Annotated in this window: 61 protein-coding genes; 20 read left to right on the plus strand and 41 right to left on the minus strand. The window is 37.4% G+C overall.

Annotation, left to right across the window (positions count from 1 at the left end):
• Positions 1-1,035 precede the first annotated feature (1,035 nt).
• From secF to LDX58_RS15990, 4 genes are all read right to left on the minus strand, one after another.
• Positions 1,036-1,980, minus strand: a complete 945-nt coding sequence (secF, locus tag LDX58_RS15975; RefSeq protein ID WP_227937820.1) for a protein translocase subunit SecF — start codon at positions 1,978-1,980, stop codon at positions 1,036-1,038.
• Positions 1,970-3,271: a protein translocase subunit SecD gene (gene secD / locus LDX58_RS15980; RefSeq protein ID WP_227937821.1), complete on the minus strand. Its 1,302-nt coding sequence runs from the start codon at positions 3,269-3,271 to the stop codon at positions 1,970-1,972. The genes secF and secD overlap by 11 nt, the downstream gene beginning before the upstream one ends.
• Before the next feature lie 332 nt (positions 3,272-3,603).
• Positions 3,604-3,870 carry a post-transcriptional regulator gene (locus LDX58_RS15985; protein WP_227937822.1) on the minus strand — a complete coding sequence of 89 codons (267 nt, stop codon included), beginning with the start codon at positions 3,868-3,870 and terminating at the stop codon, positions 3,604-3,606.
• A 170-nt stretch (positions 3,871-4,040) separates the two neighbouring features.
• Entirely contained in the window at positions 4,041-4,526 is a 486-nt protein-coding gene (locus tag LDX58_RS15990) for a COG2426 family protein (RefSeq protein WP_227937823.1), read from the minus strand.
• A 219-nt stretch (positions 4,527-4,745) separates the two neighbouring features.
• Between LDX58_RS15990 and spoVB the strand changes: the two genes are divergently transcribed.
• Positions 4,746-6,317, plus strand: a complete 1,572-nt coding sequence (gene spoVB, locus LDX58_RS15995; RefSeq protein WP_227937824.1) for a stage V sporulation protein B — start codon at positions 4,746-4,748, stop codon at positions 6,315-6,317.
• A 151-nt stretch (positions 6,318-6,468) separates the two neighbouring features.
• Here spoVB and LDX58_RS16000 read toward each other — a convergent pair whose 3' ends face one another.
• Both LDX58_RS16000 and LDX58_RS16005 read right to left on the minus strand, forming a co-directional pair.
• A complete protein-coding gene (locus LDX58_RS16000) occupies positions 6,469-7,122 on the minus strand; it encodes a DUF421 domain-containing protein (RefSeq protein ID WP_227937825.1) in 654 nt (217 codons plus the stop codon).
• 81 nt (positions 7,123-7,203) lie between these two features.
• Complete coding sequence (locus LDX58_RS16005) at positions 7,204-8,493, minus strand: ArsB/NhaD family transporter (protein WP_227937826.1); 1,290 nt, start codon at positions 8,491-8,493, stop codon at positions 7,204-7,206.
• Between the two features lie 157 nt (positions 8,494-8,650).
• On the opposite strand from LDX58_RS16005, the gene LDX58_RS16010 reads away from it, so the two are divergent.
• A complete protein-coding gene (locus tag LDX58_RS16010) occupies positions 8,651-9,028 on the plus strand; it encodes a TIGR04086 family membrane protein (RefSeq protein ID WP_227937827.1) in 378 nt (125 codons plus the stop codon).
• Between the two features lie 53 nt (positions 9,029-9,081).
• Here the strand turns inward: LDX58_RS16010 and yajC are convergent, their stop codons facing one another.
• From yajC to nadB, 12 genes are all read right to left on the minus strand, one after another.
• The gene (gene yajC, locus LDX58_RS16015) at positions 9,082-9,345 is read right to left on the minus strand and encodes a preprotein translocase subunit YajC (protein ID WP_227937828.1); all 264 of its coding nucleotides are present in this window, start codon (positions 9,343-9,345) and stop codon (positions 9,082-9,084) included.
• A 101-nt stretch (positions 9,346-9,446) separates the two neighbouring features.
• Positions 9,447-10,586, minus strand: coding sequence for a tRNA guanosine(34) transglycosylase Tgt (gene tgt / locus LDX58_RS16020; RefSeq protein ID WP_227937829.1), 1,140 nt, complete (start codon positions 10,584-10,586; stop codon positions 9,447-9,449).
• A gap of 13 nt (positions 10,587-10,599) precedes the next feature.
• Positions 10,600-11,625: a tRNA preQ1(34) S-adenosylmethionine ribosyltransferase-isomerase QueA gene (gene queA, locus LDX58_RS16025; protein WP_227937830.1), complete on the minus strand. Its 1,026-nt coding sequence runs from the start codon at positions 11,623-11,625 to the stop codon at positions 10,600-10,602.
• 92 nt (positions 11,626-11,717) lie between these two features.
• Complete coding sequence (locus LDX58_RS16030; RefSeq protein ID WP_227937831.1) at positions 11,718-11,936, minus strand: DUF2905 domain-containing protein; 219 nt, start codon at positions 11,934-11,936, stop codon at positions 11,718-11,720.
• The gene (gene ruvB / locus LDX58_RS16035) at positions 11,933-12,934 is read right to left on the minus strand and encodes a Holliday junction branch migration DNA helicase RuvB (protein WP_227937832.1); all 1,002 of its coding nucleotides are present in this window, start codon (positions 12,932-12,934) and stop codon (positions 11,933-11,935) included. Before ruvB ends, LDX58_RS16030 begins: the two co-directional genes overlap by 4 nt.
• 18 nt (positions 12,935-12,952) lie before the next feature.
• The gene (gene ruvA / locus LDX58_RS16040) at positions 12,953-13,552 is read right to left on the minus strand and encodes a Holliday junction branch migration protein RuvA (RefSeq protein WP_227937833.1); all 600 of its coding nucleotides are present in this window, start codon (positions 13,550-13,552) and stop codon (positions 12,953-12,955) included.
• 148 nt (positions 13,553-13,700) lie between these two features.
• The gene (locus LDX58_RS16045) at positions 13,701-14,264 is read right to left on the minus strand and encodes an intercompartmental signaling factor BofC (protein ID WP_227937834.1); all 564 of its coding nucleotides are present in this window, start codon (positions 14,262-14,264) and stop codon (positions 13,701-13,703) included.
• Between the two features lie 188 nt (positions 14,265-14,452).
• The gene (locus LDX58_RS16050) at positions 14,453-15,544 is read right to left on the minus strand and encodes a YhcN/YlaJ family sporulation lipoprotein (RefSeq protein ID WP_227937835.1); all 1,092 of its coding nucleotides are present in this window, start codon (positions 15,542-15,544) and stop codon (positions 14,453-14,455) included.
• Between the two features lie 132 nt (positions 15,545-15,676).
• A complete protein-coding gene (gene safA, locus LDX58_RS26775) occupies positions 15,677-16,717 on the minus strand; it encodes a SafA/ExsA family spore coat assembly protein (RefSeq protein ID WP_372459217.1) in 1,041 nt (346 codons plus the stop codon).
• A 249-nt stretch (positions 16,718-16,966) separates the two neighbouring features.
• The gene (gene nadA / locus LDX58_RS16060) at positions 16,967-18,073 is read right to left on the minus strand and encodes a quinolinate synthase NadA (RefSeq protein ID WP_227937836.1); all 1,107 of its coding nucleotides are present in this window, start codon (positions 18,071-18,073) and stop codon (positions 16,967-16,969) included.
• Positions 18,074-18,916, minus strand: coding sequence for a carboxylating nicotinate-nucleotide diphosphorylase (nadC, locus tag LDX58_RS16065; RefSeq protein WP_227937837.1), 843 nt, complete (start codon positions 18,914-18,916; stop codon positions 18,074-18,076). It abuts the gene before it with no gap.
• 12 nt (positions 18,917-18,928) lie between these two features.
• Positions 18,929-20,506, minus strand: a complete 1,578-nt coding sequence (gene nadB / locus LDX58_RS16070) for an L-aspartate oxidase (protein WP_227937838.1) — start codon at positions 20,504-20,506, stop codon at positions 18,929-18,931.
• 125 nt (positions 20,507-20,631) lie between these two features.
• On the opposite strand from nadB, the gene LDX58_RS16075 reads away from it, so the two are divergent.
• Both LDX58_RS16075 and LDX58_RS16080 read left to right on the plus strand, forming a co-directional pair.
• Complete coding sequence (locus LDX58_RS16075) at positions 20,632-21,759, plus strand: IscS subfamily cysteine desulfurase (RefSeq protein ID WP_227937839.1); 1,128 nt, start codon at positions 20,632-20,634, stop codon at positions 21,757-21,759.
• A gap of 5 nt (positions 21,760-21,764) precedes the next feature.
• Positions 21,765-22,301 (plus strand): transcription repressor NadR, encoded by a 537-nt coding sequence (locus tag LDX58_RS16080; protein ID WP_227937840.1) that lies wholly within the window; start codon positions 21,765-21,767, stop codon positions 22,299-22,301.
• A 184-nt stretch (positions 22,302-22,485) separates the two neighbouring features.
• Here the strand turns inward: LDX58_RS16080 and pheA are convergent, their stop codons facing one another.
• The 4 genes from pheA to LDX58_RS16100 all read right to left on the minus strand — a co-directional run bounded on the left by pheA (position 22,486) and on the right by LDX58_RS16100 (position 25,989).
• Positions 22,486-23,355 carry a prephenate dehydratase gene (pheA, locus tag LDX58_RS16085; RefSeq protein ID WP_227937841.1) on the minus strand — a complete coding sequence of 290 codons (870 nt, stop codon included), beginning with the start codon at positions 23,353-23,355 and terminating at the stop codon, positions 22,486-22,488.
• Between the two features lie 21 nt (positions 23,356-23,376).
• Positions 23,377-23,823: a transcriptional regulator ThrR gene (thrR, locus tag LDX58_RS16090; protein ID WP_227937842.1), complete on the minus strand. Its 447-nt coding sequence runs from the start codon at positions 23,821-23,823 to the stop codon at positions 23,377-23,379.
• A 340-nt stretch (positions 23,824-24,163) separates the two neighbouring features.
• The gene (gene obgE / locus LDX58_RS16095) at positions 24,164-25,447 is read right to left on the minus strand and encodes a GTPase ObgE (protein ID WP_227937843.1); all 1,284 of its coding nucleotides are present in this window, start codon (positions 25,445-25,447) and stop codon (positions 24,164-24,166) included.
• An 11-nt stretch (positions 25,448-25,458) separates the two neighbouring features.
• Positions 25,459-25,989, minus strand: a complete 531-nt coding sequence (locus LDX58_RS16100; RefSeq protein ID WP_265416719.1) for a Spo0B C-terminal domain-containing protein — start codon at positions 25,987-25,989, stop codon at positions 25,459-25,461.
• A gap of 263 nt (positions 25,990-26,252) precedes the next feature.
• Between LDX58_RS16100 and LDX58_RS16105 the strand changes: the two genes are divergently transcribed.
• From LDX58_RS16105 to LDX58_RS16115, 3 genes are all read left to right on the plus strand, one after another.
• A complete protein-coding gene (locus LDX58_RS16105) occupies positions 26,253-27,098 on the plus strand; it encodes an ABC transporter ATP-binding protein (RefSeq protein ID WP_227937845.1) in 846 nt (281 codons plus the stop codon).
• On the plus strand, positions 27,031-27,786 hold the full coding sequence (locus LDX58_RS16110; protein WP_227937846.1) for an ABC transporter permease: 756 nt from the start codon (positions 27,031-27,033) through the stop codon (positions 27,784-27,786). Before LDX58_RS16105 ends, LDX58_RS16110 begins: the two co-directional genes overlap by 68 nt.
• 74 nt (positions 27,787-27,860) lie before the next feature.
• The gene (locus LDX58_RS16115; RefSeq protein WP_227937847.1) at positions 27,861-28,871 is read left to right on the plus strand and encodes an aliphatic sulfonate ABC transporter substrate-binding protein; all 1,011 of its coding nucleotides are present in this window, start codon (positions 27,861-27,863) and stop codon (positions 28,869-28,871) included.
• 336 nt (positions 28,872-29,207) lie between these two features.
• On the opposite strand, the gene hemY is transcribed toward LDX58_RS16115, so the two are convergent.
• Genes hemY through hemE form a run of 3 tightly spaced genes read right to left on the minus strand, consistent with a single transcriptional unit; the run spans position 29,208 to position 32,610 of the window.
• Positions 29,208-30,617, minus strand: coding sequence for a protoporphyrinogen oxidase (gene hemY / locus LDX58_RS16120; protein ID WP_227937848.1), 1,410 nt, complete (start codon positions 30,615-30,617; stop codon positions 29,208-29,210).
• Positions 30,614-31,555 carry a ferrochelatase gene (gene hemH, locus LDX58_RS16125; protein ID WP_227937849.1) on the minus strand — a complete coding sequence of 314 codons (942 nt, stop codon included), beginning with the start codon at positions 31,553-31,555 and terminating at the stop codon, positions 30,614-30,616. The genes hemY and hemH overlap by 4 nt, the downstream gene beginning before the upstream one ends.
• 17 nt (positions 31,556-31,572) lie before the next feature.
• Positions 31,573-32,610, minus strand: a complete 1,038-nt coding sequence (gene hemE, locus LDX58_RS16130) for a uroporphyrinogen decarboxylase (RefSeq protein WP_227937850.1) — start codon at positions 32,608-32,610, stop codon at positions 31,573-31,575.
• A 344-nt stretch (positions 32,611-32,954) separates the two neighbouring features.
• On the opposite strand from hemE, the gene LDX58_RS16135 reads away from it, so the two are divergent.
• Complete coding sequence (locus tag LDX58_RS16135) at positions 32,955-34,154, plus strand: EAL domain-containing protein (RefSeq protein WP_227937851.1); 1,200 nt, start codon at positions 32,955-32,957, stop codon at positions 34,152-34,154.
• Between the two features lie 92 nt (positions 34,155-34,246).
• On the opposite strand, the gene LDX58_RS16140 is transcribed toward LDX58_RS16135, so the two are convergent.
• Complete coding sequence (locus LDX58_RS16140) at positions 34,247-36,388, minus strand: transglycosylase domain-containing protein (protein ID WP_227937852.1); 2,142 nt, start codon at positions 36,386-36,388, stop codon at positions 34,247-34,249.
• A gap of 126 nt (positions 36,389-36,514) precedes the next feature.
• On the opposite strand from LDX58_RS16140, the gene LDX58_RS16145 reads away from it, so the two are divergent.
• Together LDX58_RS16145 and LDX58_RS26055 are read left to right on the plus strand one after the other, a co-directional pair.
• Positions 36,515-36,997, plus strand: coding sequence for an antibiotic biosynthesis monooxygenase family protein (locus LDX58_RS16145; RefSeq protein WP_372459218.1), 483 nt, complete (start codon positions 36,515-36,517; stop codon positions 36,995-36,997).
• Between the two features lie 322 nt (positions 36,998-37,319).
• Positions 37,320-37,454, plus strand: a complete 135-nt coding sequence (locus LDX58_RS26055; RefSeq protein ID WP_265416720.1) for a hypothetical protein — start codon at positions 37,320-37,322, stop codon at positions 37,452-37,454.
• A gap of 188 nt (positions 37,455-37,642) precedes the next feature.
• Here LDX58_RS26055 and LDX58_RS16150 read toward each other — a convergent pair whose 3' ends face one another.
• The gene (locus LDX58_RS16150; protein ID WP_227937853.1) at positions 37,643-37,813 is read right to left on the minus strand and encodes a hypothetical protein; all 171 of its coding nucleotides are present in this window, start codon (positions 37,811-37,813) and stop codon (positions 37,643-37,645) included.
• Positions 37,814-38,251: 438 nt separating this feature from the next.
• Between LDX58_RS16150 and LDX58_RS16155 the strand changes: the two genes are divergently transcribed.
• Positions 38,252-38,968, plus strand: coding sequence for a cytochrome c biogenesis CcdA family protein (locus tag LDX58_RS16155; RefSeq protein WP_227937854.1), 717 nt, complete (start codon positions 38,252-38,254; stop codon positions 38,966-38,968).
• 59 nt (positions 38,969-39,027) lie between these two features.
• Here the strand turns inward: LDX58_RS16155 and LDX58_RS16160 are convergent, their stop codons facing one another.
• From LDX58_RS16160 to LDX58_RS16170, 3 genes are all read right to left on the minus strand, one after another.
• Positions 39,028-39,753 carry an EcsC family protein gene (locus LDX58_RS16160; RefSeq protein ID WP_227937855.1) on the minus strand — a complete coding sequence of 242 codons (726 nt, stop codon included), beginning with the start codon at positions 39,751-39,753 and terminating at the stop codon, positions 39,028-39,030.
• Between the two features lie 110 nt (positions 39,754-39,863).
• Complete coding sequence (locus LDX58_RS16165; RefSeq protein WP_227937856.1) at positions 39,864-41,075, minus strand: ABC transporter permease; 1,212 nt, start codon at positions 41,073-41,075, stop codon at positions 39,864-39,866.
• Positions 41,072-41,815, minus strand: a complete 744-nt coding sequence (locus LDX58_RS16170) for an ABC transporter ATP-binding protein (RefSeq protein ID WP_227937857.1) — start codon at positions 41,813-41,815, stop codon at positions 41,072-41,074. Before LDX58_RS16170 ends, LDX58_RS16165 begins: the two co-directional genes overlap by 4 nt.
• A 380-nt stretch (positions 41,816-42,195) precedes the next feature.
• Here LDX58_RS16170 and LDX58_RS16175 point away from each other — a divergent pair, with 380 nt between their 5' ends.
• Positions 42,196-42,633, plus strand: coding sequence for an HIT family protein (locus LDX58_RS16175; RefSeq protein WP_227937858.1), 438 nt, complete (start codon positions 42,196-42,198; stop codon positions 42,631-42,633).
• Between the two features lie 225 nt (positions 42,634-42,858).
• Positions 42,859-43,941, plus strand: a complete 1,083-nt coding sequence (serC, locus tag LDX58_RS16180; protein WP_227937859.1) for a 3-phosphoserine/phosphohydroxythreonine transaminase — start codon at positions 42,859-42,861, stop codon at positions 43,939-43,941.
• Positions 43,942-43,974: 33 nt separating this feature from the next.
• On the opposite strand, the gene LDX58_RS16185 is transcribed toward serC, so the two are convergent.
• Complete coding sequence (locus LDX58_RS16185; protein ID WP_227937860.1) at positions 43,975-44,169, minus strand: hypothetical protein; 195 nt, start codon at positions 44,167-44,169, stop codon at positions 43,975-43,977.
• Positions 44,170-44,210: 41 nt separating this feature from the next.
• On the opposite strand from LDX58_RS16185, the gene LDX58_RS16190 reads away from it, so the two are divergent.
• From LDX58_RS16190 to LDX58_RS16200, 3 genes are all read left to right on the plus strand, one after another.
• The gene (locus tag LDX58_RS16190) at positions 44,211-44,594 is read left to right on the plus strand and encodes a YtxH domain-containing protein (RefSeq protein ID WP_227937861.1); all 384 of its coding nucleotides are present in this window, start codon (positions 44,211-44,213) and stop codon (positions 44,592-44,594) included.
• Between the two features lie 189 nt (positions 44,595-44,783).
• Positions 44,784-45,377 carry an HTH-type transcriptional regulator Hpr gene (locus LDX58_RS16195; RefSeq protein WP_227937862.1) on the plus strand — a complete coding sequence of 198 codons (594 nt, stop codon included), beginning with the start codon at positions 44,784-44,786 and terminating at the stop codon, positions 45,375-45,377.
• Between the two features lie 352 nt (positions 45,378-45,729).
• Positions 45,730-46,272: a DUF3267 domain-containing protein gene (locus LDX58_RS16200; RefSeq protein ID WP_227937863.1), complete on the plus strand. Its 543-nt coding sequence runs from the start codon at positions 45,730-45,732 to the stop codon at positions 46,270-46,272.
• A 239-nt stretch (positions 46,273-46,511) separates the two neighbouring features.
• Here the strand turns inward: LDX58_RS16200 and LDX58_RS16205 are convergent, their stop codons facing one another.
• Positions 46,512-47,102 carry a YpmS family protein gene (locus LDX58_RS16205; RefSeq protein WP_227937864.1) on the minus strand — a complete coding sequence of 197 codons (591 nt, stop codon included), beginning with the start codon at positions 47,100-47,102 and terminating at the stop codon, positions 46,512-46,514.
• A gap of 311 nt (positions 47,103-47,413) precedes the next feature.
• On the opposite strand from LDX58_RS16205, the gene LDX58_RS16210 reads away from it, so the two are divergent.
• Positions 47,414-47,593 (plus strand): hypothetical protein, encoded by a 180-nt coding sequence (locus tag LDX58_RS16210; RefSeq protein ID WP_227937865.1) that lies wholly within the window; start codon positions 47,414-47,416, stop codon positions 47,591-47,593.
• 42 nt (positions 47,594-47,635) lie between these two features.
• Here LDX58_RS16210 and LDX58_RS16215 read toward each other — a convergent pair whose 3' ends face one another.
• Together LDX58_RS16215 and LDX58_RS16220 are read right to left on the minus strand one after the other, a co-directional pair.
• Complete coding sequence (locus LDX58_RS16215; RefSeq protein WP_227937931.1) at positions 47,636-47,722, minus strand: YjcZ family sporulation protein; 87 nt, start codon at positions 47,720-47,722, stop codon at positions 47,636-47,638.
• A gap of 50 nt (positions 47,723-47,772) precedes the next feature.
• On the minus strand, positions 47,773-47,856 hold the full coding sequence (locus LDX58_RS16220; protein WP_227937932.1) for a YjcZ family sporulation protein: 84 nt from the start codon (positions 47,854-47,856) through the stop codon (positions 47,773-47,775).
• A gap of 195 nt (positions 47,857-48,051) precedes the next feature.
• On the opposite strand from LDX58_RS16220, the gene LDX58_RS16225 reads away from it, so the two are divergent.
• Together LDX58_RS16225 and LDX58_RS16230 are read left to right on the plus strand one after the other, a co-directional pair.
• Complete coding sequence (locus LDX58_RS16225) at positions 48,052-48,951, plus strand: foldase protein PrsA (RefSeq protein ID WP_227937866.1); 900 nt, start codon at positions 48,052-48,054, stop codon at positions 48,949-48,951.
• A gap of 127 nt (positions 48,952-49,078) precedes the next feature.
• Positions 49,079-49,177 carry a YjcZ family sporulation protein gene (locus tag LDX58_RS16230; RefSeq protein WP_227937867.1) on the plus strand — a complete coding sequence of 33 codons (99 nt, stop codon included), beginning with the start codon at positions 49,079-49,081 and terminating at the stop codon, positions 49,175-49,177.
• Between the two features lie 325 nt (positions 49,178-49,502).
• On the opposite strand, the gene LDX58_RS26295 is transcribed toward LDX58_RS16230, so the two are convergent.
• From LDX58_RS26295 to LDX58_RS16260, 6 genes are all read right to left on the minus strand, one after another.
• Complete coding sequence (locus LDX58_RS26295) at positions 49,503-49,775, minus strand: sporulation YhaL family protein (RefSeq protein WP_289623511.1); 273 nt, start codon at positions 49,773-49,775, stop codon at positions 49,503-49,505.
• A gap of 60 nt (positions 49,776-49,835) precedes the next feature.
• Positions 49,836-50,795 (minus strand): 3'-5' exoribonuclease YhaM, encoded by a 960-nt coding sequence (gene yhaM, locus LDX58_RS16240; RefSeq protein WP_227937868.1) that lies wholly within the window; start codon positions 50,793-50,795, stop codon positions 49,836-49,838.
• Between the two features lie 122 nt (positions 50,796-50,917).
• Positions 50,918-52,288 (minus strand): sensor histidine kinase, encoded by a 1,371-nt coding sequence (locus tag LDX58_RS16245; protein ID WP_227937869.1) that lies wholly within the window; start codon positions 52,286-52,288, stop codon positions 50,918-50,920.
• Positions 52,285-52,971, minus strand: a complete 687-nt coding sequence (locus LDX58_RS16250; protein WP_227937870.1) for a response regulator transcription factor — start codon at positions 52,969-52,971, stop codon at positions 52,285-52,287. The genes LDX58_RS16245 and LDX58_RS16250 overlap by 4 nt, the downstream gene beginning before the upstream one ends.
• An 847-nt stretch (positions 52,972-53,818) precedes the next feature.
• On the minus strand, positions 53,819-54,586 hold the full coding sequence (gene yidC / locus LDX58_RS16255) for a membrane protein insertase YidC (protein WP_227937871.1): 768 nt from the start codon (positions 54,584-54,586) through the stop codon (positions 53,819-53,821).
• Between the two features lie 28 nt (positions 54,587-54,614).
• Positions 54,615-54,890 (minus strand): hypothetical protein, encoded by a 276-nt coding sequence (locus LDX58_RS16260; protein WP_227937872.1) that lies wholly within the window; start codon positions 54,888-54,890, stop codon positions 54,615-54,617.
• A gap of 211 nt (positions 54,891-55,101) precedes the next feature.
• Here LDX58_RS16260 and LDX58_RS16265 point away from each other — a divergent pair, with 211 nt between their 5' ends.
• Positions 55,102-55,284 (plus strand): YhzD family protein, encoded by a 183-nt coding sequence (locus tag LDX58_RS16265; RefSeq protein WP_227937873.1) that lies wholly within the window; start codon positions 55,102-55,104, stop codon positions 55,282-55,284.
• A gap of 220 nt (positions 55,285-55,504) precedes the next feature.
• On the opposite strand, the gene LDX58_RS16270 is transcribed toward LDX58_RS16265, so the two are convergent.
• The gene (locus LDX58_RS16270; protein ID WP_227937874.1) at positions 55,505-57,352 is read right to left on the minus strand and encodes an LTA synthase family protein; all 1,848 of its coding nucleotides are present in this window, start codon (positions 57,350-57,352) and stop codon (positions 55,505-55,507) included.
• Positions 57,353-57,671: the final 319 nt, after the last annotated feature.

Genomic DNA, 57,671 nt, shown 5'->3' on the forward strand with positions numbered 1-57,671 from the left:
TCAAGGTACAGAACTCCGGGGGAGGCCTTAGTTTTTCTTAACCACCTAAACTCCCTACTCTTTCACCCTGCATAACGAATGGTGAAACCTTTTTCCTTTCTCCATTTGTTATGCAGGGAATCGAGGGGCCAATCAAATAACTACCTCCCCAGACATAATTGAGGCTCACACCAATTTTCATCCCCTACTCAAACCACTAATCAAGGTACAGAACTCCGAGGGAGGCCTTAGTTTTTCTTAACCACCTAAACTCCCTACTCTTTCACCCTGCATAACGAATGGAGAAATCTTTTTCCTTTCTCCATTTGTTATGCAGGGAATCGAGGGGCCAATCAAATAACTACCTCCCCCCAGACATAATTGAGGCTCACACCAATTTTCATCCCCTACTCAAACCACTATTCAAGGTACAGAACTCCGGGGGAGGCCTTAGTTTTTCTTAACCACCTAAACTCCCTACTCTTTCACCCTGCATAACGAATGGTGAAACCTTTTTCCTTTCTCCATTTGTTATGCAGGGAATCGAGGGGCCAATCAAATAACTACCTCCCCAGACATAATTGAGGCTCACACCAATTTTCATCCCCTACTCAAACCACTAATCAAGGTACAGAACTCCGAGGGAGGCCTTAGTTTTTCTTAACCACCTAAACTCCCTACTCTTTCACCCTGCATAACGAATGGAGAAATCTTTTTCCTTTCTCCATTTGTTATGCAGGGAATCGAGGGGCAAATCTGGTTACTAGAAAAACTTGATCCTTCATAGCGTTATGCACAAGAATAAATGATATATGCACGAGTTTTTAATTTTTTGCACAAAAACCAACTATAATTGCACAAGTTTTTAATTTTTTGTACAAAAACAGTTATATTTGCACAACCTGTATCAACTCCCTATCGGCTTATCCATCAGTATTGAATGTACTAAATATAAGTTAAAAAAAGAGATGAAAATCAATAAGATTTCCACCCCCAAAAACAAGCTATTTATCTCTAATTGGTACCCTTTCCATTTCCAAAGGGTTGCAAATGCTTCTAAGTAGTTGGTTCACCTTCAGGTTGCTGTTTTGCATTTAACTTGTTTTTCTTAAACTGCTTCGCTTTCCAAATTAACCATAATTGAGATGCAAGAAACATCGAAGAATAAGTTCCAGCTACAAGCCCTACGAGTAAGGCAAAAGCAAAGGAGCGAATTGCCTCTCCTCCAAAAATAAAGATTGCAGCAGCTGCAAATACAACAGTTAAAACGGTATTGATTGAGCGTCCTAACGTTTGAACTAGACTTTTATTTACAATGCTAGCTAGGTCACTAAAGTCTTTGACTCGTTTTGCAAGTTTCATGTTTTCTCTAATCCGATCAAATGTAACAATCGTATCGTTAATTGAATAACCCACTATTGTTAACACAGCAGCAATAAAAGGAACATTGACTTCAATTTGTAACAAACTAAACACAACTATTATGAAAAAAGCATCATGTAATAAAGCGACAATTGCAGCGAGTCCATATAAAAATTCAAACCGAATCGTTACATAAATGATGATACCAATTGATGCAATCAACACAGCAAATAACGCATTTCGAGCTAATTCTTGCCCAATGATCGGCTCAACCGTACTAATACTCGGTTCCGCTCCATATTTTTCTCCATAGTACGATTGAATCTCAACAATCTCAGCTGCCGTTAATACTCCGATAAAACCGACACTAGCCAATTCATTGTTATCACCAGCAAGCTGGATATCATCTGGAGTGTAACCTTCGCCAATCTGAGCAAAATCCTCATACACTTCATCTGCCGTTAACGTATCTTGAGCTAATAAATCAACTCTTGACCCACTCTCAAAGTCAATCCCAAGATTTAATCCTAGTGTAAGAAGCAAGATAACTCCTAGCAATGTAAAGGCACCCGAAAAAACGAAAAACTTTTTTCGATGCTTGACGAAATCGATTTGTTTATTTTGAAAATTAAAGCTCATTGATTTCACCTTCCTTTACACCGAACAAACGATATTTCTTATTCAGAGCTCGGCTATTTACCCATAAGCCAAGAAGGAGCCTTGAACCATATACAGCCGTAATAAAACTCATTAAAATACTAACAATTAGCATAACAGCAAACCCTTGAACAGAGCTTGTCCCATAGGCAAAAAGGACAGAAGCTGCTAGAATCGTAGTAATATTCGCATCAAGAATCGTCGAAAGCGATCTACGGCTTCCTGCCTTGAATGCAGACATAATTGATTTTCCTGAGCGTATCTCTTCTTTAACTCGTTCATACGTAATAATATTGGCATCCACCGCCATCCCGACACCTAATATTAAAGCGGCAATACCCGGTAACGTGAGGACTGCATTCATCCAATTAAATACAAGTAAGACTAAATAAATATAGGTTGTTAACGTAATAACAGCAATAATCCCCATAAAACGGTAATAGAAAAGCATGTAAAGAAAAATTAATGCTATACCAATAAATCCAGCGTAAACCGTTTTTTGCATTGCTTGTTCCCCTAAAGAGGCACCTACTGAGTTCGAAAACAATTCCTCAAGTTGGACTGGAAGCGCCCCTGCGTTTAATACCTCAGCTAGGAATTGTGTTTCTTCAACAGTGAAATTCCCTGTAATAGTCGCTGTGTTTCCAGGTATAACATCAATGACAGTAGCAGCTGATAAATATTTAGGATCTTCTTTCATCGCCTCATTCGCATAAGAGTCCACACCCTCTTCAAAATCAAGCCACATCACTAATAAATTTTCAGCTGGATTTCTTGAAATCATATCTCTTGAGATTTGCTCCATTTGGCGAGCGTCCTTTAGTGTTAAAGTAACCATCGGATCATTCGTATCAGGATGGAATGTTGCGCTAGCTCCATTTTGACTCAAATCTGAACCATCTACCAACACTTCATCGTACACATCTCGAATCGTTAGGCTTGCTTCTGTCGAAAGGAGCTCACGTGCGGTTTGTTGATCTTCAACCCCGGCCAATTGAACTCGAATTCGATCATCCCCTTCGATACGAATGTTCGGTTCTGAAACCCCTAACACGTTAACCCTTTGATTAAGTGCACTTACCGTTGCTCTTAAAACATCATTATTAATTAAATCGCCCTCATTAGCTGGTTCGACTTTATACAGAATTTCAAACCCACCTTGAAGATCTAGACCTAGCTTTATTTCCTTCGCAATCCCCATAACAGTGGTACTAATTAAGCCTGCAAGAATAGCAACTATCAGGAAAAAAGCGAAAATCCGCCCTTTTTTCATATTCCTCTTCTTCCTCCTTAGAAAAACTCACCAATTCGCTTAGAATTCTTAAGAAACATTCGTTGTAACATTTATCCAACGAATAAATTCCAGCCTCGAATTTTTAGGCAGTGACCTTTGCTTTTTCTTAACTTCCTAATCACCTAGCGCTATTAACCCGAATGAATGCTCGAGAAACACTGCCTCTATTTTTCTACATAAGCTACGCTAGAGCAAAAAGACTTTTGCCATTATGTAAAGATGATAATCTTTGAATCCGTACTCATGCTAAACACAATAGTTCTATTATAACTTTACCAGAAATTCACTGTCAATTTCCTCTAATAACACACCTATTTAGCAAAAAAATCGGTTGGGTCTGAATATGCATCGATCGTAAGCCATGTCATGAACGTTTGAGGCTTGAGTGTTAAGATCTCGCTCACAAATTGATTTAAATGCATAAACTCCTTTTTCTTTCTTAACTGATGTAATACACAATTCCAGACTTCACCAACTGTAGCACGATTATAACCAAGGAAGTGAAGCTCATCTACTTTACTTATTAGAGCAGGCTCAACATTACCACGCCAAACTTCAAATTGCTGTTTTTCTGTCATTGTTAATCCTCCCTAGAAAAAACTTTGGTCGGCCCCGCTTACCCCTAACAATAATTAAGGTGTCAAGTTGCCGACTGATATCTTAGCGTTTAGTGACCTCTCATCAAGACAGATTAGCTTTAAGAGACACTTATTTGGTTGAATCCGCTATGCAAGACACTCTTCCTTCTTTAAAAAACTGAATACATCAGACTTGCAATTCCAAATCCCGCAATAATTACTCCTGTCGCAATTGCTGTAAGTGCATATCGAAATGGGATAAAAAAAAGAATAGCAGCTAGACAAGCAGAGTACGCACCGGTAGTAGGCAGAGGAATCGCTGTAAATAAAATTAATCCAATCGCTCCGAACTTTTCTACATTATCACTTTTTCTCATCGTCCGATTGTAAAGCCAGTCATAAAAACGTTTATATCCTTTAAATCTTAACATCCATTTGCTAATAGGTTGAAATAGCAACAAGATCGGAATAATCGGTAGCAAATTTCCACCAATTCCATAAAGCAAAGCTTCCGAAAAAGTAAAACCTAGTTGATGAGCAACTGGTATGCCTCCGCGTAGTTCAAGGATAGGCAGTGCTGATATGAATACAACAAGTAGTTCAGGTGGTAAAAAACTAAAATGATCAAATATAAACTGTTTAATTGCCTCTTTCACTTTAAATCTTCCTCTCTAAAGTTGAGATCTCCTAGTGGCTGAAAATCGATGTAAAGCCATGTAAAGCCATGTCTACACTTACTTCCTTTAAAATATTACAGAAAAAAAACGACGTTTATTTATAAACGATATAACTACTTGTCATGCTTGACCCACTATTAAGCATATAAATAATAGCGCAAAATATCCATCATTTTTTTATGAAGGTAGGGGCTATACATGACGAAGCAAACATTTCTTAAAGGAGCGTTCATTTTAATTATCGCCGGTCTTATCACAAGATTTCTAGGCTTTGTGAATAGAATCGTTGTTGCTAGAATAATGGGATCAGAGGGGGTAGGCCTTTATATGATGGCTGTGCCAACTTTGCTCCTAGTCATTACCTTAACACAACTTGGCTTACCGGTTGCTATTTCAAAGCTAGTTGCAGAAGCAGAAGCGAATAATGATCGACAAAGGATTAAACGTATCCTTGTTGTATCACTTACTATTACCACTATTTTAAGCATCGTTTTCACCGTAGCCATGATTGCCTTTGCACCATTTGTTTCTAATTATCTCTTAACGGATGCAAGAGCATATTATCCATTAATCGCCATTGCCCCAATTGTTCCCATTGTTGCTTTATCATCTGTGATGCGTGGATATTTTCAAGGTCGCCAAAATATGAAACCTACAGCTTACTCTCAAGTAATAGAGCAAGTTGTTCGAATTACACTTGTAGCACTACTAACAACCGCTTTTTTACCAATGGGTATTGAATACGCCGCAGCAGGTGCAATGATTTCGGTAGTCATTGGTGAACTGGCCTCTCTTATTTACATGATTTTTATGTTTAAACAAAAAAAACGTTTTAGACTTCGTCGTAACTTTTTTTCTTATGCAAAAGAAGGGAAACAAACCTTCCATGATCTAATGGCCATATCTCTTCCTGCGACAGGAAGTCGTCTTATTGGATCTATTTCTTTATTTTTTGAGCCCATCGTTGTTGCTCAAAGCTTAGCGCTTGCTGGAGTTGCCACAGTCATTGCAACAAGACAGTACGGGGAATTAGCAGGATTTGTTATACCTGTGCTTTTATTGCCAACGTTTATAACATATTCGTTATCTGTATCTCTTGTCCCAGCTATTAGTGAAGCGATTGCAAAAGAACATTATAAAACCATTCACCATCGTTTAAACCAAGCACTCCGACTAGCTCTTTTATCAGGTGGGATATCGGCTGTCATCCTATATGTGTACGCTGAGGCTATTATGGATTTGATGTACGATGCACCAACCGTTGCAACTTACTTGAAATTGATGTCGCCATTTAGCATATTTTTATATTTTCAAGGTCCTTTGCAAGCTACCTTACAGGCACTAGATCTTGCAAAAGCAGCCATGATGAACAGTTTATTTGGAGCCGTGATTAAGATCGCCGCTATCTTTGTACTTGCTTCAAGACCTGAACTAGGGATTATGGGAGCAGCGCTTGCAGTTGTCATAGGTTTTGTTCTAGTCACTTTACTTCATTTTGCTTCTGTTGCTAAAACGATTAGCTTCACAATTGACACAAGGATGGTTGGAAAAGCTATCATACTCATTGCTGCTTCGACCTGGATTGGTTACCTCCTTGCCCAATTTGCCTTTCCCTCTTTCACTCATCTTTGGAAGACTTTGTTAGCAATCGGCGTTACCACTATTTTCTATAGTGTACTAATGCTTGTATTAGGTTTAATAAAACATGAAGAAGCCATGCGTATTCCTGTTCTCGGAAAGTGGATTGCCTCTCTTATTCCACATTCTTAAAATGAATTCGCCTCCTGAGTCACAAGCTCAGGAAGCGAATTCATTTAGTAAGATAAACAGAATTATCTATTCAATCAGTTATTATCATTTTGGTTAATTCTAATATAAAAAGCTCCACCTCTTTAACCATATATCAAGAGGTAGAGCTTTTTTACCTTTCATCCTTTAAATCAACGAAAAAGGTATCTCGGTCTTTTAATGCACAGTAGGAGATCTTTTTAATGTCACGATAACCAAGCTTACGCATTTGCTGACGTAACCATAATGGTGTTTGGTTGATTTGACTTAAATGTTCATCTTGGACTTTTCCATCTAATATTAATGGCAGAGGCATCATAGGCTGTTGGTACTCACCCTCTTGTTTTTCAATAACGGATAATTTACCAGAAGGCTCCAAAATCGCAAACTCTACATCCGATATTTTACTTATCTTATTCTGCCTTAATTGAACAAGAAGATCGTCAAAATTATATCTCTGTCTTCTCATTTCTTTCTCATCTATCTTCCCCTCATTTATTAATACAGACGGCTTGCCATCAATTAATTTTCTTAGATGATTATTTTTTAAAGAAATAAGAGCTAACGCTATTTGAATTGTAGATAAAATAACAATTGGGATAATCGAATACATCATTGGAACATCAATATTTTCAATAGATACAACTGCAAGTTCGGCAATCATGATTGAAACAACAAAATCTAGTACAGATAATTGTCCAATTTCTCTTTTCCCCATAAATCGCAGAACAAAGAGAATAATGAAGTAGATGAATATGGTTCTAAGCATGATCGTCATATAATCCATTAATTTCTCCTCCTTGCGATATATCTAATAATAGTATGACCGAAGGAGAAGAACACATGATTTGAAGCTTTTGGAAAAAGCCTACATAAATTGGCTAAGATAACGAGTATATAAGTAAACAGTAGAGATAATAAACGAAACAATAGCAACTGGTAAACCTACTTTTAAGAATTCCCAGTAGCTAAATGGATGTTTTGCTTTTATTGCCATCCCCGCAACAATTACATTCGACGTTGCCCCAATAATCGTGGCATTGCCTCCTAAGCAAGCACCAAGAGCTAGTGCCCACCATAGCGGTTCAAGATTATTCATTCCAAATTCTTGAAACTCCAATATCACAGGAATCATCGCAGCAACAAACGGAATATTATCGACAAATCCGGATAAAATGCCTGAACCCCAAAGAATGATTAAAGCCGTTTTAGGCAGATCTCCTTCGGTAAAATAGATAATTGATTTGGCAATCTCATCGATGATACCTACTTCCTTCAATCCACCAACAAGCATAAACAAACCGATAAAGAAAAAAAGTGTAACCCATTCAATTGAACGGAAAACCTCTTCCATTTCTTGTTCTTCATGTGTAATTAACATTAACAACAGAGCGCCAACCATCGCAATACTCGTTAATTCAACATGAATAAATGGCTGAATAACAAAACCTAAAGTAGTCAGCGTTAGTACCGAAACCGACTTAACAAGCAGTTTTTTATCTTTAATGTATGTAGTTGGATCAATGGCTAGTATCTTCGCTTGATCTTCTTTCGAAACAACCAGTTGCTTTTTGTAAAGAACAACTAATCCTAATATGACCACTGCAAAAATTAAAATAACAACAGGACTCAGATGAAAAAGAAAATCATTGAATGTTAAATGACTCACAGCTTGACCAATCATTAAATTGGGAGGATCACCAATAAGAGTTGCCGTCCCCCCTATATTTGAGGCCATTACAATGGTAATTAAAAAAGGAACAGCTGGAAGCTTTAATAATGTCGTTAAGGTAAAAATGATCGGAACAATTAACAAAACCATTGTCACATTATTCAAAAACGCTGATCCAAAAGCGGTTAAACTTGAAATCATTACAAGCAACGGAATCGGGCGGCCACGTACCCCCTTTGCTAACGAAACTGCTACATACTCAAAAAAACCACTTTGACTTGTAATAGAAACTAAAATCATCATTGCTAGTAAAAGCGTAATCGTATGCCAATCTATATGGTGCAAAAAGGCATCATTTATCTCATACACACCAAATACAAGCATGAGTACCCCACCAAAGCAGGCGATGACAGCTCGATTTAATTTCTCAGTAATAATAAAAAAGTAACTGCAAAGAAAAATGATTAAAGCTAAGGTTACCCCCATGTTTGTACTCCTCTCCTCACATTTCTACCATCTTATGACAAGCTTGTTTGAAACATGTCCAAATTTCATTAGACAACAAATAATGCGTCTATTATGAACAAGCCTGAATAAGCTGTAATAAGAGTTATTATTTTTCTTTTGAAAGGAGAGAAGTTTTTTGACTTATCGTGGATTTTTTCCTGCCGTTTTATTTGGTTTAACAACGATTCTCGTAATCGCTCTTTCTTTTAGTCTTGTTGTATCACTCGTCTTAACGTTTACTTCACTCACCGAACACTCAGTACAATGGCTTATTACCATCGTTGCTTTTGTGACCATGTTTTTAGGTGGTACTATAGCTGGGGCTAGAGCAAAAGAGAGAGGTTGGATCGCTGGGGCAATTACTGCATTGCTGTTTTCTTTATTAACATTCATTATTCAATATCTTGGTTACGATAATAGCTTTACAAATGAACAGTATATGTATCATGGGGGATATATTTTGGCGGCTGCTTTTGGGGGAATCATTGGCGTGAATCTCTCAAGTAATAAGTAAACATTGTAAAAAAGCGTAGCGAAAATCGCTACGCTTTCTTATGTACTAACTAATCAATCAGGATTAACAATTTCACGTACAGCTGCACGATCAAAAGTAAGCTTACGATTATCATTAACAAGAATAACCATTACATCTTCGTCAACAGAATCAATTGTACCATGAATTCCTCCGATGGTAATAATCTTGTCTCCACGTTGTATTGAGCTATGCATCTCACGAATTTGCTTTTGCTTCTTTTGTTGTGGACGAATTAGTAAGAAGTAAAAAATCGCAAACATCAAAATTAGCGGAAGTATTGTTCCAAACATTTCCATTTCTTTCCCCCCTTTCGTTAATTAAACATGAATGATACTCATGACAAGCGCAATCATCCTATGAGAAAACTAAACCAGGTCTAGGCACGAATATTATCTGTTTAGAAGTTTTTTGCGTTTGGCTTATTAAAGCCATATAACTCAAAAAACTCTTCTCTAAAATCAAGTAATCGATCCTCTCGTATCGCTTGTCTAACCTGCTCCATTAAGTTTAACAGGAAATATAGATTATGATAAGAGGTTAGTCTAAATCCGAATGTTTCTTCACATTTTACTAAGTGACGAATATAAGCTCGCGAATAATTTTGACAAACATGGCAATCACAATTCTCATCGAGAGGTCTGAAGTCTCGAGCGTACTTAGCATTTCGGACAACAAGTCTTCCCTCACTCGTCATGAGCGTCCCGTTTCTTGCAATCCTAGTTGGCAACACACAATCAAACATGTCGATCCCGCGTATCGCTCCATCAATTAGAGCATCCGGAGAACCAACACCCATTAAATAACGAGGTTTATTAGTCGGTAAATGAGGAGTGGTAAATTCAAGGACACGATTCATTACATGCTTAGGCTCCCCTACAGAAAGACCACCTATTGCATAACCAGGGAAATCAAGAGACACTAAATCTTCCGCACTTTGCTTTCGTAAATCCTCGTATTCTCCACCTTGAACAATGCCAAATAAACCTTGGTCTTCTGTTCTTGAATGGGCCTCTACACAACGCTCTGCCCAACGACTTGTCCGCTCTACAGACTTCTTCATATACTCATGTTCAGCAGGATACGGTGGACACTCATCAAATGCCATCATAATATCGGAGCCTAATGCATTTTGGATTTCCATAGCTCCTTCTGGACTTAAAAATAACTTATCGCCATTTAAATGATTTCGGAAGTGGACACCCTCTTCCTCAATCTTACGCAAGTCACTCAAACTAAAGACCTGAAATCCTCCAGAATCCGTTAAAATTGGCCGTTTCCAATTCATGAATTTATGTAAACCACCAGCTTCTTTGATAATATCATGACCAGGTCTTAACCAAAGGTGATACGTATTACTCAAAATGATTTGCGCATTCATATCATAAAGATCTTCTGGACTCATCGTTTTTACAGTTGCTAATGTTCCTACAGGCATAAAGATGGGTGTCTCAAAACTGCCGTGTGGTGTATGAACTCGTCCAAGTCTGGCCCCTGATTGCTTACATGTCTTTATATGTTCATACGTAATAGCTGCCATGTTAATTCCCCCTTTAGCGGATAAACATCGCATCTCCAAAACTAAAGAAGCGATATTTCTGTTCTACTGCATGTTTATAAGCATCCATCACTGACTTTTTACTAGCAACGGCACTAACAAGCATAACTAGTGTGGATTTAGGTAAATGAAAATTAGTTAGTAAGCCATCAAAACCTTGTACTTCATATCCAGGGTAAATAAAAATAGATGTCCAACCTGAAGCCTCTTCATAGTCGCCGTACTCCTTTACAATTGTTTCAAGTGTACGAGCTGAAGTCGTTCCGACAGCTAAAACCCTTCCTCCATTTTCCTTAACAGATCGTAAAAGTCGCGCAGTTCCCGCGCTCATCTGGTAAAACTCAGCGTGCATTTCATGTTCTTCCACATTTTCAACACTTACCGGTCTAAAAGTTCCTAACCCAACATGCAAAGTGATAAAAGCTAGATGAATTCCTTTTTGCTGAATTTGTTCAAGAAGCTCTGTAGTAAAATGCAATCCAGCTGTTGGCGCAGCAGCTGATCCTCGATGTTTAGCAAAAACGGTTTGATATCGCTCTTGATCGGGAAGAGTTTCCTTGATGTAAGGTGGAAGAGGCATCTCACCTAATTCATCTAGAATCTCATGGAATATTCCTTCGTATTTCATTTTAAGAAGACGTCCTCCATGTCCTGCCTCCCCCGTACACTCTGCGGTTAAGCGACCATCTCCGAAATAAATGATCGTTCCTTTCTTCACCCGTTTTGCAGGTTTTACAAGCGTCTCCCACTCATCACCCTGAATTTGTTTTAAAAGCAGCACCTCTATACTGGCTCCCGTGTCTTTCTTAGTGCCATATAATCTTGCTGGTAATACACGTGTATCGTTGAGAACTAAGCAATCTCCGTCGTTAAGCTCATCGATAATTGAAACAAAGTCTCGATCTTTTGTTTCTCCTGTTTTTCGGTCGAGGACAAGCAAACGAGACGCCGTCCTATCCGGAAGCGGCGCCTGGGCAATTAACTCATCTGGTAAATAAAAATCAAACTCTTCTACATTCATGTTATGATTCACCTTTTAGACCTTTTTTTAATATTCCGTTCCATATAGATATCTTTGTTATCATACCGAAACTCTAACTACGTTGCAACATATTAACGAAATCGTCCAATAATAAAAAACAGTAATGATAAGATAATACTTATAACGACACTTGTCATTAGTGGAAAATAAAATGTTGAGTTTTCTCTCTTCACCAAGATATCGCCTGGGAGTTTCCCTAGTGGAATAAATCGTCCAATAACGAGCCAGATCACACCAATAAAAATTAAAAAAACACCGATTGCTATTAATATTTTGGGAAATGAATTCATTGGCTAGGAACCTCCAGAGTGAAATGTTGATAGCAGGCTGGTGTAACCACTCTTCCTCTTGGAGTTCGCTGAATAAACCCAATCTGTAGTAAATACGGTTCATAAACATCCTCTATTGTATCTGGTTCTTCCCCAATCGTTGCTGAGATTGTGTCCAACCCAACAGGTCCTCCACGATATTTTTCAATCATTCCATATAATAATTTATGGTCAATATGGTCAAGTCCTAAACTGTCTACTTGTAATTCTTCGAGAGAATTCTGAGCTAACTGTAGAGTGATCTGGCCATTACCCTTTACTTGGGCAAAGTCACGTACACGCCGAAGCAACCGGTTCGCAATACGAGGGGTTCCACGAGATCTCCTTGCGATTTCTAAAGATGCACCCTCTTCAATTTTTGTCTCAAAGACTTCAGCTGTCCTATTCACTATGATGGCCAATTCTTTTTCTGTATAGTACTCTAAACGAGCTAAAACACCAAAACGATCTCTTAAAGGTGAGGATAACATCCCTGCTCGTGTTGTTGCACCTACTAATGTAAATGGAGGCAAATCAAGCCGAACTGAACGGGCTGTAGGTCCTTTTCCAATAACAATATCAAGACAAAAGTCTTCCATAGCAGGATAAAGAACTTCTTCAACCATTCGATTTAATCGATGTATTTCATCTATAAACAATACATCACCTGGCTCAAGTGCCGTTAAAACCGCAGCTAGATCCCCAGGACGTTCAATTGCAGGACCCGATGTCGTCCGCATTTGAACCCCCATCTCTGTAGCTATAATCCCTGCCAACGTCGTTTTCCCTAAACCCGGCGGCCCATAAAAAAGGACGTGATCTAGACACTCTTCACGCATTTTAGCGGCTTCCATAAATATTTGAAGGTTATTTTTCACTTTCTCTTGACCAATATACTGCTCAAGCTTTTGGGGTCTTATTGACTGATCCAGAGCGTTTTCCATACTTTTTGCTTCTGCCGAAATCATTCTTTCTTCCAAAAATAATACACCTCCAAGCTAAGCCTTCAACATCAACTTCAGAGCTTTTTTAATATAGCCATCAATAGACATCTCTTCTTCCTCTAATTGAGGACGTACCTTTTTAAGCTCTTTCTCCACATAGCCAAGTGCACGTAATGCTTCTAGCGCTTCTTCTAAAAACTCGTTTTCTTTTAAAGGTAAAGCAACCGTATCCCGTTTAAATAAACTCGGGGCAAAATCATCAAGTTTCCCTTTAAGGTCCAAAATAATTTGCCTTGCTGTTTTCTTACCTACACCAGGAAATTTAACGAGATAGGCTTCATCTTCCTCTTCAATGGCATGGACAACATGTTCCGGTTGTCCTGTTGCTAAAATCGCTAAAGCGCCTTTTGGACCAATCCCCGAAACATTTAATAATTTCTCAAATAAAGCTCTTTCTTCCTTTGATTTAAAACCAAACAATCGAACTAAATCTTCTCTTACATAATGATATGTATAAATGAGAACATCTTGTTCTACATTTTTTTGATACGTATATGGATTAGGACAAAATATTTGATAAGCTAAACCATGATGGTCTACAACAATGTACTGTGTTTCAATATCAACTAGCTTGCCTCTTACATATTCAATCAACAGCTTACTCCCCTCTATTATGCGAACGTTTATTTCTATTTTAGCATAAAAATAGAGAAATCGTCATTTAAACAAAAAGAGGTGACTGAACCGTTTTTATTAAACAACAATCTATTGTTTAACGTAAACATGTTAAGTCACCCTGTTTTTACATTTGTTTAGATTTATATTGCCCAAATGCTTGAAGCACCTCTTCATAATGTTTTAAATCCTGAACAGGAATGCCTCTCATTAAATCTGAATGTTGTTGACTCTTCAATTTAGTCGTATCTAATTGAAAAAAGGACTGAATAACTCTTTCCTTATTCGGTTCACCTTCATAAATAGAGAGAATTCCTTCTTCTGTTATTCCAAAATAACCATTCATCTTTAATAAAGGTGAAATGTCATCAATTTGTTTTCTAAAGATCATTTCCGTTTCATTTTGGTCTATAAGTACCCAATCTTCATAGAACGCCCAAAAATCCTCCGTTGACCAAATGGTTTCTTGAACTCTTTCTTGACTTATTTCTCCATCTAAGTATACTCGTTCTAAGATCACATCAATGGTCTGTGGTCCCATTACAGTGACGGTTTCAGGCTTTCGACTCTCTTTTTCAATTTGACTTCCTTCAATGACTGTCGTGTTCCAGACAACTAAACCTGTTAAAACAATTAATATAGATAGAAAAAGGGAGATTACACATCGCTGATTTCGTTGTAATTGCTTCATCAGCTCTTCACCACCATCAGATAATAATTAAGCTGTAATGTCAAAGCCACGGCATAACAACTTCCATTCATAAACTAATGTTGCCCATAAATGGAAGTAATCATTCATATTATGCTTAAATTAAATTCTAATGAAATGTACATACATAAAAAAGCAGTAGGATTGTACCTACTGCTTTTTTACCTTAATTAACGTGAACGTTCAAATGGACGTTGTACTGCTCTACCTAAATCATTAAGCATACTTGTAAAGGTCGCACCGATTTCATCAAATGCGGTACCAGTACGCAATTGGTCATCCATTGTTCTAATACGTCCTACAACATCATTATCAGTAGTAACACGCACTTCTTTATCCTTTGCTAAGCCTTTAGCAGTTTTTTCAACTTCTTTTTTCACATTATTGATATCTTCATTAGCTGTAATACCAATTACAACATCATCCTCATGAACAATAACACGTGCTTCTTCTACACCTTCCACTTTTTCAATACGCTCGACCATTCGTTGAGCCGTTTGACCGTCATAATCCTTGTGATAATTCACTGTATCCTGTGCTTGTCTACCTTGACCTTGGTGAACACCCGTACGGTTACCCTGGTCAGTAGTTCCTTGTTCTGTCCCTTGATTCATTAAACCACGACGACCTTCTAAGTTCATGGCACCTTGACCTTGACGACGATGACCTTGCGTAGTTCCTAAAGCTCCAGTTCCTCCACGCGCTCTTCCACGTAAAATTCCATCTTCATCAACCATACCAGGACGGTTTCCACCGGTTAATCCAGCACGATCTGTACCTGCATCCGTACCTTGGCGTCCGTATATACCTTGTGCACCTTGAGTTCCGAACAAGCCTTGGTTAGTACCAACAGTATCGCGTCCAGTATTACTATAATGGACACCGTCACGATTTCCACGTGTCTGATAATTATTTAAATGCGTACGCGTTCCATCTCTTTCTAAACCGAAGAAACCACCAGCTCTACCTTGACCTGCATCTAAACCGGTTTGTCCTGTACGACCTTGACCTATACCACGTTGACCAGATCGGTCTGTACCTAATCCAGTAGTAGTTCGATCATCACGAGTCATCATGTCTGTTAATGGTCCTTCTCCCTGGTAACGACCTGTAGTAGCCCCACCATCACGCATATCCTGTGCTCTAGCACCTGTCTGATAATTATTAGCACCCATATCTGTTGCTTGATTATCTGTTCCACAGCCTGCAAGACCGCCTAATAGCATGGTTGCAGCTGCGACTGACATAGCGATTTTTTTCATTTTTTAAATTCCCCCTTTCAACACTTATCATGGCTTCATAAGAGGTTCTTTACACTGTTAGTTCTTGGTTTTCATTCCATAACAAAAGAGCCATCTATTCAGATGACTCTGTCTCATCAACCTTATGTCTTATTAATCATCATAATCATCTGATTCATGATAGCCTTGCATAAAAAATGGGTCTTGAGCCGGCATCATTTGACCATTTGGGCCATACGTTACTGGATAAGTTGGTCCGCAACAATCATTCATCTGTCCAGGGAAATTGGACTGATAAGGCATGGCTTGTTGCATTGGCATTGTGTTTGGTGGAATATAAGGCATTTGTTGTTGTGGCTGTTGTGGCTGTTGTGGCATCATTGGCTGTTGTGGATAGTTGGGCATTTGTGTATGATTAGGCTGATAATTTTGTGGCATCTGTTGTTGAGACGGAAAATGCGGCATAGGCTCTTGATTTGGTTGATACTGTGGTTGCATTGGCGGTTGATATGGTTGTGGCTGCATTGGTGTCCCATAAGATTGTGGTGTTGGCCCACATCCAGGCATTAATGGACTTACTGGTAGGTACTGTGGTGGACACATTGGTTGTTGCTTTGGTGGACACATTGGTGGCTGCATTGGCATTGGCGGTTGCATGATTGGTTGCATTTGCGGCATTGGTTGTTTCGGCGCATAGTGTTTAGGTTCATACGTTTTCTTTTTTATAGGTTTAACTTCTGCTTTAGGTTTTATCATTTCTTTTTTGGGTTCAACCTTTTTTGACACAGGTGGTTTTTGAACGGTCGGCATTTTTGGTTTTGGTTTCCCCTGTTGTTGCGGTTGATAAAAATTAACATTTGTTTGATAGGTATTCACATCAATTTCGTTTTTAGTAGGCTGCATCATTTTTTGTGGCATTACTGGCATTTCCATATGTGGCATTTGTGGCATTTCCATTATGGGTTCTTCTTTTGCTTGTGGAGCAATTTGAACTTCTTTTTTCGGTTGTTCTTTGACTTGAGCTTCCTTCTTAACTGGGACACTTCCCGTCGGCACTTTAATTTTCATACCAGGCATAATCATATCTGGATTCGACAGTTGATTATTAGCTGATTTCAACTGTTCAAAATCGACACCGTACTTCTGTGCCAGTTTCCAAAGTGTATCACCTTTTTGTACAATATGAATTTTCACGTTAACATTCCCTCCTCAAACCGTTCTTTACATCCTATGTGACTGTAGGCGAATTGACACGCCACTTTACCTATTAAGGTCTTTAAAAATCAAGGAAAGACTAATGATTCAAGGGGCTCAGCACAGCATATGTCGGAAAAAATAGGTTTATGCCTAATCGAAAAGAAAAAGAGACCACTGAAAATGGTCATTTTCACCATTTTCAGTAACCTCATAGTGTAATGTCTAAAACATTTAGTTTTACCTCATTCAAGAAGGACGATCGAGCATTCTTTTTAATGCTAAATTACCTTCTATCGTAGTTTTTTCATCAACAGTTATAGGATAGTGGAGATTGCCATTCATTATCTCCTCTAAAGACCAAAGTAAGTGATCTAAATCAATCCTATTCATCGTAAGACAAGGACACATTGTTGGGTTTAAAGAATAGATGTTCTTATCAGGATGTTGTTGCGCTAAACGGTTAACTAAATTCATTTCCGTTCCTACAGCCCAAGTAGTCCCAGGTGCTGCTTGACTGATTGTTTCGATAATAAAATGAGTTGACCCATTCATATCTGAAGCTTGCACGACTTCAAACGTACATTCAGGATGAACAATGATATTTGTTTCTGGTGATGTACGACGTAACTCTTCAATTTGGGCAACTGTGAACTTTTCATGGACAGAACAATGTCCTTTCCATAAAATCACCTTTACATTTTCGATCGGACCATCACAAACAAGTTCATGACCAATTGGATCCCAAATAGCCATTTCATGTAGCTCAATCCCAAGGTCGTATGCTGTATTTCTCCCCAAGTGTTGGTCAGGTAGAAACAACAATCTTTGTTTCTGAGTAAAAGCCCATTCAACCATCGCCTTTGCATTTGATGAGGTAACAGTAGCTCCACCGTTTCTTCCACAAAATGCTTTGATCGCCGCTGTACTATTTACATATGTTAGTGGCAAAATTGTGTCTCCATACACTTTTTGCAATTCGACCCAAGCTTTTTCAGTTTGGGCGATATCTGCCATATCAGCCATTGAACAACCTGCTTTTAGATCTGGTAATATAACGTGTTGATTACTAGTTGTAAGCATATCAGCCGTCTCTGCCATAAAATGAACGCCACAAAAAACAATATACTCGGCATCTCTATTTGTTTTTGACAGCTGAGCTAATTGAAGAGAATCTCCTGTTGCATCTGCAAATTCAATCACTTCATCGCGCTGATAATGATGACCTGGAATGAATAGACGATTGCCTAGTATTCGTTTTATTTCATAAATACGTTCACGTTTTTCATCGATTGTCATATCTCTATATGTTTCAGGTAATCGATCAAGCGTGGCTACTTTTTCAAGAAAATTCACTTATAATACCCCCTCTTCTAATAAGAAACTCAAGTCAACTGACTTTACAGAATGTGTTAAACAACCTAACGAAATATAATGAACACCACATCCACTAAAAGAAGGTAGGGATTCTAAGTTGATCCCACCCGAAGCTTCTGTTGTAATCCCAGTTGGAACCTGTTTTACATAGCCTTTAATGTTCTTTGCAGTAGCATTGTCAAACATGATGACATCAACTTTGGCTTCTATAGCTTCAAGTACTTCTTGTTCATTTGTTGTTTCAACTTCAATTTTCACCATGTGGCCAACTCTCTCTCGTACAGCATTTACAGCCTTTTTTATTCCTCCAGAGGCTAGTAAATGATTTTCTTTTAAAAGAATAGCATCACTTAGATTCCTACGATGGTTGAATCCCCCGCCACAACGTACAGCATATTTCTCAAGCATTCTTAAACCTGGAGTTGTCTTTCTTGTATCACAAATTCGTATGCTGTTATCATCAAGTACACTTATCGCTTTCTTTGTCATCGTTGCTATACCCGACATACGTTGCAAGAGATTTAATAACACTCTTTCTCCTGCCAAAAGACTGATAACGTTCCCTTCCATGCTAGCAATAATATCGCCTTTGCGAAATGAATCGCCATCATTAATAAGAACCGTAACTATAATCATCGGATCTAAAATATGATAGCCAACAGACAAAAGATCCCTCCCTGCCATGACACCATCTTCTTTTGCCTTGATATATGCTTTTCCCTTTGCATCAGGAGCAATAGAAGATTCTGCAGTGATATCTATTTCACCTAAATCTTCGATAAAAAATTGCTCAAGCTGACTTTTCAACAGTAATTTATTCAACTATTTCTCCCCCTACAAACTCGTACTTGCCACTTTTGAATTATTTATTTCTAACACATTTGTTAATCCATCTTTTTTAGAGCTTAACAGGTAGCGCCCCATCCATTTATTATCATCGCGCTCTGGATAATCTGTCCGATAATGTCCGCCTCGACTCTCCGTTCTCAATAGAGCAGCCTCTGTTATGAATGAGGCGATCAGTACCATATTTTTCCGCTCTAAAATATCACTATTGTCAGAATCAAAAACTTGGCTCGCTGTAAATAAAAAGGGTTGTAACCATTGTTTCATCTGTTCCAATCCTTGTTTGTCTCGTTCAATTCCCACTAGATCGGTCATCTGTTCTTGTATCTCGCTTTTACTTGGCAAATCTACAAATGTGCTGTCCTTTCTTTTCACCGTCAATAAAAGTTGGTTAGATGTATGCAGTGTAAAAGATTGCGATAGAATATGTTTAACCAGTTGTTCAGCAAAAACCATTCCCTCTAACAATGAATTGCTAGCAAGTCGATTGGCTCCATGCACTCCTGTACAAGCAACTTCTCCTACAGCAAACAGTCCTTCAACTGTCGTGCGTCCTACTGAATCTGTTTGTACTCCCCCACTTATAAAATGAGCGCCAGGAGCTACTGGCAGGAGAGCATATTTGGGATTTATTTCGAATGCTTCACAGCGGTCCGAGAGCCCTGGAAATCTTTTTGCAAAATTTCTTATCTCCCTACAATCAAGATATATTTTTTTCCCAACACTTAAAGCTCTGTGTATCTCTCTACTTACAACATCTCTAGGAGCTAATTCCTTTAAAGGGTTTTTCTCCATCAATCTTTTGCCATTATCGTCGATCAGTTTTGCCCCTTCACCACGAACCGCTTCACTAATTAATTCAAAAGTATCAGTTCCTGTTGCAGCAAGTAAGGTTGGATGGAATTGAATAAATTCCATATCCCGTAAGACCGCTCCTGCACGATAGGCTAAAGCAAAGCCGTCTCCAGTTGCCTCTTTGACATTAGAAGTGTGTTTGTAAAGTTGCCCTAGACCGCCAGTCGCTAAGACGATCGTTTTTGCAAATATGATTTCTTTATTCGTTTTCACGCCTACTACGCGTTCATTATTTAAGATTAGTTCATACACTTGTGTATGGTCAGCAATTGTTACTCTTTCTTTCACTGCTTTTAACAAAGCTTTTGTAAAGGCTTCTCCTGTCTTATCACCATTCACATGAACAATTCGTCTTTCTTGGTGAGCCCCTTCCATCCCCAAAAGGAGAGAACCGTCACTACTTCTGTCAAACGGTACCCCTAATTCTAATAACTTCTTTACCATTTCAGGTGCTCGTTTTACAAGAATTTCAACGTTGCTGTAATTATGGTGATCTTGACCTGCTTCGATTGTATCCATTAAATGCTTCTGCCAATTATCCTGGGGGCTAATCGCGGCTGCCATCCCCCCTTGCGCCCAACTTGAATTACTTGTCTCAGCATTAGACTTTGTGATAATCATCACATTCAAGTGATCAGCTAATAAATGAGCCGTCATAAGACCAGCAATACCGCTACCAATGACGATAACATCTACTGTTTTATCAGCCATTTTCATTCCCCCATGTATTTTACAGTTGTCTTGTCACCTATCTTTACATAAAATAAGAATTGTGACAAGCGCTTTTTTATCATTTAACATGGAATGTATTGGATCGTTACAGGAGGGATATCGATATGATTTATCTTGACTATAGTGCAACAACACCTATGTCTTCATATGCTTTAGAAACGTATAATCGAGTTGCTACAGATTTTTTTGCAAACAGTCGCAGCCTACATGGTAGAGGTCTTGAAAGTGATGATGTATTATCCCTTAGCAGACGTACGATAGCAGATGCCTTAAGTGTAGATCAAAGTGAGGTCTATTTCACAGGCTCTGGTTCAGAGGCTACTTTCCTCACTCTGACTGGATTAGCCTTTGCTAATCAACATAAAGGAAAAACCATTATTACAACCGCAGGTGAACATCATTCCGTTCAACAAACCATGTCATATTTAAAAGAACATGACTTTCGTATCATCCATGTTCCAGTTAATGAATTTGGACAAGTCACCACTGATTCACTAAGATCCGTCCTCTCAAAAGACACGATATTAGTTTCAATTGCTCATGCTAACAGTGAGATTGGAACGGTTCAGGATTTAGTATCATTAGGTGAGGTTTTAACAAAACATGATATACTTTTTCATAGTGATTGCGTTCAAACTTTTGGCAAAATTGCTATCCCAACACATGTTTTAACGAGTGCTAGCTTTTCTGCACATAAGTGTTATGGACCAAAGGGAGTCGGGGCAGCTTACATCAATAGTCACACTCACTGGAGACCATTTCTTCAGGGGACTACTCATGAGAATGGTTTTAGAGCAGGTACTGTTGATGTTCCGGCTATAGCAGCATTTGCTGCAGCAATAGATGAATACCTTCCAATGGTTGCAACAGATATGAATCGACTTAGCGATTTCCGTCAACTAGTCATAGACGCTTTTGAAAAAGAAGAACGAATCTATTTCGAGGGGCACCCTACTAAGCGATTACCGTTTCACATTAGCCTTAGAGTAAAAGGGATTGAAGGTCAATTAGTGATGCTTGAATGTAATCGAAAGGGTTTGGCTATATCAACTGGGTCTGCTTGTCGTGTAGGCGACACCCACCCCTCCAATACGATGACAAGTATAGGGCGAACCAAAGAAGAAGCACATGAACTAATAAGAATAACTTTTGGACGCTGGACGACAGAAGAAGAAGTATATAAACTAATAGACCATCTTAAACAGTTATTAATTGAATTAAAAGGGGAGTGATTAATGTGGAAGAAGGGAAAAAAATACTCGGAGAAGAGCGAAGAGACTTACTGATTAAGTGGCTTTCCACTAGTGAAAAACCCTTAACTGGAGGCGAATTAGCAAAAAGAACGAATGTAAGCCGTCAAGTTATTGTTCAGGATATCTCAATCTTAAAAGCAAAAAAGCACCCTATTGTCGCAACGGCACAAGGATATATTTTAATAAAAACCAATCCCACTCATAGAGTTAGTCGAATTATAGCCTGCAAACATTCACCGTCAGAGACAAAAGAAGAGCTATTTATTTTAGTTGATCATGGAGTAACAGTAAAACAGGTCATTGTCGAACATGCAATCTATGGAGAAATCACAGCTTCTCTCATGATCACCACTCGCCAAGACGTTGAAAATTTCTGCTTAAAAATCGAAAAAACTCAATCTACACTGTTATCAGAGTTAACAAATGGCGTTCACCTTCACGTCATAGAAGCAGAAAGCAATGACCAACTCGATAAAGTTGTCCAAGTACTAGATAAAAAAGGAATTATACTGAATGATTGATTAGAAAAATGACGCAGTCTGCTTTTCTTAGAGTAGGCTTTCATACTTCATTGAGACCCATCTAATATCCACTCAAATTTTATACTTTCCTATCTTTGAATAAGAACCCTTGTCTGGTTTCGACAAAGGTTCTTATTCATTACTAGCTATTTTCCCGCTTTTAGATCTTTCACATTTTAACAGATCACCTAATTTTTGCTTCATTCTTAGCTAAAGTGAAGCATGGATAGCTACCGAGAATGTCAACTCCACATCCGAGTGCTTGTAATTCTGAAACAACACCTGGAATTAAAACATCATCCACTAATCCTTCTACATCAATAATAAAGAAATAGTTCCCTAGCCCCGTTTTGGTCGGTCTTGATTCAATTTTTGTCAGGTTTAATTTTCTCCAGGCAAATGCAGACAGCACTTGATGCAAGGCTCCTGAAAAATCAGAAGGCAATGTCACCATTAGCATTGTTTTATCTTCAGTATGACAGGGACCGTTAAAATTTATTTTTTCCGCTTGCTTACTTAACACGACAAAGCTCGTTCGATTATTAGGAAAATCATGAATATTAGAATGGGCTACATGCAATTCGTAAGCTTTCGCAGCTCCCTCATTTGCAATCGCTGCAATATTTAACTCAGGATGACTTTTTACAAACTCAGCAGCTGCCCCAGTAGAATTCATATATTCCCATTCTGCATTGGGATATTGCGTTTGCAAAAATTCATGACATTGTGCAATCGCATGTGGGTGTGAAACAATTTTTTCGATATCCTTTACTCCAACATTGTTAGGATTTATTAACAAATGCTGTTCAATCGCAACCGTTATTCCTCCTACAATTGGTAACCTTTGCTTATGAATCAAATAATCAATAGTTAAATTTACTGAGCCTTCTATTGCATTTTCAATTGGAACCACTGCATAATTTACTTCATTTGCTTCAACGGCATCCATACAAGTTGGAATAGTTCGAAATGGGATCAATTCTCCATCTGCAAACAACCCTCTTGCTGCTACCTCTGTAAATGTTCCTCTTGGACCTAAATAAGCTATTTTCATCTCCTATACTCCCTCCTAGGACTAGGAACCAGTACCAACTAGTTCTACTTTCTTGACCGACTCCAAACCTTCAAGCCATTCCATTAATTCATCTAAATCCAAATTCATCGGTGTCATATCAATTGACAACGTCATATGCGCTCGCCCTTGCAAGGGAATCGTTTGATTAATCGTTAACACATTGGCTCCGGTTTCAGCTATTTTACCAAGCAGTTGCGAAAGAGAACCAGAACGATCAACTAAAATAATGGAGAGCGTAATAATTTTCTCTCTTACCATCGTATTAAAAGGAAAAATCCCATCCTTGTATTTATAAAAGGCACTGCGACTAAGCCCTACCTGATTAACGGCTTCATTAATTTTTTTCACTTTTCCAGATTGCAGAAGCTCTTTTGCTGCTAGTGTTTTTTCCATTGCATCTGTTAGCATATCCTCACGCACTAAATAAAATGATTTTCTCGTTGTCATATCTTATTCACCTACTTTCAAGATGCACTATCCTCCCATTATAAAATTGACAAAACTTTTTGACAACAAATCTTTTCAAAAATGTCTTTTAACAATGAAAAACTGTCCCTTCCGGAGGGACAGTTTTATGGCTAAATGATATATGGCCGATTCTGTTCCAACAGGGAAAACCGCCCTGTTGGTATCGTTATTCTTTATTCATACATGAGTTTGCATTGGCTCCGCACGCTGCGCGCTCTTTCTGAGAAGATCACTCAGAAAAAGCTTAAAACATTGCAGCGGCTTCGCTCAATGCGTCGGTTCTGTTCCAACAGGGAAAACCGCCCTGTTGGAACAGAACCTAATCAATAAATTCAAATTCGAATTTCATAATTCGAACTAAGTCCCCGTCTTTTGCTCCTTTTTCTCTCAGTGCTTCATCAATTCCCATTCCGCGCATTTGTCTAGCAAAGCGGCGAACTGACTCATCATGTGAAAAATCAGTCATTTTAAATAACTTTTCTAACGGTGCCCCTGATAATACAAAGGTTCCATCATCATCTATCGTAATCACAAATGGAGTTTCTTCTTTTTCATGACGATAAATAACACGGGTAGTATCTTCTGCTTCCTCATGAAGTGGGAATTCAGGCGTTTCTTCAATTTTATCAGCTACTGTTAAAAGCAAATCACGTAGACCTTGTCTCGTAATAGCCGAGATTGGAAAAATCGGATAGTCATCTTTGAATTTTTCCTTGAATACTTCGAGATTTGCTTCTGACTCAGGCATGTCCATCTTATTAGCAACAATAATTTGTGGTCTCTCTAACAAACGCATATTATACTGTTTCAGTTCTTCATTAATTAGAAGATAATCCTCATATGGATCACGTCCTTCTAAAGCAGACATATCAATTACATGGACAATAACTCTTGTCCGCTCAATATGTCTTAAGAATTGGTGACCAAGACCAACACCTTCATGAGCTCCTTCTATTAATCCTGGTAAATCAGCCATGACGAAGCTTCGGCCATCTTCTGCTTCAACCACACCAAGATTTGGCGTAATTGTTGTAAAATGATAATCGGCTATCTTAGGCTTAGCAGCGGATACAACAGAAAGAAGTGTAGACTTTCCAACACTAGGAAATCCAACCAAACCTACATCTGCTAACACTTTCAACTCAAGAGTGACATCGCGTTCCTGACCTGGTTCTCCGTTCTCAGCAATTTCAGGAGCTGGATTAACTGGCGTGGCAAACCGAGTGTTCCCGCGACCACCACGACCTCCTCTAGCAATTACAGCACGTTGACCGTGTTCAGTTAGATCCGCGATAACCTGACCTGTTTCAACATCAACAACCGTCGTTCCAGGCGGGACTTTTACAATCATATCCTCTGAATTTGCCCCGTGTTGATTCTTTGGACGACCATGTTCACCACGTGGGGCTTTGAAGTGACGTTTATATCGGAAATCCATGAGTGTACGTAGGCCCTCTTCTACCTCAAATACAACACTGGCGCCTCGACCACCATCGCCCCCGGCTGGACCACCATCAGGAACGTACTTTTCTCTTCGAAAGGAAACTTGACCTTTCCCTCCGTCTCCACCTTTAACATATATCTTTACCTTATCTACAAACATATACTTTCACCTCAATTTTTCGTAAAGCTTGCTACCAAGACACATTCGTTTTCATTCATCTCGACAAGTTTTACGTTTGACTCCCATTTCGTTAAAAATGATGGCCAATCTTCTTTCTTTAATAATTTCCCTTGAAAATCAAATGTTAATTCACATTTACTCTCCGTAAATAAAAACGTTATGAGTAAGTTATTTTCTGTATCTATCGTGCACTCATTCGTTAGTTTCTCCGTAATTTCTTCACATAATCGCAGAAGATGCATTTCATTTTTTTCAAGTGAAAAAACGTCCCCAGCTACATCTATTTCCAACTTCATTTTGCTGCTGAACCAATTATACGTTAATAGAAAATACACAACACTTGATGCTTGTATTTCTGAGATTTTACTTTCGCAAATCGATTGTTGCGTCACCTGTTCAATAATTTCTTCGATGCGATCATAACGTTTAAGTGCTAAGTTTCCTTTTATTAACTGCATAACGTTCAACCAATCATGACGCGTTTGCCTAAGCGCCTTTAAAACCTCTAATTGGTTACTCATTTCAGTACTCTCCTTGTCCTTCCCGAAAATATAGAGCTCGCTCATCTTATTTACATGGATTATCTTACCACAAAGTTAGAGTTAGAAACCACGTTAAGCAAAATACACTAATAATATACACTATTTCACTGCCTCCTTAAGTCATTTGAAGTTTTTAAAGGATTGACAGATAATCTTCTTATCCATATACTAATTAAAATCAACTAAACCAACTAAATTGATGTGAATTATAAATACACTTATTATTAGTAAGGAGGGTTAAGATGTCAGAAGTGATTATAAACCATGTCGGGAAGACATTTGAAAATAAGCAAGAGCAAACATCTTATACTGTATTTGAAGATATTGACTTGCATGTAAAATCTGGTGAGTTTGTCTCTTTACTAGGACCTTCTGGTTGTGGAAAATCAACTTTACTTAACATTATTGCAGGTCTCGACCAAGCAAGTTCTGGGACCGTATTAGTAGGATCTAAAGAAGTAAAAGGACCAGGGGTTGACCGCGGTGTTGTATTCCAAGAGGCTGCCCTTATGCCATGGATGACAGTCCTTGACAATGTCATGTTTGGCATTAAGAAACGCCATAGTAAAGCAGAAGCCCGCAAGAAAGCAATTGAATATTTGAAACTAGTACATCTTAGCAAATTCATAGATTCTTACCCACACGAGCTTTCTGGAGGAATGAAACAACGTGTATCAATTGCTCGAGCACTAGCTATGGACCCAGAAGTCCTCTTGATGGACGAGCCCTTTGGAGCACTAGATGAACAAACTCGGTCTATGCTTCATAAAGAAGTTCAATACATTTGGGAACAAACAGGTAAAACGATTATCTTCGTTACTCATAATATTCGTGAGTCTATCTTACTGTCAGATCGAATTGTCTTAATGGGTGTAAGGCCAGGTGGAATCATAAACATTTTTGATGTCCCTCTTCCAAGGCCAAGGAAACCTTCTGATGAAGCATTTGCACGTATAGAAGAAAACATCAGCAACCAATTAGCTGGTGAAATAGAAAAAGTCATGAAGGAGGAAATGGGTGATGATTACCATAGTCAGAAGGCTACTCTTCTTTACAGCTCTCATCGCGATATGGGAGATCATATATAGGCTCGATGCCTTCGGTACAAGGATGTTCCCGTCTCCTCTTCTCTCATTCGTTGAGTTATACAAAGGGTTCTTTGAGACCGGGATATTAACCGCCGCTCTAACAACAAGTTTAGGACGCATCGGTCTTGGTTTTGCTTTAGCCGTTATCATCGGTTCTATTTTAGGTATTATTTTAGCTACTTCTAAACTTGCCGATGAAACACTTGGTTCTCTTGTCGTTGCCTTACAGTCAGTACCAAGTATTGTCTGGCTGCCGCTAGCACTCGTAATGTTCCAGGGCGGAACATCAGCGATTCTTTTTGTAATCGTCTTAGGTGGTACTTGGCCAATGACCATGAATGTTCGAATGGGCATTAAAAATGTACAACCACTATTAGTCCGAGCAGCAAGAACGATGGGGTATAAAGGTACAGAATTAATATGGCGTGTCATGATTCCAGCTTCCATTCCATCAGCATTAACAGGAGTTCGGTTATCATGGGCATTCGGTTGGCGAGCTCTAATGGCTGCTGAACTACTAGGTCGAGGTGGCCTCGGAAGAACGTTACTTGATGCAAGAGACTTCTTTAACATGGAACTCGTTATTGCCATCATGATTATCATTGCCGTCATTGGCTTAATTGTTGAGTATTGTATTTTTAACCCAATCGAACGAAAAGTTCTAACTCGTTGGGGATATGCGAAATAGAGATTATAGAAAAAGGTTGGTTTTTACCTTTTTCTATAATCTAACAATATAGATAAAAAAGGGAGAGAGAAAAGATGAAAAAATGGTTTAAAGCAACAGGAATCGCATTAGTACTTGGTACGTTAACAGCATGTGGAGCAGGAAGTACTAGTGGTACAACCGATTCAGAGAGTGATGTCCGAATCGGTTATTTCCCAAATCTTGATCATGCAGCTGCTATTGTCGCAAAAGAAAAAGGTTATTTTGATAATGAATTAGGTGAAAGAGGCGCAGAGTATACTCACTTCCCTAACGGAAATGATTTTATTGAAGCCCTTGAAACTGGTAATCTTGATATTGGATATGTTGGACCAGGTCCAGCGATTAACTATTTCTTAACCGGTGGCGACATTGTTGTACTTGGGGCTGCCGCTAACGGAGCTACATTGATTGTTGCTAGAGACGGTTCGGGAATTGAAACACTTGAAGATTTCGGTGGTAAATCATTCTGTACTCCAGGTAATGGTTGTACACATAACGTCCAGCTTGAAATGATGTTAAAGGAAATTGGCTTAGAATCAAACCGAGTTGGTGGGACAGTAGAGCACCAATCGCGGATTGCACCAGCTAATATGGTTGCAATGTTTGAACAAGGTCAAATCGACGCTGCTGCTGCTCCAGAACCTTGGGGAACGTATCTTGTTGAAGAATTGAACGCACATGTTGTAACAGAATGGGATAACGTCTTTTTAGGAGAAACATTACCGAGTGTAGTCGTGGTAACTTCTAAAAGATTCCTAGAAGAAAACCCAGAAGCAGTTGATGCTGTTTTACGCGGACATAAAAAAGCGGTTGATTATACTCAAGAAAATACAGCAGCCACACTTACAACCATCAATGACCATTTATTTGATTTAACTCAGAATCGTTTACCTGAAACAGTTCTTGAAAAAGCTTGGAATCGGATGGCTGTTACAACAGAAACACATGCTGATGCTTTACAAGCATGGGCAGATGCTTCTTATGATCTGAAATTCATGGATAAAGATCCTAATTTAGATGGATTTGTTGATACATCTCGTCTGGATGCAATCTTAAATCAATAATAATTATAAACCCGCTTAAATCCCATTGGAATTGAGCGGGTTTTGTCTATTGTCAACACATTGGACAATAAATTCATATTACAGTTACAAGTTACATTGTTTGAAATTTCAATACAATATATATTCTTTATATAGAGAATAAGAAGCCTCCATCGTTACTTGTAATAATAATCACCGTGACACCTGCTGCTTCTGAGCCTGTACCTGCTGTCGTTGGTATTGCAATTTAAGCGGCAATGGATTAGTTATATAGTAATGTAACTTTATTAAAAAAGAGGATAACCTATAACCCCACTTTCCCAATCGGAAAGAAAAAGTTTTGTTACCCTCTTTAATCTATCGTCTATTAAAAATCTGTTCTACTGCTGCTTCACCTTGATCAATACAATCCGGTAGTCCTATTCCTTCATATCCTCCACCAGCCAAATACAAACCTGGTAAGTTGCGCGCAATATCTTCTTTTATCTTGCTCATTTTAAAGGTATGACCCACATTGTATTGTGGCATCGCTTCTTTCCAGCGTGATACGATGAAAAATTCTGGCTGTTTTTCAATTTTCATTATCTGGTTGAGATCGTAAAGAACAGCGCTTAAGATCTCTTCATCTGAACGCGAGACTATTGCTGAATCTCCCGATCGGCCTACATAAGCACGAAGCAATGCATACCCTTCCGGCGTAGAATGTTTCCATTTCTTATGAGTCCATGTACAAGCGGTAATCGCATGATTGCTTTTTTTTGAGACCACAAATCCTGTTCCTTCATAAGGAATCTTAACTTGGTCTTCTTTATAAGCCATGGCAATAGTTGCAACAGTAGTAGCCTCCATTTGATCCAAATAAGAAAAGTAAGGATAATCAGCTAATAATTTTGCAGATACCTTTGGTGGTGTCGTAACAATTACTTCATCGTAAATTTTGATATCGCCATTTTCAAGCAGCAAATGGAATTGACCATCTTGCTTATAAATTTTTGTTAAACTATTGTTTTTATGAATTGAGCTCGCATTTAAATTTGATTCAATCGCTTTGATAAACGATTCTAAACCGTTACGGAAAGTCAGAAACATACCCCTAGATTTCGTTGTTACTCCGTTTCGATTTGCCTTCTTTGTCTTAGAATCTTTCATCCCACGAATTAAACTACCATGCTTTTGTTCAACCTGTTGGTATTGTGGAAAAGTAGCTTTTAAGCTAAGCTTATCAAGGTTTCCAGCATAAATACCTGATAAAAGAGGTTCAATTAAATGATCAACTACTTCGTTTCCAAGCCTGCGACGGAAAAAATGTCCCAATGAAATATCTTCATTCTTTGACGTCATTCTCGGATAGAAAAAATCACCTACGGCCCGCAGTTTTCCAATCGGTGATAGCAAACGCGTATTTAGAAACGGCTTAATATCTGTTGGGATACCCATTACCGCTCCATCTGGTATTGGATATAATTGATTTCCTTTTAATACATACGCCTGACCAGTATCGTTAAAGAGCATTTCATCTTCTAAACCTACTTCCTTTGCAAGCCGAGACATACTTTCCTTCCGGGCAAGATAAGAGTCAGGTCCTCGTTCTATCACAAATCCATTTATCCGCTTCGTTTCAATTTTTCCACCTAAGCGGTTCTTTTGTTCAAATAGATCATAGTCAATGGCCATTCCTTTTTCTTTTGCTTTTTCTAGTTTATGTGCCGCTGCAAGGCCTGTAATTCCACCACCAATAATAGCGATCCGTCTTTCTTTATTTCTCACAAGCCATCACGATTCTCTGCGAGCTTTTTTTTCACAACTGTTGCCAGACATTCGAGGAATTCAGGCTTAGAATTTGGCATTTCTGGGCGATAGTAGTTAATACCTAGTTCATCTGTAACCACTCTACATTCAATATCATTGTCGTAAAGAACCTCTAGATGATCTGCAACAAATCCTACTGGACAATAGACCATTGCCGTATAACCATGCTTCTCATAAAGATCTCTTGTTAAATCTTGCACATCAGGTCCAAGCCAAGGATCAGGCGTATTCCCCTCGCTCTGCCATCCAATTGTATAATGGTTAATTCCAGCTTTTTCAGCAATTAAATCAGCTGTTTCTTGCAATTGCTGTGGATATGGGTCTCCCATTTTCGTAATTTTCTCAGGAAGACTATGAGCGGAGAAAATGACACAGGCCTTATCTTTATTTTCTATTTTATCCATCGTTTTCTTTACTTGTTTAACCCAATAATCAATAAAAAGCGGTTCATCATACCAGCTATCAACACTATAAATCGCCGGACCAGAGACATTTTCTGATTCCTCTTTCGCTCTACCGTTATAAGATTTGACACTAAAAGTAGAGAAGTGAGGAGCCAAAACAATACTAACAGCCTCCTCAATTCCATCTTCTTTCATCTGTTTTACAGCATCTTCAATAAAGGGGTCAATATGCTTTAATCCAAGATAAGCTTTAAATTCAATATCATCAAACTCTTTGTTCAATTGATCCTGAAGTCCGTATGCTTGATCTTCTGTAATTTTGGCTAAAGGGCTAATTCCGCCAATCGCTTCATAACGCTCTGTTAGCTCTTCTAAAGCTTCTTCTGAAGGTTTTCTCCCTCTTCTGATATGGGTATAATAAGATTCAATTTCTTCTTTTTTTCTTGGCGTTCCGTACGCCATCACAAGTAAACCGATCTTTTTTTTAGCCATTTTAACCACTCCTTTTATTACTTGTTCATCGAATAATCATGGACAAAAGCAGTCAAGCGCTTTAACGTTTCTGGATTCACTTCTGGGAAAACACCGTGCCCAAGGTTAAAAATAAAATTAGGGTTTTTCATACCTTGATCTAAAATGGCTTTCGTCCGTTCTTCAATCACATCCCAAGGTGCTAAGAGAATGGCTGGGTCTAAATTCCCTTGAACGGTTTTCTTAATCCCTAAATCTCTAGCTTCTTGTACAGATAAACGCCAATCTAAACCAACTACATCTAAAGGTAAATCATTCCACTCATTCGCAAGATGACTAGCTCCAACCCCAAACATAATAAGTGGAACATTTTCTTGTTTTAATTCAGCAAATATTTTGTTCATAACCGGTTTTACAAACGTTCGGTAATCAGCAACGTTCAATGCCCCTACCCATGAATCAAAAATTTGAATAGCCTGAGCGCCTGCTGCGATTTGTGATTTAACATATGTAATCGTCATTTTCCCTAACTTGTCCATGAGTAAATGCCAAGCTTCCGGTTCTGCGTACATAAATGCTTTTGTCTTATTATAATTTTTTGATGGCCCACCTTCGATCATATAACTAGCTAATGTAAAAGGAGCTCCTCCAAAACTTATCAGAGGCACAGTTAATTGTTCTCTTAGTAGTTTAATCGTATCAAGAACATATGGTACATCTTGTTCTGGTGTAATTGTACCTAGTTTTTCTACATCTGCTTTTGTACGAATCGGATTGTCGATAACAGGGCCAATTCCTGATTTAATCTCAACATCTACCCCAATCGCCGGTAATGGTGTCATAATGTCTTTATATAAAATGGCTGCATCATTATTGTATTGATCTACTGGTAATTTAGTCACATACGCACATAATTCTGGTTGATGAGTAATTTCAAAGAGTGAATATTTTTCTTTTATTTTTCTATATTCAGGTTGAGATCTTCCCGCTTGCCTCATATACCATACTGGTACATGACTATGTTCTTCTCCTCTACATGCTTTTAAAAATGTATCATTAAATGTGCTCTGGTTCATTCTGCCACTCCTTCTTAATACTTCTTCATTCATATTTTACTTGATAGCGCCTAAAAATGCATTTTCTACCCTTTTTTAAGATTGTTCAAGGAAGGGAATAAAACTGTAGAGTAAGAAAGCTCTCACTTCCTTACCTTTTTTTCACATACTTTTACTATAGTGACCGATTAATCTCCTGTATAGACCATCTTTTAAACTGTCATAAAATTGATAAATGTATATCTGAATTTATTGAGGAAACGTTGTCAGATAATCGTCCAAACATAAACTGTTTTACAAATCTTTTGTTAGAATAGATACCATCCACCAGAACGAATAAAGTCAGATTTTGTAGGAGGAAATAGATGAATCATACCTTGACAATACCCCTTTCTGTACAAAGTATAACACCTTACTTCCAACCCATAATTGGTGCAGATCAGCGTTCTGTTATAGGATATGAGATCTTAGGACGGTATTTAAATCATGATCAGTCTGTTCTTAGTCTAGGAAGTTTCTTCCATGACGACGAGATTGCGATAAAAGATAAATGCCAAGCAGACAGATGTGTTCGAACTAAAGCTTTAGAAATGATAAAAAGGAATTCATACAACCAAAAAATTTTCTTCTTTAATATTAGCCCGGACTTTTTCACAGACGAAGAGGATTGCTTTTTTTACGAACAACTTCAGGCCATTTTCCAATCAGATACACCTTTACAGCCAAATCAAATTGTATTAGAAATCACGGAAACCGATTACTCCATGAATGAATCACTTTTCCTAAGCAGACTACTAAAATACCGCACACTAGGATGTAAAATTGCTGTTGATGATTTTGGAAGAGGATTTAGTAACCTTGAGCGTGTTGCATTATTAAAACCTCAAATCTTAAAAATAGATCTGCACATCGTACAAAAAAGTATTGGGAGCCAATCCCACCGTGACATCCTCCATGCATTATCTATTTTATCGCAAAGAATCGGTGCCGAGCTCCTCTTCGAAGGAATTGAATCGACTGAACTGCTTGAAATTGCCTGGAAACATGGAGCCCGATATTATCAAGGCTATTTATTTGGTAAACCTGACCCGAGTCCAGCCGTTAGCATTGAAAGTTTGTCTATATTTCATGATCAACTTGAAAATATGATACAAAAAAAAATCTTAAATCTACAAAATAAATACAACTTTGAAGAAGCATTAAATAGTCTAGTAAAAGAAAGTTTGCCCGATAAAAGCCTGAATAATGATTATAATCAATATGTCGAACACATATGTAGGCAATTACCTGATCACTGTTTCCGTGTTTATGTTTGTAATCGACTTGGCTATCAAATCTCAGGCAATCACTTAAGAGAAAATCAAAAAAATTGGAAAGTGTTGCAACACTTTTTAAATAAAAACTGGAGCTCCCGTCCTTATTTTCTGCAAAATATCGTCGCGATGGAAGTCAATCAAAAAGGTTTCCTCTCCGATGTGTATACAGATATAGAAACGAATGAACTAATTCAAACATTCTCGTATCCAGTTCAAAAAAACATCTACCTTTTCATAGACATTATGTGATAAGGGTTGTTAAAAGTTGATCTTTTAACAACCTCACATACTAAATTGATCTGCTTCACTTTAGAGTTCAGAGTACCGGTGAATTCGTAGAATTAATGTAAGCCGAACTTAAATTTGACATCTGCTGTATTGGATGGTTCTCCAATTTGTTCTGTTACTGAATCATAAGGAACAACCTCATACTGCTTAGATGTAAAAGGGTTTGTACGATTAATAAAATATTGACTGTCAGCGACAATCGTTGCTATTCGTTCCTTCTGACCTTTGTCAATTTCATAAATATGATAATAGACTCGATCATCATCATTGCCAGTCCAGTTCAAACGAATACTTGATAACCCTCGTCCACCCATTGAAAAAGTTGCTGTTAAATCCGTAATTACTGGTAAACTAACAGGCGGATCTAACTCTTTAACGTCAGCCGGCTTAGTAAAGGCAACTTCCCTTAGATCATCAGGAAGCTCATTAAGAATATCCTTGAACAAGATCGTTGGGTAAGCACTCCCACCGTGAAGGTAACGCTCATTTGTTGTGACATCATAGCCCATCCAAACGGAACCGACTACAGTTGGGGAATAGCCGACAAACCAGGCATCCATTGTTGCACCTCCCACTTCAGGATAAGACGTCGTACCTGTCTTTCCTGCCAAAGAAGTTTGGATATCCCCTTGGCTTCCTGTCCCCTCTTTCACAACAGATTCAAGCATCCTCGTCATATACCAAGCTGTTTGTGGTTGAAGAACTTCCTCTTCCACTACCGGTTCTCCTTTTAATCTTTCACCGTTTTGATCATAGATCGCCTTAATGAAGTATGGATCTATCCGTTTACCCTCCTTCGCAAAAGCTCTATAAGCAGAAGCTAAATCAAGTGGCGTAACCCCTTCTCTTAGACCCCCAAGTGCAATAGCAAGACCTCGATCTTCTAATTCAATATGAAATCTATTTAACACTTCAATTGAATGGTCTATTCCTATTTCATTTAATAACCAAACAGCAGGTGCATTCGTTGAATACGTTAGCGCCTCGTGCATCGTTATTTTCCCTGAATAAACCTGATTATAGTTACGAGGTGAATATCCATCATAGTCTATTAATTCATCGAGTAGCATCGTATATGGATGGCTTCCATTTTCAAGAGCAGGGGCGTATACCGCTAATGGTTTAAATGCCGATCCTGGTTGACGCTTAACATTTACACGGTTAATACCTCTTCTTACATACTCACGCCCCCCCTGAACAGCAAGCACCCCTCCTGTTTCAACATCGATTAGGACCATAGCAGCTTCCGCATCGTTATTTCCACTAGGAAAATAACGATCTTCTTTCATTTTTTTAAAGGAAACTTCTTGCATATGTCTATTGATGGGAACGACTATGTCATACCCTCCTGTTAGTACTTCTTCATTGGTTAAATGAAAACGCTCAGCAGCTTCATCAATAACCATGTCAATATAAGTTAAGTAAGCATCATTTACAGACATTTGATTATGATCGATCGTAACCGTTCTACCTCGTAGTCGCTTTGCTTCTTCTGCACTTAATTTACCTTGTCTCTCCATAGCGGTCAGAACAAGATCACGCCTTTGTTTACTTCGCTCAGGATTCGTGATTGGAGAATACGAGTTAGGGGCTTTAGGTAAGCCGGCAAGAAGCGCTCCTTCTTCTATCGTTAACTCTTCTACATCCTTATTAAAATACAGCTTTGACGCTGCCTGTATCCCATAAACTCCATGACCAAAATAAATTCTATTTAAGTACATTTCTAAAAGCTCATTTTTGCTGTAACGCCTTTCTAAATTCATCGCAATTAAAATTTCTTTTGTTTTTCGTAACAGCGTCTTCTCGTTTGTTAAGAAAACGTTTTTCGCAAGTTGCTGCGTAAGCGTGCTACCTCCTTCAACACTTGCGCCTGCCAAAACATCACGATATAAAGCACGACCGATCGACCTTAAATCAATACCTTGATGTTCTCTAAAACGTATATCTTCAATGGAGATAAACGCCTCTTGAACATATTCAGGAATGTCGCGAATTGATACAAGTTCCCGGTTCTCAACAAAAAGCTTAGTAACAAGTTCTCCATTTTGATCGATTAGTGATGTTGTCGTCTTCATAACTAACTTTTGGTCATCAATCGCGTAGTTCCCTGCTAGTATAATAACTAAATAAATAATAAGAGCTAAAAGAATAGAAGCTAAAACACTAGATATTCCTATCATTAATTTCTTTTTCATTCGACACCTCCTTCTATTCCTACTATACCCTTTCAGAAGCAGTTCATAACAGTTGCAACCTAAAAACGTAGAGGCTACACTTATCTAGGAATCAACTACAATATTCGTTTCACATTACATGATAGGATGGTGTTCTCATTGAAAAAGGCTAGTTTAATTAAAGCTGCAGATGACACATTACATTTAGCAGGACTAAGTTTACAAGGTGAGGCAGGGAATGATCTATATGTAGAAAGACAAATCGATCAGCCAAATGCCAAACACTATGAGATTTTTAGTGAGACAGGTTCCTTTAAACCAGAAGGATATGTTGTCATGAATAACATCGCTGTTATTGAAGAAGGCAGAGAGACTTTCGAAGAGCGTTTTCGTAATCGAGCGGGGTTAGTAGAATCAGAGCCAGGCTTTCAAGCGATCCGTATTTTACGCCCACTTGATGATGATACATATGTAGTCATGACAGTTTGGGATAATGAACAATCGTTTAAAAGTTGGCAAACATCGAAATCATACGAAAATGCACATAAAAAGCAAGGAACAGGAGCTGCTCTAGCAACAAGTATTTTTCCACGTCCTTCTTATGTAACCATTTTTAATTCTAAGGGCTAAAGATAAGAATTTAGAATCTAAGCTAAAACAGACAAATCTACTCCCTAAAGAAAGCTCGATGTTGAATAACGGTTATCTTACGGGGAGACTATTACAATGAAAAGCGCAATGGGGAGTAGTTCCACTGCGTTTTTTTAACCATCTGTCTATTTGTAACCTGATCATCCCTACCCACATTTTAACATGTTGTATTCCCCATAAAAAAATCCTACCTTAAACAGGCAATTGAACAGGTGAATTCTCTCTGTCTTTTTATTTATGAATAAAGATCTATCCGTTAACTCATCTTAACAAGGAAGTTAATTGGAAAGGTGGTATAACAATGAGTCAGAAACGTGATAAGGGCTATAGCCAAAAAGGTAAACCCAAAAGCAATACAGTCGATCCTGTGATCGCAGCAGAAGAATTGGAGAAAGCAATTCATCCGACGAATAAGCCTCCACGCAATGCAAACTAGGTAGGACCTTTGGAGGTTAAAAGAGGATTAAAGGTTAGCCGCATTAGGTGGCTTTCCTTATTTTTCAATGTACTGTTGAGATTATGATTAATAAGTCAAAACAGCGAACAACATTATAACAATTTCCTCAATTTACTGTTACTGAAAATAGTCGAGCAAATTCCTTATTAATATTATTGTATATAGATCTAGTTTTTATTGATTTGAAATCTCATCTTCTTCACCTTTTTCTTTCTTTGCATCATTTTGTATCCCCCGTAGACAAGTAACGCCCCAATGATTAAACTAATTACTCCGCCGATACCACATAATAAGAACACCCCCCTAGCATCACAAGTAAAATACTCATAAATGACCATTTCCCTTTATCCTTTGATTTAGAGTAGCCCCAATAGATTAAGCAGCCTCCAATGACAAGACCAAACAACCTCCTAAATTAATCCAAGTAGCCTAAACAATACACTTGGTCCAATGAAAACGCGAAGAATACCACCAATTACTTTTCTTGTTTGTTTCATATTCTTTCTTCCTCCTTCTTTGAACTACTTTTAGTGTAAGAGTAATTGCTTTTTGAAGACAACCTTGAGAATGGTTTGATCTCCGTCTCAAGACTGATTTTCTTCCCAACCTTTTGACCTTTCCGTGAACGTTTTTACATTTCAGTACTAGTTAAATGATAATTAGCTATAATGAGTAGAATGAGTTTTATCATTTGATTCATATCTTTCTAGTGGACTAGAATAGACTATAATAAGTCCATGTTTATAGATTGATTTCATTTTAAGGGTGTGTTGATTATGTCTGAAGTTACGATTTGGCTCGCCTTCCTTGCAGGAATTGTTTCCTTTTTGTCGCCATGTATCTTTCCATTAGTCCCTGCTTACTTGGCGCAGCTTACAGGAACCAACGTAGTCGATAATCAAATAAGTGCCGAGCGAAGGCTTATCTTATCCCGAAGCATCGGTTTTATTATCGGTTTCACCTCTATTTTTCTTTTGCTAGGAGCTTCTTCCACATTTATTGGTCAAGCGTTCTTGGGCAATAGACAGTTATTTGAACAAATTGGTGGGATTATTATTACTGTATTCGGTCTTCAGATGATGGGAATCATCTCAATTCGAATGCTCATTAGTGAGAAGAAAATTCATATGAAGCCTAGGAAAACAACAAGCTTCGCAAACTCCGTCCTATTGGGATTTTTATTCGGGACTGGCTGGTCTCCATGCATCGGACTTGTTCTATCCTCCATCCTCTTATTAGCCAGCAGAGAAGAAACAATGTTGGCAGGAATGTTTCTGCTATTTATTTATTCGATCGGATTAGGTATTCCTTTTCTACTGGTTGCCCTTCTATGGTCTCGTTCGTTAGATAAGGTGCGCCGACTGAATAAATGGCTACCAACTATTCAAAAAGTAAGTGGTGGAATCATGGTTGTATTAGGCATCTTACTTTTCACGGGACAGTTTGCTATTATTTCTGCTTACTTAGCAAGGTTCGTTCCATTTACGATTTAACGTAAAAAAAGAGGTGAATGACAGTTATTCAAAAACTGTCATTCACCTCTCTTTGATTTTCATTCTGATAGCCATCTGATCCGATAACCATTCATAGCTGTTTCACCAAGAACATCTAAAAAGCGATAATTAGCCGCCGCTCCAACAACTGCTCCAACACCCGGAATCAATTGTAGCATTTTCGGCAAATCGATATAGTCACGATAATCGAGTTGAAACGCCTTCCAGTCAAACGTAGCTAAATATTCCTCTTTTTCCGGTAGCCTTTCTTTTTCTGCTTCCCACTGTTCTAATTTTTCAATTAAAACCAGTCGCTTTTCTTCTCTTGCAAAAGCCAATTGAAAAAGATAAAGCACAAATAAACGCTCACGATAATCTCTAACATCATAGCCATAGGCTGATGCCGTATCAAATAAAAATTTCATTTTAATACTTAAAAGTAGAGGAAAATCAACCATTCCAAGCAGAATTCCTCCTGCTCCTGTACCTGCACCCTCAAGAGCCGCTGTCCGCTTATAAGACTTCATAATGCTATATACATTCTCTTCTCGTTCTTTTAAGCTTGAGGCTTGCATTGGTTGTTTCCTCGTCGTATATTCAGAGCCAACTAATGTTGCTTGAACCATATTTTTAATACTAGCGGTAACCACGGTATGGATTTTCTCAGGTACCAGTTTGTTCATTTTCATTTGTAAACCTTTTGTATAACGTTCTACCATTGATGGCCGTTTCTCTAATTTACGTTTCCATCTTGAAAGTTCCTCAGCCACTTGCGTTTCATACATGTCGTAAACTCCTTTACAAAAAGATCTTCCATCTCATCGGTTAGATACTTTCACAAGCGAGTTTCCAATAATTTCCCTTGTATACATGCAACATATGTTAAAATCATGACTTATTTTCTTCTTTTATGAATGAATTTCTGACTACCAATAAAGCTATAAGCCCCACCAATTAAAAGGGCAGCAATTGTTATTTGCCATGTTGAAGTCACAAGAAGAACTCCAAGCTGTACAGCCGTCATAATGAGAAGTAGTCGAAATGTTAATTGACTTAAGGCTGCCTTTTTTTCTTTTAGTTCAACTGGATATAGGTCAACCCACATATTTGTATCATAGTGATACCAGAGGGTGGAAAGTTGTGTTGTCATCATATGCATAAATATTAGAAAAACGAGTAGTTGCAGCCAGCCGCTTGGTAAAGCAATTAAAATAACACTGGAAATGAGGACTAGCCTGACATAGATTCCACCATAATCATTTGACCGTAAAAAGGACCTAGCAAACAAAAAATGATAAACCGAGTTGTTTGAATCCGTGATCACCTTCAACAGCCAACTTAAGTAATTTCTAGGTCGAACTTTATTTCTTAATTGTGGTACATCCGTAAAGGAGTTAGCAATCCGATAAAAAAATAGCAGCATACCTTCCTCAACTTCAATAAGATGATCCCACTTAATTGATAACTGTTGCCCTAGTTTCTTGTAATAGAGCAGGTAAAGACCTGCCATGATCGTAAATATTGCAGTAATAAAGAGGACATGAGCTCCTGAAAAGAGGAAATATGTAAAAATGATATTGACGAATCCTCTTAATAGGAAATATGTGCGTCTCTCATATTCACTTTGAAACCGTTGCTCCTCCCAGCTAGCAAAGATATTCCAACCCTTTGCTACAATTAAAATCATCAGGACAAGCAATAAGTTACCAGCGTCACTAGCTAAGTATTTTGCAAATAAAGGAGAGAGAACAACTAGGACTAATAAAACCACGGCACTTTGCATAGCAAGTGAATACCACTTTGATGCTTGAAAGTAAGAATCTAATTTGGATTCATATGGTAACAGGAACACAACATCGGCTGGTTTTACAAACGTTCGAACACCACTTCTAGTTAACAAATGGGCAAATACAGCTACAAAAACCCATACAGCTGGGAACGTTTCCGGAAGCCAATCTAAGAAAATGCTATAATAATAACTCCCTATGATAATTAAGACATATAAAGTAAATAAAAATCCGCTATTTCCTATCAACCGTAGATAACGAATTGCCATATTCCAATACGCACTAATCCGTTCTCGCCATAATGTCATTCCATCCTTCATATTAAATCTTCCTTTGTCATTTCAATGTAAATATCGTCTAAGGTCGCGTTTGGAATCTTTAATTGATCGCGCATTTCCTTCAGTGTTCCTTCTAACACTACTTTCCCTTGATGCAAAATGACAAAACGATCACAATAACGTTCAGCTGTTGCCAGAATATGGGTGGACATCAAAACAGCCGCCCCTTTATTTTTCATATCACTCAAAAAGGTTAGAAACGATTGTATTCCAATTGGGTCTAAACCTACGATTGGCTCATCGACGATATAGACAGGTGGCTCAATTAAAAAAGCACTCATAATCATGACCTTTTGACGCATCCCTTTTGAAAAATGACTAGGGTACCACTTTTTCATTTTCTGCATTCTAAATTCAATCAGGAGCCGCTCAGCTCGTTCCTCAAAAAGATTTCTTTCAAGTCCATAAGCTAAAGCAGTTAATTCTAAATGCTCCCATAAAGTTAATTCATCGTAAAGAATAGGAGTCTCAGGTATGTAAGCATAGGAACGCCGATAATCGTTTACATGATCTTGAAACGTGCGACCATTTATTGTGACATGACCTTTTTCCGCTTGGAGTAATCCTAAAATATGCTTTATTGTTGTACTTTTCCCTGCTCCATTCAGGCCAATTAACCCAACGATCTCTGCTTTTTTGACGGAAAAGCTAACGTTATGCAATACAGGTTTCTTAGGATGATATCCACCCGTAAGATCTTTAATTTTTAAGACTTCTGCCATCTTTTCAACAACTCCTTCATCTCTTTCCATCTTACCAAAAGTAGGGAAAGATTCTCTAGTCTAATGACAAAGGCTTGCTTAGTTCGACATATTCCTTTGTAAAAGCAAGCCACCATTTTGTTAACTATTTACAAAAAACCTCCTACGAAACGTAGGAGGTCACTTTAAGCAAGGCTTATCGTAGCAGATAACTTATAACATTCGCTGATAAGTGCTTATCTCTTCAACATCTGTTTCTTTATCTATCATACAATTCCATCGAGTAATACTCAATTGTGATGAAAGTGTCCCAACATTCGTCTATCTTCCTTTGTAGCTTGAATGCAGAGAAGCACTCATGTATAGTGGTTCTATACTAAATAATGGGATAGGTGATTCTTATGATGCTTGATCAAAATTGCGTGTTCTGCAAAATTGCAAACGGTGAAATTCCAGCTTCAAAAATCTATGAGGATGAGCACGTTCTTGCTTTTTTAGATATAAGTCAAGTTACCAAAGGTCATACACTTGTAATACCTAAAACCCACCAGACCGATTTGTTTGATTTGCAAGAAGAAACAGCAAAACATATATACTCGGTCGTACCTAAACTTGCATCGGCAATCAAACAAACCTATGAAGCTGAAGGTTTAAACTTGGTTAATAATAATGGAGAAGTAGCTGGACAAACGGTTTTCCATTATCATGTGCATTTAATTCCTCGTTATGGTAAAGGAGACGGCTTCGGTGCTGTTTGGAAAGATCATAGCTCAGAATATAAAAGCGAAGATCTGCAGCAAATCGCTACAGAAATCACTGCTTTTATTAAAAATGGGTAACCTTAGTAAGTGATAAATGGGCGTGCACGCTCCTTAAGCGGAGTGATATTACGATTGCTAAGTGGGATGAATCAAAAGGTTAACACACCTTTTAGATTCATTCTCTTCTTTTATAATGACAAATTTCAGAAAACACAAAAAAAATAATCCATCTAGATTGCAATTATGGTACGATAATGACAATCTTAGTAATTAACGTGGTAAAGAGATAAAGGAGTGTAGAGAATGAAAAATGTTTATAATTTTAACGCTGGGCCTTCTGCCTTGCCTAAAGCTGTTTTAGAAAGAGCACAATCACAATTGTTGGACTTTAAAGGGACTGGAATGTCTGTAATGGAACTCAGTCACAGAAGCAAGGAATACGAAGAGGTTCATCAAAATGCAATCGATCTTTTAAAAGAATTGTATCGCATTCCTGAAAACTACCAGGTACTTTTTCTTCAGGGAGGAGCTAGTTTACAATTTTCAATGTTCCCTCTGCAATATCTGAAAGAAGGAACGGTTGGAAATTATATCTTAACTGGGTCTTGGTCTGAAAAAGCAATAAAAGAAGCTAAAATGATTGGTGAGACCAAAGTAGCGGCTTCATCAAAAGAAAACAACTATAAATCAATTCCCAATTTTACTGATCTTCAATTTAATGATAATGATGCTTATGTACATTTAACTTCTAATAATACAATTTACGGAACTCAATGGACCGAATATCCAGAAATCTCACATGCACCACTTATAGCAGATATGTCTAGTGATATTCTATCTCGTCCAGTTGACATTGAGAAGTTTGGTTTGATTTACGCTGGTGCTCAAAAGAACCTAGGACCATCAGGTGTGACAGTGGCTATCGTCCGTGATGACCTTCTCAGTGAGAATGTAGATCATGTTCCGACAATGCTTCGCTATCAAATGCATGCAGAGACTAATTCTCTCTATCATACGCCTCCTACTTTTTCTATTTATATGCTTAACGAAGTTTTAACATGGGTAAAGGAACAAGGTGGAGTCGAGGAAATTGAAAAACGAAATATCGAGAAGGCCAAATTAATCTATGATGCAATCGATGAAAGCAATGGCTTTTACACAGGACATGCAGAAAAGGAATCACGTTCTTTAATGAATATTACATTTAACTTACCAAGTGACGAATTAAACAAGCAGTTTCTTTCAAAAGCAAAAGAGCTAGGGTTTGTTGGATTAAACGGACATCGTTCTGTTGGCGGCTGCCGTGCCTCAACTTATAATGCAGTTCCATTAGAAGCTTGTATCGCTTTACGTAATTATATGGATTCTTTCCGCAAAAATAGATAATAAATGGTGGTTAGGATTTATTTCCTAACCACTTTATGAAGAAAAAATGAGGAAAAACACAGAAGATCCACTTACTAATAACAACATAAGTAGCACTAAAAAGGAATTTCTAAATTGACCTCTTTCTTCTTCATTTTTTGTTTCTCCAACTAATCGAAAAGAAACGTAAACAAAACCATACATGGATAATAAGCAAATAGAGATTAATAGAAGTATCAGTGCCTCCATTTAGCCCCCTCCTTATCCTTTATTTATATGCTAATAGGAGTATGAAAAGAACAGTTAAAGAAAGGCGGTTGATTAAAATGAAAACGAAGGCTTTATTTTCTGGAATCGTTGCAGGATCTGCCATAATAGGTGCTTTAACGCTTTTAACAGCACCAAAAGCAGGCAAGGAAATGAGACACAACTGTAAAGAGAACATTTTAAAGATTCGTAATGGTTTAGATCAATTGACTTATGACAGCAAAAAGGCTTCCTTACAGCTTAAACAAACCGTAAAAGTGGGAAAAGAAACATTTTCTAATGTTGGTGAAGAGTTAAAAGATTCGATCTATGATTGGAAAAAAGGTGTGGAGCCTTCTCTCACACAACTAAAAGATGATATAGAGGCATTGCAACGAACTGTTAATCAAACTAAAAAGAATACGTAAAAGATTCACTAACTTCTTTCTTTCCATCGATCTAGCTTAATTTTTAAAAAGTTTTTAATACACTAATATATTCCTCTTTCCTTTTCGTTTAAATGTTGTCATAATGTAGAGAAGAAAAAATATTCAGAAATAATATTAAATAAATATAGACAGAGAAAATAGAATTCAAAAAAGAGGGGGGAGAACAGGATGGATCAACAAATACCAAGCTCATTAAAACAATCGGTTATGTTTAGTCATAAGGTAGCGCAATTAAGCAAAGCATTATGGAAATCAGTGGAAAAAGATTGGCAGTCGTGGATTAAACCATTTGATCTTAACATTAATGAGCATCATATTTTGTGGATTGCTTATCACTTAGATGGTGCATCTATCTCAGATGTTGCAAAGTTTGGAGTTATGCATGTATCCACTGCATTCAATTTCTCAAAAAAACTAGAAGAAAGAGGTCTTCTTCATTTCTCAAAAAAAGAGAATGACAAGCGGAATACCTATGTTTGTCTCACAAATAAAGGAAACGACTTATTCTTAGAAACACTCGAGGCTTATCAAACAAATACTTACGGTGTATTTGCTGGAGCACTCCCCATTAGAGACTTGTATGGTAAATTCCCAGAATTATCGGAAATTACTAGTATCCTAAGACATATTTATGGACCAGACTTTATCGATATTTTCGAACAATCACTAGCGAAATTTAATGACGATTTCGAAGAAGAAGATGGTCGCCTAATCAAATTAGACCACAGTGATAAAAAAAGTTATTCCAGCGAAGGAGCCTAGTTTATTACGAACCAGTTCATTTCTAGATGGGGAAACAAAACAAAGAACACTCGGAGCCAAGTTGAGTGTTCTTTGTTCTTTGTTCTTTGTTTTTTGACCTTTAATATAAGCACCTACAGTTTAAAAGGAAAATAGTCTTTTTAAAATAAGCAACTTTACAACACACTATTCAGTTGAACTTTCATAAAGCCTTTCTACCTAATTGTTCCTCTTTGACTATATATCCTCTTTAATTTGTGGAAAATAAAACTTCTCATAATTGTCGAAATCATTTTATTTTTGTCGATTCTATTGATTTTTTCTTCAAATGAGAGTAAATTTATCACTTAGATTGAGGAGGTGCAGCACTTCTATGAATTGCTGGAAAACTATACGTGTAAACCATGATTACGGTACGTTGCGCCTGATGATGTATTCTGGATGCACGATGCTTTTTTCATTTTTATTTTATTATTTAGTTGTGAGTATGTTAATCCCTACCCAGAAATTAACAAATATCGGTTTGTTGTTTTTTATTTTGAGTATTGTAACCTTGGTTTTTATGCATAAGGGGCTTCACTTAATCCCCATTTGGATCTGTGGAAAAAGAGCTACCTTTAAAGTACAATGGGTTTGTTTAATTCCGATTTTATCAATTAAAACATCAATTCCTTTATCTCGTAATCTATATTTGACTGCTTTGTTAACACCTGTTTTTGTAATTACAACTATTGGAGCACTTGCTTCAGCTCTGTTCCCGATGTATATAGCGATCATCTCCATTTTAAGCTCGATTCATTTCGGTCTTGCTTTTTACGATATTGTTTATGCATCATATTTATTAAAAGCACCAAAACGTAGCTTCGTTGAAAATCATGAAGAAGGTTTCCATATTCTCGTCAAACAAGCGGTGTAAAAAACGTAAAGCGTTTTTTACTTAGAGGCAATGAAACGAGCAGTTACTTCTTTTAAGTTAAGAGACAAGTGAGTTTCTTGTCGTTCAACACGTAGCGTCGCGTTCCTCTTCCTAGAGTAATCAATCAAAAGCTTGAACATACTTTCACACTCTTCAATTATGATTTAATTTTATAAATTCTTACCTTTTTAAAAGGATGACTAGAGCGTCTACAATACGCTTTAATCATCCTTTTTTATTTACTCTACGACCATCTCTAATTCAATTAGATCTTGCTCAAGGTCAAAACGAGTAAAACGAAAATGAATGGTGTCATCTTCATTTACTTTAATCTCAGTAACTTTTAATTCAACCACACTATCTACAGGGTAAGTTTTGATCCAATCTGGAAAATGGATCCAACCACTTATAAGTTGGAGAACTTGTTCAACTGGTAAGTTCAGTAATCCAAGTGAGAATGTTTCTACCTTCAATAATAAATCTCCATTTGCTACAACGTCCGGCAAAAAATTAACCGTAACTGGAACTTCCTGCCCTAAAACACTAAAGGCTGACCTAAATTGTACTTTATCTTCTGTTAGTTCAACCATAAAAGGGACCTCAGAACGAGTATTTTCTATCCTTGAGGCGATTAGAGCATTCAAACACCCTTTATTCGTTTGGATCGTGAAAATGGCCTCATCAGTTAAAGGCGCCTGTTGAATAAAGTGTTCATCCATTACTTCTGGAAAATTTTTGTGAAAAAGCAGTACTACAGTAAAGACTAAAAGAAAAATTAATCCTACCAAAGTAAAAAAGGCGATCCTCCATCTATTATATTGACTTTTCATTCATTCACACCTTCCTTAACTCCTTTAATTGTATTTTTTGTGTCAAATATTTTCAACGGCTTTGTTGGTTACCGTATAACGATCTAACATTACTTAGCATACAAGAGATCGAAGAGGAAACAGCGCCAAATAACCGTAAATCGAGAAGAAGGTCATGAGCTTAGTCGAGTGTATTAATATATAAACCCCTTCAAACTTCATTTAATTCGAAGTAATGGAACAACTCTATAAATTTAATTAAGCAATTATCTATCTTTTTTTCAGGAATTTTGATAAAGTTTAAATATCATTGCTCGTCAGGAGGCAACTGCATGCTCTTCTTTATTGTACTTTTTGCATTATTTATTTTGTTCGTTATTAATTCTATGACAGATGCTTTATGTCTAAAGCGAGAAATCCCTTCAGAAAAGCAACCTAAGTTATTTCGAACTATTAATATTCTCATGACTATTTTATTAACCTCAACATATGTAAAAATTCTATTCACATAAGAAGAGTGAGTGACTATAACGTCCTCACTCTTCTTTTTTATATTAGTACATCCAAGATGCACCAATAATTACTAATAGGATAAACAAAACTACTAACAGCGAAAAACTACTGTGATAAGTGTGAGCCATGTCAATCCCTCCTTATTGTAGCAATCTGTAAAGAGATGTTGTGGTTAATCTTATAGCCAAGCCGCCCCTACAATAACTAGTAGGATGAACAGCACAACAATTAACGCAAATCCTCCGTGGTGTACATGAGACATACTAACACCTCCTCAATGCTTTGTTAAAATTAGCCTATGCAAGATTCGTAAATTCGTACTAGGCACTAACCCATATTTCAACTATTATCAACTAAAGATTTTGAAATTCTTTCTTTCCAAAACAAAAATATGGTATAGTTATCTCTGTGAATGATACAGGCTCTTTCTTGAGCATGATATTAAGGAGTGGAGTTAATGAAAAAACAAATGATTGCTGCTATAGGTCTTGCATGTATGACAGCTCTAGTAGCTTGCAACAACGATGAGGCAACAACGAATGGAACAACTATAGCTGTTGTTGATGGAGAAGAAATCACTGAATCAGAGTTTATCGATACGCTTCAGGAGAAATTTGGCGCCCAAACGCTTGAAGTAATGATTCAAGAAATGGTTTTAGAAAAAACCAGTGAAACAGTTGATGTAACAGATGAAGAAGTTGAAGAGGAATTAACTAAACTTCGCACTCAACTTAGTGTAGAAGATAATGATGCGCTATTAAGTACGTTGGAAGCACAGTTTAATCTTTCTTTTGAAACGATCGACGAATTTGTAGATGAGTATCTACGCCCAAATCTTGTTATTCAAAAGTTAGCCTCTGAAGGTGTAGAAGTTACCGAAGAAGAGAAACTAGCTTTTTATGAAGAAAACAAAGATCAATTCCCTGAAATGATTAGAGCGAGCCATATTTTAGTTGAAGATGAGGAAACTGCTGCTGAAGTGTTAGAGAAACTAGAGGCAGGAGGAGACTTTGCAGAATTAGCAACCGAATACTCTACTGATCCAGGTTCAGGTGCAAAAGGAGGAGATCTTGATTTCTTTGGACGTGGTCAAATGGTTCCTGCATTTGAAGAAGCGGCTTTCGCATTAGAAATGGATGAAATAAGTGAACCTGTTGAATCAGACTTCGGCTTCCACATTATTAAATTAACTGATCGTAAGGACTCTTATGAGGATTACGCTGAGCAAATTGAACAGACCTTATTAGCACAACGTTCTAAATCAAGAGACGTAGTTATGGCTGAGCTTATTGAAAAGGCAAACATAGAAATCAAAGACAGCCGTTACGCTGATCTATTCTCTGAAACAGAAGAATAAATAAAAAGAAAGTTGCCAAGATTAGATTCTTGGCAACTTTCTTTGCTTATGTCTTGAACGAATTATAGACAAATGCATATGTTGTTATTAGGGATTACCTATTTCTGATAGGAAGGAATGATGAAGAATGTCAGAAGCTGTAACGCCAACTTATGGTTTTAGTTTTCCTTTACTTGTCGTGCTGTTTATCTTACTTATAATCATTGGTACAGCATACGTTTGCTAATTACTATAAGAGCTTGTTCAAAAAGGGAAGACCGCCCTTTTTGAACCTTTAATATCCTCTCTCCTAATGCGGCGTTGCAATGGCTTCACTCACTGCGCGTCTATCCGAGAAAACCACTCGGATAGACTTAAAACATTGCAGTGGCTTCGCTCATTGCTTCGAGCTTGTTCAAAAAGGGAAGACCGCCCTTTTTGAACAAGCTCTATAAGCATTAGTTAAAACCCGTTATAAACATAACGGGTTTAGTCCTGAAAGAGTATACGATTCAAAGTAAATGACCTCATATTAACTTACACAAAAAGCACCTGAATATGATTATTCAGCTTTAATTTATTCCACGACGTTCTTTCTCTTCTTCCATTCGACTCATATAGATGTTTCCTTCATTTTCAATCCACTCTTGTTCCATACGTTTATCTTCAAGTGCATATTTCACTGATAAATATCCACTAAAGATAATGCCAGCAAGAACAAAATAAACCCACCATGGACTAGACAACAATACATTCCCCACTGTAGTCTGTGTGAGGATAAAACCAACGGCAAGGATGGCTAGTAGGAACAGTGCTAAACGTTTACTTGATTGTTTGTCTTTCATATTTTCCCCTCCATGCTAATATCTTTATTATAAGATATGTACAAGCATGGACAGTTAGAACTAATAATCTAAAGGTGGTTCATGAAAACTAGGTTTATAAAAACTACGGTTGTCCATTGCAAAGATGCGCTCAGAAAATTCTCCTGGTTGAACCCGTTCTAATGCCCGGTCCATCATGTTCATTTTTGCATCAATGTTATCAATTATATGCAAGACTTCCGCTTCTCGAGTGACGGGTACTTTCGGACTTCCCCATTCCCCTTTTCCATGATGGCTTAAAATCAAATGCTGAAGCATTAAAATTTCCTCTCCAGCAATCGCCAATTCCTTGGCAGCTTCCGCTATTTCCGTAACCATAATGGAGATATGTCCAAGTAATTTACCTTCTAAAGTATATGTGGTATCAATAGGACCTGAGAGCTCTCTGACTTTGCCCAAATCATGTAAAATAATACCAGAATAAAGCAGATCCGTATCTAATGTTGGATATAACTCAGATAAACTTTTTGCTACTCTCAACATGCACACAACATGATAAGCAAGCCCTGAAACGAATTCATGATGATTTTTAGTCGCGGCAGGTGATTCTAAAAAAGCTTGTTGATGTTTTTTTAATAAATGACGAGTAACCCGCTGAATGTTGGCATTTCTCATTTCAAATATATATTGATTGATCTCTTCTAACATGTCTGATGGTGAAACCGGTGCTGACCGAACAAAATCAGCTACTTTCACTTGATCCATAGCTGAAGTAGGACGGATACTGCTGATTTTCATCTGCATGCGACCACGATAATCAGCTACTTCACCATGAAGATAAACAATAGCTTGACTAATGAAGGTTACTTCATCATCAGGTGAACATCCCCACAATTTTGCTTCAATGTCACCAGTTTGATCACTTAATATTAATGTCAAGAAAGGCTTGCCATTACTAGCTGTCCCTTTTGTTGCAGATTTAATTAAGTAATATGCCTCAACACGATCGCCTACTTGTTGAAACCGGATCCCCTTGCTCATATGCTCGTCACCTCATCTATTAATTTCATAATCTTATATTTTAGTATAGCATAATTTACTAATGTGAAATGGCCACATAACCAAAAATTGACCCAGACTAGATAAGTCTGGGACTGATAAAGCTATTTTTTCTTTCTAGCTTTGTTAATGGCATGATCCTCTTTAGGAAAAGTGATAGTAAACTTCACACCAACATCAGTGTTCTCCACTCTAGGACTTCCACCATGTAATTCTGTAATCCGTTTAACAATCGCCAGACCAAGTCCGAATTTCCCTTTATTCCCCTTGTAAAAAGGATTAAATAATTGAGGCAAGTCTATCGTAGGAATGGACTCTCCATTATTTTCGACAGTGATAATAATGGCATCATCCATTGCAGTTGCTTTTATCCAAATCCGATCTCTAGCGTAACGTAAGGCATTTTCAACTAGATTTTCTAAGAGGACTTCAAGCTGTTCTAAATCACATAATAGTTCTGTTTTAGCTCCTTCAATCAAAATCTTCACATCTTCACGTTGCACCCGAAATCGTTCTTCTATTTTAAACGCTATTTGTCCAAAGAGTATCTTTTCGTGCTTTGGACTTTCTTCTTTTAAAGAATCTAATTTCGTATAGTAAAGCATATCAATCACACGACGTTCCATTCGATTTGCTTCTTCAATGATTACGTCCATCGTGCTTTCCATATTTTCTTTCGGTAGAATACCGTCTTTTACTGACTGAGCATAGCTTTTTATCACCATGATGGGTGTCTTAAGTTCATGTGAAGCATGTTGAATAAACGTTTTTTGTGATCGGTCGTATAGGTTCAGATTCTGACGCATTCTCTCAAATTGGTCTGACAATCTCTGGAAATCCTCGTCACCCTTCCATTTAAAAGGTTCCTTCCAATCACGATTAGCAATTTGCTCTAAATGATTTCCTAGCACAATTAATGGTTGTCTTAGATAATGCTTTAACCACATTGCTGGCAATAAACTTAACGCACTAGTTAGGAGCAGTATATAAGCTAATCGCTCCCACAAGCGATTGACCATTTGATCACGATACGTATCCCACATATAGGAAATATGAAAAGCTGGATATTCATCAATTTGAGCATTAGCAATCACGTAAAAGACTGTAGCATCGCCATATTGAATTTCGTAACGCCCCCGGCTTACCTCTTGTTTAAAAGCATTTTGTGCCATTTCCTGTAAAACCTCTTGAGGAGGAGGACTTCCTTCTGGTGGTAGTCGTGGAGACTCGTATATAAAGAAGTGACCCACAGCGCCTGCTTCCCTGTCCGTAAACTCACTCTCATTTCTTGGATTAATTAAATCCCATAATGGATAAGCAATTCTAATTTGTTCAGTTTCTATTATACGATACGTTTCCTCTGTTAAAGTCCCTTTGATCGAAATGGGATAGATAATGATGATTAAAAGTCCTACTAAAACAATAATTGAGATAAACGCAAGCCAAATTCGTTGCGTCAAATTCACTTTTATCATGAAGAAAGAATCCTATAACCATATCCATATAACGTTTCTAAATGAATACGCGGCATTTTCTTACGAACTCGCCGAACAACGTCATCTACAGCACGTTCAGAACCAAAGTAATTTTCTCCCCAAACATGTTCGATGATTTTCTCCCGGGAAAATGCTTTCCCTATATCACCCGATAAAATTAAAATAAGATCCATTTCCTTCGTTGTTAAATCAACTAAAGGTTCACCCTCTGCCTCTTCATCAACCACAGTTCTTCCTACCGGATCAATTGTATACTGATTTAATTCGACTTTCTTTTGTTCTTGTGTCGTTATCCCATAGATACGATTGAGTAACTTCTTAGCTCGAATTATTAATTCTTGTGGTAGGAATGGTTTCGCTAAATAGTCATCGCTCCCCATCTCAAGCCCTAAAACTCGATCTAAGTCTTGATCTCTTGCAGATATAAATATCACAGGGGTGTCAGCTTCTTCTTTTATCGCTTTTAATAGTTGATAACCATCCGTTCCTGGTAACATAATATCAAGAATCCAAAGATGTGGCTTTTTTTCTCCTATGACATCGCGAGCAGCATCTCCATCATTAAAGACCCTTACATTCCAACCTTCTTTTTCCAAATATACTTTTAACACTTCAGATAAATTTTCTTCATCTTCTACGAGATAGACGAGATATTCATTCATACCTCATTCCTCCTTCTATAGAACCTTCTTTTAGAATACTTAATAGATATTGTATCCTATTTTAGGTTACGAAACGAGTTCCATGCGCTATCTACCACAATAATTATGTATATTTACATTGTTTCTCATATTCCAAGCAAAAAAAACATTATTCGTGTTTTTATTTGCAGATTCGATATTTCCCGGGTAAAAGTGTCAAAATCACTTAGAAAATTTAATTCTCGTCCTGTTTTCAACTTATATAATTAGACTCAATAAATAAGTCTCTTTACTATAAATTGTGCTTAGATAAGCTTTAATCCCCACTATAAAGCCGCAACAACTGTTAAGGCTGCAAGCGGTAAAATTAAACGATTTACCTTCTTAGTCTAGGAAAAGGAGGATATGGATATAGGTAAGGTTGATAATATCCATAATAACCAGGAAAAACCGGTGAGTAAAATGGGTAACGCTGTTCATTTTCTATTTGTCTTGCCAGAGGCTGCTGTGGTTGTTGAATATACGCTTGCTCATTCCCTTAGTCGTTCATCGTCTGCGCATCTCTTGCATAAGTTTTGCTAAATCGATATATTGCCCTGTTTCATCAATTGGAACCATCATGTAAATATAATCATCATCAACGTGCTCGACAATTCCAGGTATGTTGACCTTGCACTTGTAATTGAACTGGTTTACTTAAATGCTCTTGACACTGTGTCTTCATAGTTAGAAATTGACTCATTTTAACCATCTCCTTTCTGCTACACAAGCCTATTCATCATAAACACTATAGGTGAATGCTGTTAACTAAGATATTTCCTCACAAAAAAAGAAGCATAACCTATAGTTATGCTTCAAACAAATTACTTTAAGTTTTACTTAATTGTATAGTTTGTTGTTGTTCAGATTTAGTGACGATAAAATACGTTTGAATGATCATAAAAACATTTCCTACTACCCAATACAAAGAAAGAGCTGCTGGCAAGGTAATACCTGCTACAATAATCATGACTGGCATGATATATATGATCATTTTCATTTGATCATTTAATTGAGCTGATGTCATCTTCACTTGGATAAAAGTAGTTATTCCTGCAGTAAGTGGTAATAAATAAATTGGATCGGGATTACCAAGATCAAACCATAAGAAGTTGTGTAAAGCAATTTGTTCCGTTCTCATAATGGCAAAATAAAAAGCCATTAAAACTGGGAGCTGTACAAACATAGGCAAGCATCCAGCCATAGGATTAACCCCATTATCCTTATAGAGGGCAAAAAGTTCTTTTTGCATCTCTTGCTGTTTCTTTGGATCTTTTTTCGACTCTTCTTTATACTTCTTTTGTAATTGCTCCATCTCAGGTCGAAGAGCTTGCATAGCACGTGTACTTTTCTGTTGCTTTAAAGTTAGTGGTAATAAACATAAACGTATAAAAATAGTCACCAATACGATCGATAATCCGTAACTCCCATTGAATAGCTCTGCCACATAAATAATAAGCCATGACAAAGGGTACACAAAGAAATGGTTCCAGAAACCTTGTGTTTCAGCCGTAATAGGAACTTTCTCCACCGAACCACAAGCTGTAAGAAAAATCGTCATACTTAAAATCAATAATAAAAATATATATTTTTTCAAAAGATTTCCTCCTCATGTTTTCAATAATTCAAACGAAAAAAATTGGAGTTATCTCTTCTTCATCTTGATTATTATTATGATCACTAGCAGAGGGAATTTTCGGCTTATACTGTACAACACCAAGATGGATGAGCATGGGACTTACTGGCTCTTGTACTTCCGTATAGAAAAACTGATTTCTCCAGTTTGTACGTAGCTCCCACTCTATTAATAGGACATTTGCCTTCGTCATTGCCGCCACTAGTAAAACAGTCAGTACAACACTAACCCACAATGAAGTCATATCCGATATAATCTCGACCATCTCATCCACCTCCTTCTTCATAGATATAAGTTGATAATATCACAAAATAACGATCTTACCAATTGATCAAAAAAGGAAATTATATCCAACCATATTTATTAGTCTCTACTAATAACTCGGTAAATTCTTTCCTTGTTAATGTAAGCGTTTCAAAGTAAACTAATGCTAGAGCAATCTTCTAAAATTACACAATTCATTGGGGTGAAAACGTATGTATGAATATTTTTTAACAGTATTTAATCCGTCTGGTGAAATTGCACTTGAAGAACGATTTGAAGCTACGTCTGATGAGGTCGCTAAGAAAAAAGGAGAAGCTTTACTGTCAGAAAAGAGCTATACCGAACATACTTATCGAATGACTCGCTCTGGTAAACTCTTATTATTTCATCGTTAAGAAACCTTTAGAAGCAATGAGCCATATGCTGCTTTTTTGCCGTTCGACTTAGTAAGGCGTTTCGAGCCATTATTCTTCTTTGATAAGGCTTTCATACTTCATTGTAACTCATCCTGTATTCACTTAAATTTTATGCTTTTCTTTTTAATAGAAAAGAGGATGTTTCAAAATTAACTTTGAAACATCCTCTTTTTAAAATTACCACACTTTTTGAAAAAACTTAATAAAACCTTAGCAAATCTCCGTAAAGAAGTTTATCTGATAAATTTAACTCCATTGCTCCTCTTTCTCTAAATGGTTCACAATTAGATTGATCTAACTCTTCTCCATCTACCTTTCTGTAACAACTACCTTTTGTATAGACAACATCATCCGTTATCACACTACCATCTCTTAGTACAGCAAACGACGATCGTTCAGGTGAAAACAAATCAGTACCAAATTGTACATCGTCTTTTGTATCCAAACCTAATAAATGCATAATGGTTGGTTTAATATCAATTTGCCCCGCTACAGTATGGTTAATTTCATGGTTCGAGTGTCCAGGAATATGAACAAACATCGGGACTCTTTGTAATTGTACATGATCAAGATCTGTAATTTCTTCTTTATTTAGAAATAAACTCATTGCTTTATTATGATAGTTAGAAATCCCATAATGGTCACCATAAATGATGAAAATGGAATCCTCATAAATTCCCTCTTCTTTTAACCGATTAAAAAATTGTTTTAGAGCATGATCCATGTAGCGCACCGTTGGAAAATAACGATTTAGTGTACGACTATTTGAATCAAATTCGTTAATTAATTTATCTTCTTCCTCTAATTCGAATGGAAAATGATTCGTTAATGTAATAAATTTAGAATAATAAGGTTTTGGTTGACTTTTTAGTAGTTCAATAGACTGTTCAAAGAAATCAACGTCCTTTAAACCCCAACCTACTGAATTCTCTTCATTCACATCATAAGAGTTGATATCAAAGAATTGATCGTATCCAAGTGAATTATACATGATATCACGATTCCAAAAGCTTTTATTATTAGCATGCAAAACAGATGAATAGTATCCTGATTCCTTCAAAATTTCAGGCAAAGCATGATATTCATTTCCAGCATGTGTGAAAAAGACAGAACCACTGTCACGTGCAAATAAAGAATTTGCTACTAGAAATTCAGAGTCTGACGTTTTCCCCTGTGCTGTTTGATGATAAAAGTTATCAAAATAATAACTCTCATTTATCAACTCATTTAAAAATGGAGTTATTTCTTCACCATCAATAGTCTCGTTAATCACAAAGCTTTGTAAAGATTCTAACGAAAGAACGATGATATTTTTTCCTTCTGCGATCCCGAAAAGCTCAGGATCTGCATCCTTATAATTATTGTTTCTGTAATCAAGAACTTCTGTAATATCTGAACTATCCGCAAAAACACGTTGCGCTTTTGATTGCGACTGTATATAACCATCATAGGCATGGTAATTTAAGATTCCAATATTCTTAACAAGCATTTCGCGGTCAAAGGAACGAGTGAGTAATTGTGGCCGTTCTATTTGAGCAATTCCTAAATTGACAATAAACAAAATAAAGGATAACGACAACATCATAATTGGTTCATGCTTCACTCGAACTTGAATAGGAACAGCCCGTTTAACGAGTAAGATGATAAGAACGATGATATCAAGTAATAAAAGTAAATCTGAAAACTTGATAAGCTCTGTTATACTTCCTGTTAAATCTTTGGCATTACTCGTTTGGAACAAAACAGGCCATGTAAGAATATCAGAGAAGAAACGAAAATACAGTAGATTTAAATATAAAATAATTGTTGCACTAAGACTTGTTAAAACGATCATTATATTTCTAGTTATACCGGCAAAAAAGAAGCTTACCCCTATTAAGAGTACAACCGAACTCACTGGATTTATCATTAATAAAAATTCCTGTAAAATATTTTCCGATTTAATATTAAATCCAATTTTGTATAGAATATATGTTTTTAAACATAAAAAAAAGACTGCTATCCAGAAAAACTTGCTTTCAACTATTTTGACTTTCATTTTAGCCATCTTTCTTTCTCCTTTCAATTAACAAAAAAGTTACATTTTATATCTATTCCTTATAATATCTTAATCCTTTCTTGAAACAAGTCAATAAAAATATTTCCTTACTTCAATACTTCTATTTAAACAGACTAAAAAAGCACCCCCCTAAATAAGGAGGGCACTGAAAAAGTCCCTTTTAGCAGATTCGAGGAAGCAGCAATGGCTCCACACGTTGCGCGCCAGCTATGAGAAACCCACTCATAGCTGGCTTAAGACAAAGCAACGGTTCCGCTCATTGCTTAAAGACCACTGAAAAAAGGTGAAAACCGTACCTTTTCAGCGG

Origin of the sequence: Alkalihalobacillus deserti, from assembly GCF_020734105.1 — a bacterium.
Taxonomy (GTDB): Bacteria; Bacillota; Bacilli; order Bacillales; family Bacillaceae_D; genus Halalkalibacter; species Halalkalibacter deserti.

Excerpts from the sequence above, each read along its gene's own strand:
- secF (WP_227937820.1), bottom strand. The coding sequence starts at position 1,980 with ATGAGCTTTAATTTTCAAAATAAACAAATCGATTTCGTCAAGCATCGA.
- secD (WP_227937821.1), bottom strand. The coding sequence starts at position 3,271 with ATGAAAAAAGGGCGGATTTTCGCTTTTTTCCTGATAGTTGCTATTCTT.
- LDX58_RS15985 (WP_227937822.1), bottom strand. The coding sequence starts at position 3,870 with ATGACAGAAAAACAGCAATTTGAAGTTTGGCGTGGTAATGTTGAGCCT.
- spoVB (WP_227937824.1), top strand. The coding sequence starts at position 4,746 with ATGACGAAGCAAACATTTCTTAAAGGAGCGTTCATTTTAATTATCGCC.
- LDX58_RS16000 (WP_227937825.1), bottom strand. The coding sequence starts at position 7,122 with ATGGATTATATGACGATCATGCTTAGAACCATATTCATCTACTTCATT.
- LDX58_RS16005 (WP_227937826.1), bottom strand. The coding sequence starts at position 8,493 with ATGGGGGTAACCTTAGCTTTAATCATTTTTCTTTGCAGTTACTTTTTT.
- yajC (WP_227937828.1), bottom strand. The coding sequence starts at position 9,345 with ATGGAAATGTTTGGAACAATACTTCCGCTAATTTTGATGTTTGCGATT.
- tgt (WP_227937829.1), bottom strand. The coding sequence starts at position 10,586 with ATGGCAGCTATTACGTATGAACATATAAAGACATGTAAGCAATCAGGG.
- queA (WP_227937830.1), bottom strand. The coding sequence starts at position 11,625 with ATGAATGTAGAAGAGTTTGATTTTTATTTACCAGATGAGTTAATTGCC.
- LDX58_RS16030 (WP_227937831.1), bottom strand. The coding sequence starts at position 11,936 with ATGAATTCATTTCCCAAAATATTAATAGCAATCGGTGTTTTTTTAATT.
- LDX58_RS16045 (WP_227937834.1), bottom strand. The coding sequence starts at position 14,264 with ATGAAGCAATTACAACGAAATCAGCGATGTGTAATCTCCCTTTTTCTA.
- LDX58_RS16050 (WP_227937835.1), bottom strand. The coding sequence starts at position 15,544 with ATGAAAAAAATCGCTATGTCAGTCGCAGCTGCAACCATGCTATTAGGC.
- nadB (WP_227937838.1), bottom strand. The coding sequence starts at position 20,506 with ATGGCTGATAAAACAGTAGATGTTATCGTCATTGGTAGCGGTATTGCT.
- LDX58_RS16075 (WP_227937839.1), top strand. The coding sequence starts at position 20,632 with ATGATTTATCTTGACTATAGTGCAACAACACCTATGTCTTCATATGCT.
- pheA (WP_227937841.1), bottom strand. The coding sequence starts at position 23,355 with ATGAAAATAGCTTATTTAGGTCCAAGAGGAACATTTACAGAGGTAGCA.
- thrR (WP_227937842.1), bottom strand. The coding sequence starts at position 23,823 with ATGACAACGAGAAAATCATTTTATTTAGTGCGTGAGGATATGCTAACA.
- obgE (WP_227937843.1), bottom strand. The coding sequence starts at position 25,447 with ATGTTTGTAGATAAGGTAAAGATATATGTTAAAGGTGGAGACGGAGGG.
- LDX58_RS16100 (WP_265416719.1), bottom strand. The coding sequence starts at position 25,989 with ATGAGTAACCAATTAGAGGTTTTAAAGGCGCTTAGGCAAACGCGTCAT.
- LDX58_RS16105 (WP_227937845.1), top strand. The coding sequence starts at position 26,253 with ATGTCAGAAGTGATTATAAACCATGTCGGGAAGACATTTGAAAATAAG.
- LDX58_RS16110 (WP_227937846.1), top strand. The coding sequence starts at position 27,031 with ATGATTACCATAGTCAGAAGGCTACTCTTCTTTACAGCTCTCATCGCG.
- LDX58_RS16115 (WP_227937847.1), top strand. The coding sequence starts at position 27,861 with ATGAAAAAATGGTTTAAAGCAACAGGAATCGCATTAGTACTTGGTACG.
- hemH (WP_227937849.1), bottom strand. The coding sequence starts at position 31,555 with ATGGCTAAAAAAAAGATCGGTTTACTTGTGATGGCGTACGGAACGCCA.
- hemE (WP_227937850.1), bottom strand. The coding sequence starts at position 32,610 with ATGAACCAGAGCACATTTAATGATACATTTTTAAAAGCATGTAGAGGA.
- LDX58_RS16135 (WP_227937851.1), top strand. The coding sequence starts at position 32,955 with ATGAATCATACCTTGACAATACCCCTTTCTGTACAAAGTATAACACCT.
- LDX58_RS16140 (WP_227937852.1), bottom strand. The coding sequence starts at position 36,388 with ATGAAAAAGAAATTAATGATAGGAATATCTAGTGTTTTAGCTTCTATT.
- LDX58_RS16145 (WP_372459218.1), top strand. The coding sequence starts at position 36,515 with ATGGTGTTCTCATTGAAAAAGGCTAGTTTAATTAAAGCTGCAGATGAC.
- LDX58_RS26055 (WP_265416720.1), top strand. The coding sequence starts at position 37,320 with ATGAGTCAGAAACGTGATAAGGGCTATAGCCAAAAAGGTAAACCCAAA.
- LDX58_RS16150 (WP_227937853.1), bottom strand. The coding sequence starts at position 37,813 with ATGGTCATTTATGAGTATTTTACTTGTGATGCTAGGGGGGTGTTCTTA.
- LDX58_RS16155 (WP_227937854.1), top strand. The coding sequence starts at position 38,252 with ATGTCTGAAGTTACGATTTGGCTCGCCTTCCTTGCAGGAATTGTTTCC.
- LDX58_RS16160 (WP_227937855.1), bottom strand. The coding sequence starts at position 39,753 with ATGTATGAAACGCAAGTGGCTGAGGAACTTTCAAGATGGAAACGTAAA.
- LDX58_RS16165 (WP_227937856.1), bottom strand. The coding sequence starts at position 41,075 with ATGAAGGATGGAATGACATTATGGCGAGAACGGATTAGTGCGTATTGG.
- LDX58_RS16170 (WP_227937857.1), bottom strand. The coding sequence starts at position 41,815 with ATGGCAGAAGTCTTAAAAATTAAAGATCTTACGGGTGGATATCATCCT.
- LDX58_RS16175 (WP_227937858.1), top strand. The coding sequence starts at position 42,196 with ATGATGCTTGATCAAAATTGCGTGTTCTGCAAAATTGCAAACGGTGAA.
- serC (WP_227937859.1), top strand. The coding sequence starts at position 42,859 with ATGAAAAATGTTTATAATTTTAACGCTGGGCCTTCTGCCTTGCCTAAA.
- LDX58_RS16185 (WP_227937860.1), bottom strand. The coding sequence starts at position 44,169 with ATGGAGGCACTGATACTTCTATTAATCTCTATTTGCTTATTATCCATG.
- LDX58_RS16190 (WP_227937861.1), top strand. The coding sequence starts at position 44,211 with ATGAAAAGAACAGTTAAAGAAAGGCGGTTGATTAAAATGAAAACGAAG.
- LDX58_RS16195 (WP_227937862.1), top strand. The coding sequence starts at position 44,784 with ATGGATCAACAAATACCAAGCTCATTAAAACAATCGGTTATGTTTAGT.
- LDX58_RS16200 (WP_227937863.1), top strand. The coding sequence starts at position 45,730 with ATGAATTGCTGGAAAACTATACGTGTAAACCATGATTACGGTACGTTG.
- LDX58_RS16205 (WP_227937864.1), bottom strand. The coding sequence starts at position 47,102 with ATGAAAAGTCAATATAATAGATGGAGGATCGCCTTTTTTACTTTGGTA.
- LDX58_RS16210 (WP_227937865.1), top strand. The coding sequence starts at position 47,414 with ATGCTCTTCTTTATTGTACTTTTTGCATTATTTATTTTGTTCGTTATT.
- LDX58_RS16215 (WP_227937931.1), bottom strand. The coding sequence starts at position 47,722 with ATGGCTCACACTTATCACAGTAGTTTTTCGCTGTTAGTAGTTTTGTTT.
- LDX58_RS16220 (WP_227937932.1), bottom strand. The coding sequence starts at position 47,856 with ATGTCTCATGTACACCACGGAGGATTTGCGTTAATTGTTGTGCTGTTC.
- LDX58_RS16225 (WP_227937866.1), top strand. The coding sequence starts at position 48,052 with ATGAAAAAACAAATGATTGCTGCTATAGGTCTTGCATGTATGACAGCT.
- LDX58_RS16230 (WP_227937867.1), top strand. The coding sequence starts at position 49,079 with ATGTCAGAAGCTGTAACGCCAACTTATGGTTTTAGTTTTCCTTTACTT.
- LDX58_RS26295 (WP_289623511.1), bottom strand. The coding sequence starts at position 49,775 with ATGAAAGACAAACAATCAAGTAAACGTTTAGCACTGTTCCTACTAGCC.
- yhaM (WP_227937868.1), bottom strand. The coding sequence starts at position 50,795 with ATGAGCAAGGGGATCCGGTTTCAACAAGTAGGCGATCGTGTTGAGGCA.
- LDX58_RS16245 (WP_227937869.1), bottom strand. The coding sequence starts at position 52,288 with ATGATAAAAGTGAATTTGACGCAACGAATTTGGCTTGCGTTTATCTCA.
- LDX58_RS16250 (WP_227937870.1), bottom strand. The coding sequence starts at position 52,971 with ATGAATGAATATCTCGTCTATCTCGTAGAAGATGAAGAAAATTTATCT.
- LDX58_RS16260 (WP_227937872.1), bottom strand. The coding sequence starts at position 54,890 with ATGGTCGAGATTATATCGGATATGACTTCATTGTGGGTTAGTGTTGTA.
- LDX58_RS16265 (WP_227937873.1), top strand. The coding sequence starts at position 55,102 with ATGTATGAATATTTTTTAACAGTATTTAATCCGTCTGGTGAAATTGCA.
- LDX58_RS16270 (WP_227937874.1), bottom strand. The coding sequence starts at position 57,352 with ATGGCTAAAATGAAAGTCAAAATAGTTGAAAGCAAGTTTTTCTGGATA.